Below are 57,671 nucleotides of genomic sequence, written 5' to 3'. Positions count from 1 at the left end.
GGTTGGACCGCACGATCAGATAGACGCCGGCGGTCACCATGGTGGCGGCGTGGATGAGCGCCGACACCGGGGTGGGGCCCTCCATCGCGTCACCCAACCAGGCCTGTAGCGGAACCTGCGCAGACTTGGCGCAAGCACCGAGCAGCAGCAGCAAACCGATCGCGGTCAGCACGCCCCGGCTGGCTGCGGGCGCCCCGGCGAATACGCCCGAGTACGACAGCGTCCCGAAGTTGCTGAACATCACGAACATGCCCAGGGCCAGGCCGGCGTCGCCGACCCGGTTCATCACGAACGCCTTCTTGGCCGCGGTGGCCGCCGTCGGCTTGTGGTACCAGAAACCGATCAGCAGATAGGAAGCCAGACCGACGCCTTCCCAGCCGACGTACAGCAGCACGTAGTTGTCGGCGATCACGAGCAGCAGCATCGAGGCCAGGAACAGGTTGAGGTAGCCGAAAAACCTGCGGCGATCGATGTCTTCGGCCATGTAGGCGACCGAGTAGATGTGGATCAGCGACCCGACGCCGGAGATCAGCAGCACGAAACAGATGGACAGCTGGTCGATCTGCAGCCCGAAGTCGACCTGGAGCTGGCCGACCGGAATCCAGCTGAACACGGTCTGGCGAATAACCCGGTCTTCTGAGCCCCGGCTGAGCAAATCGGCCAGCAAGGTGGCGCCCACCCCGAACGCCGACAGCGCCGCCAGGCAGCCCAGCCAATGGCCCCAGGGATCGGTGCGTCTGCCGCCGAACAGCAAGATCGCCGCTCCCGCCAATGGCAGCGCGACAAGCAGCCAGGTGTAGTGAGTCATCTTGGCGTTCTTAGCCTTTGAGTAGATTCGCGTCGTCGACCGACGCCGATTTGCGGGCACGGAAAATCGTCATGATGATGGCCAGGCCGACGACCACTTCGCAGGCAGCCACCACCATCGTGAAGAACGCGATCATTTGGCCGTCGAGCTTGCCGTGCATGCGCGCGAAGGTGACGAACGCCAGGTTGACGGCATTGAGCATCAGCTCTACGCACATGAACATGACGATCGCGTTGCGTCGCAACAGCACACCCGCCGCCCCGATGGTGAACAGCAGGGCCGAAAGGTATAGGTAATTGGCAGGATTCATGATGGGCTTCCCTTAACGGCTTCGGGCGAGGGCGTTTCGCGCCCGTCGGCCCCTCGCGTCCGCAATATCCGGGACACCGACAGCTCCGAGTACGAGCCGTCGGGAAGCAGCGCGGCGACGTCGACCGCGTTGTGCCGGGCGTAGACGCCCGGGCTGGGCAGCGGGGTGGCCCGCAGGCCGAGCCGGAAGCGTTCCTCGGAGAGTTCCCGCTGAGTCTTGCGCCGCTCGAAGCGTTCCCGGTGCGCCAGCACCATCGCGCCTACCGCGGCCGTGATCAGCAGCGCACTGGTCAACTCGAACGCCCACAGGTAGCGGGAGAAGATCAGCGCCGCCAGGCCCTCGACGTTGCCGTTGGCGTTGGCGGCGGTCAGTCCGGAGAAGCTTCCGGTGGCCGCGTTGCCGATGGCAGCTATCAGCAGCACACCGAAGCCGATACCGGTCACCACCGCCGCGATCCGCTGGCCGCGCAGGGTTTCCTGCAGCGATTCCGCCGAATCCACCCCGATGAGCATCAGCACGAACAAGAACAGCATCATGACCGCGCCGGTGTAGACCACGACTTGAACGACGCCCAGGAACAGCGCGTCCTGGATCATGTAGAACACCGCCAGGATGATCATCGTCATAGCCAGAAACATCGCCGAATAGACGGCATTGACGGCCAGCACCACGCCCAGCGCGCCGATCAGCGCCACGGCCCCCAGGATCCAGAACGTCACCGCTTCACCGGTGGAGGTGTGGACGATGACATCCGAGGCGAGATGTGCTGCCAGCGGCGCGGTCATCGGGTGTCTCCGGCTTTGGATCCCGCACTTTGGGGTTCGCGCAAGCCGTCGGCGGTCACGTTGCCCTGGTAGTAGTCCTTGTCGGTGGCGCCCGGCGTACGCGGGTGCGGCGGCGCGGTCATCTCGGGCAGCAGCGGCGCCAGCAGGCGGTCCTTCTCGTAGATCAGGTCGGCGCGGTTGTCGTCGGCCATCTCGTAGTTGTTGGTCATGGTCAAGGCGCGGGTGGGGCAGGCCTCGATGCACAGGCCGCAACCGATACAGCGCAGATAGTTGATCTGATACACCCGGCCGTAGCGCTCGCCGGGAGAAAACCGTTGCTCTTCGGTGTTGTCGGCGCCCTCGACGTAGATGGCGTCGGCCGGGCAGGCCCAGGCGCACAGCTCGCAGCCGATGCACTTCTCCAGCCCGTCGGGGTAGCGGTTGAGTTGGTGACGGCCGTGGTAGCGCGGCTTCACCGGACCGGGCTTCTCCGGGTACTCCTCGGTCACCCGCTTTTTGAACATCGACGCGAAGGTCACGCCGAATCCAGCTATGCCGTCTAGAAACTTAGGCACGCGCTTTCTCCTTGCTCGCGCTGTGTGTCGGCAGCGGCGGTGTCGGGAATGCCGGTTCGATGCGTTCGGAGCTTTCCTCGGCTTGCTTGCGGCGTTTTTGGGCGCGAGCACTGCTGACGCTGAACGGTTTTCGCAGCGCCAGCACGAGCGCGGTCGCGACGACGATGCTGCTGATCACCAGCACCAGGGTCCAATGCGGGTAGCCCTGGTTGCGCAGCGCGCGAATGACCGCGGCGATCATGATCCACACCAGCGAGACCGGGATCAGCAGCTTCCAGCCCAGCGCCATGAACTGGTCGTAGCGGAACCGCGGCAAGCTGGCTCGCAGCCACATATAGATGAACAGGAAGGTCCACATCTTCGCGGTGAACCAGAGCACCGGCCACCAGCCGTGGTTGGCGCCCTCCCACATGTTCAGTGGCCAGGGAGCATGCCAGCCGCCGAAGAACATGACCGTGGCAAGCGACGACACGGTCATCATGTTGACGTATTCGGCCAACATGAACATGGCGAACTTCAGCGACGAATACTCGGTGTGGAAGCCGGCGACCAGCTCACCCTCGGCCTCCGGCAGGTCGAACGGGGCGCGGTTGGTTTCACCCACCATCGAGATGAGATAGATGATGAACGACGGCAGCAGCCAGAACACGTACCAGACGCGGTCCTGTGCGCTTACGATCTGCGATGTCGACATGCTCCCCGCGTAGAGGAACACCGCCGCGAACGACAACCCCATCGCGACCTCGTAGGAGATGACCTGCGCGGTCGAGCGCACCCCGCCCAGTAGCGGGTAGGTGGACCCAGATGCCCAGCCGCCCAGCACGATTCCGTACACGCCGATCGCCGACAGCCCCAGAATGAACAGCACCGCGACCGGCAGATCAGTCAGCTGCAGCGCCGTGCGATGGCCGAACACCGACACTTCCGGGCCGAACGGGATGAACGCGAACGCGGTGAACGCCGGGATCACCGAAAAGACCGGGGCCGCAAAGTATACGAACCAGTCGACGCCCTTGGGCGTGATGCTCTCCTTGAGCGCCAGCTTGATGCCGTCGGCCAGACTCTGCAGGGCACCCCACGGGCCCGCTCGGTTGGGTCCGGGCCGCAACTGCATCCAGCCCAGGATCTTGCGCTCGAGCAGGATTGCGACCAATACGTTCAGCATCAGGAACACAAAGATGGCCAGTGCCTTGGCTATCACCAGCCACCAGACGTCGTGCCCAAAACCCGTCATGACTTCACCCCGATCTTGACCACGCTGCCCAGACTCGCCCCCAACTCCCGGTACACCGCCGAGCCTGCGGAGTTCAGCGGCAGCCACACCACCCGGTCGGGCATGTCGGTCACGTTGAGCGGCAACGTGATTGAGCCGCGTTCGGTACTGACGGTCACGGACTGGCCCTCGGCGGCGCCGATCTCGGCGGCCGTATCGGCCGACAGCCGCACCACGGGTTTGCGTGCGGTTCCGGCCAGGTGTGGTTCGCCGTCTTGCAGGCGGCCGGCGTCAAGCAGCATCCGCCAGCCGGTGAGCACGGCCTCACCCGCTGCGGGTCGCGCCGGCTGTGGCGCCTCGACGCGGGGGGTGGGCGCGTGCTTGCCGTCCCAGTTGCCCAGCGCGGCCAGCTCCTCGCGGGCCCCGTCGGCGGTGCGCAGTCCCAGGTAGACACCCAGCTCGTCGGCCAGTGCGTCGAGCACCTGGTGATCGGACTGGCCGGCGCGCAGGGTGGTGCCGTGCAGCGCGGGTCCGAAGCCGCGGTAGCGGCCCTCCCAGTTGACGAAGACGCCGGCCTTCTGGGCCGCCGGCGCGACCGGGAACACCACGTCAGCGCGCTCGGTGACCTCGCTGTGCCGCAGTTCCAGGCTGACCACGAATCCGGCGGCGTCCAGCGCGGCCAGCACCGCGTCCGGATCGGCGAAGTCGCCGGGCTCGATCCCGCCGACCAGCAGCGCGCCCAGGCTGCCGTCGGCCGCGCCGGCCAGGATGCCCTCGACGTCACGCCCAGGCGCCGCAGGCAATTCGGAGACGTGCCAGGCAGCGGCGACCTGTGAACGTGCGGCGTCGTCGGACACCGGGCGGCCGCCCGGCAACAGTGCGGGAAGCGCACCGGCCTCCAGTGCGCCGCGTTCGCCGGCCCGCCGCGGCACCCAGGCCAGCCGGGCACCGGTTGCGTCGGCCAGCCGGGCCGCCGCGGACAGTCCGCCGGGCACCGTGGCCAGACGTTCGCCGACCATGATCACCGCGCCGGGTGTGCTCAGCAGATCGCCCACTTCGCCGGTAGCCAGGCCGTCGAGGGCCGCAGGCTCTTCGCCGGGAACGGTTGTGAGCAGCCGGCCCGACATCTTCTGCAGCGCGCGCGTCGCGAACGGGGCGACGGCATAAACCGGGACGTGGTGTTTGCGAGCCGCCTTGCGTAACCGCAAGAACACGATCGGCGACTCTTCTTCCGGCTCGAACCCGACCAGCACCACCACCGGAGCCGATTCCAGGTCCGCATAGCTGACGGTTACCGGCCGGCCCGCGATCCGGGCCGCCAGGAAATCCGCCTCTTCCGCCGAGTGCGGGCGGGCGCGGAAGTCGATGTCGTTGGTGCCCAACGTGGTTCGCGCGAACTTCGCGTAGCCGTAGGCGTCCTCCCAGGTGGCCCGGCCACCGACCAGCACGCCGGTGCGGCCGCGGGCGGCGGCGAGTCCCTGCGTCGCCGCCGCGATCGCATGGGACCACGACGCCGGCACCAGCTCGCCGTTGGCGTCGCGGATCAGGGGAGTGGTGAGCACGTCTGGTTGCGTGGCGTAGGTGAAGGCCCAGCGGCCTTTGTCGCAGTTCCACTCCTCGTTGACTTCCGGGTCGTCGCCGGCGAGCCGGCGCAGGACCTTGCCGCGCCGGTGATCGGTGCGCTGCGCGCATCCCGACGCGCAGTGCTCGCACACGCTGGGGCTGGAGACCAGGTCGAACGGGCGCGCCCGGAACCGGTAGGCGGTCCCGGTCAGCGCGCCGACCGGGCAGATCTGCACCGTGTTGCCGGAGAAGTAGGACTCGAACGGTTCGTTGGCGTAGATGCCGACCTGCTGCAGCGCGCCGCGCTCCTGCATGTCGATGAACGGGTCGCCGGCGATCTGCTCGGAGAAGCGGGTGCAGCGGGCGCACAGGATGCAGCGCTCGCGGTCCAGCAGCACTTGTGCGGAGATGTTGATCGGCTTGGCGAACGTGCGCTTGACGTCGGTGAAGCGAGACTCGGCCCGGCCGTTGGACATTGCCTGGTTCTGCAGTGGGCATTCCCCGCCCTTGTCGCACATCGGGCAGTCCAGCGGATGGTTGATCAGCAGCAGCTCCATCACGCCGTGCTGGGCCTTGTCGGCCGCCTCCGAGGTGAGCTGGGTGCGCACCACCATGTCATCGGTGGCCACGGTGGTGCATGACGCCAACGGCTTGCGCTGGCCTTCGACCTCGACCAGACACTGCCGGCATGCGCCAACCGGGTCCAGCAGCGGGTGATCGCAGAACCGGGGGATCTGGATGCCCATCAACTCGGCCGCGCGAATCACCAAAGTTCCCTTGGGAACGCTGATTTCGTTGCCGTCGATGGTCAGCGACACCATCTCCGGCCGGCTCGCCTCTTTTCCGGACCCGTCGCCAGCTTTCGCGTCGGCTGTAGTTGTCATTGCCGGTGTCAGGCCTTTCCGTCCAACGTGAGCATCGAGTCTCGGGGATCGAACGGACATCCGCCCCGTTCGACGTGAGCAAGGTACTCGTCGCGGAAGAGCTTGATCGACGACATCACCGGGCTGGCCGCGCCATCGCCCAAGGCGCAGAACGCCTTTCCCAAGATCGAGTCGGAGATATCCAGCAGTTTGTCAATGTCTTCGCGGGTGCCGCGGCCGGTTTCCAGCCGTTCGTAGATCTTGTCCAGCCAGAAGGTTCCCTCGCGGCACGGCGTGCATTTCCCGCACGATTCGTGCTTGTAGAACTCGGTCCAGCGGCGCACGGCGCGCACTACGCAGGTGGTCTCGTCGAAGATCTCCAAAGCTTTGGTGCCCAGCATCGAGCCCACCGCGCCCACGCCTTCGTAGTCCAACGGGACGTCGAGGTGTTCGTCGGTGAGCAGTGGTGTCGAGGACCCGCCGGGCGTCCAGAACTTGAGCCGGTGCCCGGCGCGCACACCGCCGGCGTAGTCGAGCAATTCGCGCAGCGTGATCCCCAGCGGCGCCTCGTACTGGCCGGGGCGGGTGACGTGCCCGGACAACGAATACAGCGTGAAGCCGGGCGACTTCTCGCTGCCCATGGACCGGAACCAGTCGACACCGTGGAAAATGATCGACGGCACGCTGGCGATCGTCTCGACGTTGTTGATCACCGTGGGACTGCCGTAGAGGCCGGCGACGGCCGGGAACGGCGGCCGCAGCCGCGGCTGGCCGCGGCGGCCCTCCAGCGAGTCCAGCAGCGCGGTCTCCTCGCCGCAGATGTAGGCGCCCGCGCCGGCATGCACGACCAGTTCCAGGTTGAAACCCGAACCCTTGATGTCACGGCCGAGGTAGCCGGCCGCGTAGGCCTCGGCGACCGCGTTCTGTAGCCGGCGCAACACCGGCAGCACTTCGCCGCGCACGTAGATGAACGCGTGGCTGGCCCGGATCGCATACGAGGCGATGATCACGCCCTCGACGAGCACATGCGGGGTGGCCAGCATCAGCGGAATGTCTTTGCACGTACCGGGTTCCGACTCGTCGGCGTTGACCACCAGATAGTGCGGCTTGGCCGCCGGCCCGGAATCGCCCTGCGGGATGAACGACCACTTGGTGCCGGTGGAGAAGCCCGCGCCGCCACGCCCGCGCAGTCCGGAGTCCTTGACCATGCCGATCACATCGTCGGGAGCCATGGCCAGCGCCTTGCGCAGCGCCTTATAACCGTCGTTGCGCTCGTAGGTGGCCAGCGTCCACGACTGCGGGTCGTCCCAGTAGCGGCTGATGACCGGGGTCAGCGGGGTAGCCGGGGAGCTCGTCATGCCTGCCCTTCCGGTCCTGGGGGCGCCTGCATGCCGTTTTCCTGCGCCACCCGCAATCCGGCCAGGGTGGCCGCACCCGCACCGCCCTGACCTTGGTCCGGACGTGGATCGGGGAGGCCGGCCAGGATGCGTGAGGTCTCGCGGAAGGCACACAGCGGGGCGCCGCGGGTGGGGTCCTTCGGTGTGCCGGAGCGCAGCGAGTCGACCAGTTCACGTGCCGACTCGACGGTCTGGTTGTCGAAGAACTCCCAGTTGACCATCACCACCGGGGCGTAGTCGCAGGCGGCGTTGCATTCGATGTGTTGCAGGGTGACCTTGCCGTCGGAGGTGGTCTCGTCATTGCCGATGCCGAGGTGGTCTTTGAGGTCGTCGAAGATGGCGTCGCCGCCCATGACCGCGCACAGCGTGTTGGTGCAGACGCCCACCAGGTAGTCGCCGGTGGGGCCACGGCGGTACATGGTGTAGAAGCTGGCCACCGCCGACACTTCGGCACCGGTCAATCCCAGCTGCTCAGAACAGAATTCCAAGCCCGCCGGGGTCAGGTAGGAGTCCTCGCCCTGGACCAGGTGCAGCAACGGCAACAGCGCCGAGCGCTTGTTGGGGTAGCGGCCCATGATGTCCTTGGCCTCCACCTCCAGCCGCGCCTGCACTTCCGGCGGATACGACTGCGGAGCGCCCTCGACCACGAACTGATTGGGCTCTTCCGGTGGCGGTCCCAGGCGGATGAAAACCCGCTCGCCGTTGCTTTCACCGGCTTGAGGCACTGTCACCGGTCCACCCCTCCCATGACCGGGTCGATGCTGGCGACCGCGGCAATCAAATCGGCGACCATGCCGCCTTCGCACATCGCGGCGACCGCCTGCAGGTTGGTGAACGACGGATCCCGGTAATGCACCCGGTACGGGCGGGTTCCACCGTCACTGACCATGTGCACGCCGAGTTCCCCGCGCGGCGATTCCACCGCCACGTAGACCTGGCCGGCCGGCACCCGAATGCCCTCGGTCACCAGCTTGAAGTGGTGAATCAGCGCTTCCATCGAGCTGCCCATGATCTTGGCGATGTGCTCGGGTGAGTTGCCCATGCCGTCGGGGCCGACGGACAGATCTGCCGGCCAGGCGATCTTGCGGTCCTCCACCATGGTCGGGCCCGGCCGCAACTTGTCCAGACACTGCTCCACGATCTTTACTGACTCCCACATCTCCTTGACGCGAATGATGTAGCGCCCGTAGGCATCACAGGTGTCGTCGGTGATCACATCGAATTCGTAGTTCTCGTATCCGCAGTAGGGTTCGCTCTTGCGCAAGTCGTGCGGCAGCCCGGTGGCCCGCAGGATCGGCCCGGTGATACCCAGCGCCATGCACCCGGCCAGATCGAGGTAGCCGACGTCCTCGGTACGCGCCTTCCAGATGGCGTTCTCGTTGAGCAGGTCACCCATCTCGCGCAGCGGCTGGCGCAATTCCTTCAGGGCCGCGGCGATCTCGTCGATCGCATTGGGCGGCAGGTCCTGCGCCACCCCGCCGGGCCGGATGTAGGCACTGTTCATCCGCAGGCCGGTGATCGACTCGAACAGGGTCAGGACGATCTCGCGCCCCCGGAAGCCGACGAACATCGGGGTCATGGCGCCCAGCTCCATGCCGCCGGTGGCCAGCGCGACCAGATGCGAGGAGATGCGATTGAGCTCCATCATCATCACCCGGATGACGTTGACCCGCTCCGGAATTTCGTCGGTGATGCCGAGCAGCTTCTCCACACCCAGGCAGTAGGCGGTCTCGTTGAAAAACGGTGAGAGGTAATCCATCCGGGTCACGAAGGTGACGCCCTGGGTCCAGTAGCGGTATTCGAGGTTTTTCTCGATGCCGGTGTGCAGGTATCCGATTCCGCAGCGGGCCTCGGTGACGGTCTCGCCCTCGATTTCCAGGATCAGCCGCAGCACCCCGTGCGTGGACGGATGCTGGGGACCCATGTTGACCACAATGCGCTCACCGGGATCCGCGTTGCGGGCAACCTCGACGATCTTGTCCCAGTCCTGGCCGCCGGCGACCACGACGGTTTCGGTTCCGGTCATTAGTTATAGCCCCTCCGCTCGTCGGGCGGGGGTATCTGCGCGCCCTTGTATTCGACTGGGATGCCGCCGAGTGGATAGTCCTTGCGTTGCGGATGCCCGTGCCAGTCGTCGGGCATCTCGATGCGGGTCAGCGACGGATGGCCGTCGAAGATGATCCCGAAGAAGTCGTAGGTCTCGCGCTCGTGCCAGTCGTTGGTCGGATAGACGCCGAACAGCGACGGGATGTGCGGATCACTGTCGGGCGCAGACACTTCCAGCCGCAGCCGGCGGTTATGGGTGATCGACTGCAGCGGGTATACGGCGTGCAGTTCCCGGCCCGTCTCGTGCGGATAGTGCACCCCGTTGACACCCAGACACAGCTCGAAGCGCAATTCGGGTTCGTCGCGCAGCCGCTGGGCGACCTCGGGCAAATGGTCGCGATGCACATGCAGGGTCAGTTCGTTGCGGTCGACCACGACTTTCTCGATGGCGGTGTCGAATTCGACGTCGTTGCGCTGCAGCGCCTCGGCCAGCCGGTCGGCGATGTCGTCGAAGTAGCCGCCGTAGGGCCGGGGGCTGCTACCGGGCAGCGCGACCTCGCGCACCAGCCGTCCGTATCCGGAGGTGTCGCCGGTGCCCTTGACGCCGAACATGCCGCGTCGAACGTCGATGACTTCTTCACCCGTGGGCGGTACTTCGGCGCCCGGGGTAAGGGTGGCGCCCTGCGGGTCGTGGTCGGGCGAGCTCATCGCAGCAGACCGCGCATCTCGATAGTGGGCCGCGCGCCCATTGCGGCTTCCTCGGCTTCGGCGATCGCACGTTCCCGGTTGACGCCCAGCGGCATCTCCTGAATCTTCTCGTGCAGCTTCAGGATTGCGTAGAGCAGCATCTCCGGGCGGGGCGGGCAGCCGGGCAGGTAGATGTCGACCGGAACGACGTGGTCGACACCCTGAACGATCGCGTAGTTGTTGAACATCCCGCCGGACGACGCGCATACGCCCATGGCCAGAACCCATTTCGGCTCGGCCATCTGGTCATAGATCTGGCGCAGCACCGGGGCCATCTTCTGGCTGACCCGACCCGCGACGATCATCAGATCGGCCTGCCGCGGCGTGGCCGAGAAGCGCTCCATGCCGAACCGCGCGATGTCGAACCTCGGCCCCGCCGTTGCCATCATCTCGATGGCACAGCAGGCCAATCCGAATGTTGCCGGCCACAGCGAGTTCTTGCGGACGTAGCCCGCCACCTTCTCGACTGTTGACAGCAGGATCCCGCCGGGCAGCTGTTCTTCCAGTCCCACCTCTTACCTCAATCCCACGTCAGGCCCCCGCGGCGCCACACATACGCGTAGGCCACGAACACCGTGAGCATGAATATGACCATTTCCACCAGTGCGAACGTGCCCAGCGAGTCGAAGCTGACCGCCCACGGGTACAGGAACACGATTTCGATATCGAAGACGATGAACAGCATCGCCGTCAGGTAGTACTTGATCGGGAATCGCTGTCCGCTGGTTGCATTGGGGCCGCTTACCGACGTTTCGGTGGGCTCGATACCGCATTCGTATGCGGCCAGCTTCGAGCGGTTGAAACGAGACGGGCCGACGAGGCTGGCCAGCACGACCGAGCCCACGGCAAAGGCAGCCGCGAGTGCCCCGAGCACCAAGATGGGTATGTAGACGTTCAACTCGCTCCATGCTCCGGCGTAACGTGGCCGCCTTCTCAAACTGAGCGGACGGTCAGGCGGTGACTGGGCTGTTGTGACGGACCGGGCTTGTGGGCCGTCACAGTGACCTTCAACATAGTCGCGTGATCCCCGGAGCACGTGCCCGGGGTCTGGCTCATGGCGAAAAGGGATGCACACTGGACGGGAGGGCGGGATTATATGAATGTCACCCAAAGGTCGAATAAGCGGAGCACTTGTTGTTACTCTATGGCCTCACCGGGTAGTCACGGGGCTATCGCGAGGTCAGCGTTGACGCAGGCAGCTGATCTGGAAGGACTGGAGCCGTGAGTTTCTTTGCGCTGCCTCCCGAAATCAACTCTCTGCGCATGTTCATCGGCGCGGGCACGGCGCCGATGTTGCAGGCGGCGGCGGCCTGGGACGGGCTGGCCGAAGAATTGTCCGCCGCGGCCAACTCGTTTGCCTCGGTGACGTCGGGATTGGCCGGCCAGGCCTGGCAGGGTGCGGCCTCGATGGCGATGATGAACGCGGCGGCTCCCTACGCCGGGTGGCTCAGCGCGGCGGCGTCGCAATCGGCCGGCGCGGCCGGGCAGGCCCGGATCGTGGCCAGTTTGTTCGAGGCGGCCCGGGCGGCGACGGTGCTCCCGCAGGCGATCGACGCCAACCGCAATTCCTTCGTGCAGCTGGTGATGAGCAACTTGTTCGGCCAGAACGCGCCCTTGATCGCGATGGCCGAAGGCATCTACGAGGAGATGTGGGCCGCCGACGTATCCGCGATGGCCGGCTATTACTCGGGAGCCTCGGCGGTGGCCGCACAGGTGGTGCCGTGGGCGAGCGTGCTACAGGGCCTTCCGGCATTGGGGGCCGGCATAGCTAGCGGCATGGCCGGCATGTCGGGCGGCGGCACCACCGCCAACCCGGGCGTGGGAGCCGGTCCCGTCGGTGCCGGTGCTGCCGGTTCCGACGGCGCCACTGCCGGGACCGAGAACGCCGCGGGCAGCGGTGCCGGCGCCAGTGGTGGCGGGGTCCTGACCAACGGCGGTGCCATGTACGCCAACGGTGTCGGTGGCGACAGTGCCGGCAACGGGTTCGTGCCCGGCGACCCGAGCTCAGGCAGTGCGGTGCAAGCCGGTCCGCCGGTGACGAGCAACGGCGCCGTCGGTGCCACCGGCATGGGCTTCGTTCCCGTCCCGATACCCACCTCCGGGACCGCCACGCGTGCCGGGCTCCTCGGCGACGGTCCGGTCAAAGCGGGCGGCAGCGCTCCCTCGGCCGCCGATGACGACCGAGCCGCTGCCCCGCCGGCGCCGGAAGCCGAAGTACCGGCTGTCGAAGAAACCACCCCGGAAATTGGTGTACTGCCGACGGCGGCGCCCGAGATCGCAGCCAAGGCGGCTCCGATGGCCGTGACGCGCGTGCAGCAAAGCGGTGGTTCCTCGATTCCGGGCTCCGCGCTTCGGACTCCCGGGGCCGCGAAACCGCAGGATCAGGAGGCGGCGGAGACCGAGGAGCCCGCCAAGCCGGTGCCGCTACGGCCGGAATCCGGCGACTTCCGGCGTAGGCCGAAGGAGCCGCCCGGCGTTCAGATCCGCGGCGGCTGAACCCCGCGCGTCAGAATGCCGGAGCGCTGAGCAATCCGAGTACGGTGCGGCCCAGCACGATGGGGTCGATGGGGTGTGGCACCGCGGCCTCGGCTCGTGACCAGCTGGCCAGCCAGGCATCGTCCGGGCGACCGGTGAGCACCACGATGGGCGGGCAGTTGTCCAATTCGTCCTTGAGTTGCTTGGCGATTCCCATGCCGCCGGTCGGCGTCGCCTCGCCGTCCAGCACGGCCAGGTCGATGCCACCCTCATCCATCCGCCGAACCACCATCGGGCCGGTCGCGATTTCGACATAGTTCAGCGGGGGCAGGTCGGGGTGCAGGCGTTTGCCCAGGGCCCGCATCACCTGTTCGCGGGTGCTGATGTTGTCGCTGTAGACGAGGATCTGCAGGTCGTCGCTGGAGTCGGGCACGTTTGCAGATGCTACTGGTGCCCGCGGCGCCGGACGAAGACGGCTTCGGCAGCCACCGTCACGGTTTTGGCGATCATCCCGAATTTGTTCCAGTCCACACCGAATAGGGATCGGTCGAGCTTGGCTTCGCCGACGACGCGCACCGAGCCGTCGTCGAGTTCGCTGATCGTCACGGGCAGGGTGACCGGTTCGGTTCTGCCCTTGATGGTGAAATCGGTCTTTAGCTCAGCGGCCCGCCCGGTGGTCGGGTGCAGGGCGGCGACGACGACGCCGATCTGGGGGAAGCGTTCGGCGTCGAAGAAGTCGGCGGAGAGCAGATGCTTGTCGCGGCGGCCGATACCGGTGTCCAGCGAGGCCACCTCGATGTCGATCCGGCCCGAAACCGCGCTCCGCTCGGTGAGCCGGCCGTCGCCGTCGAACTCGGTGAACCTGCCTTTGACGGGCCACACCCCCCACATGTTCCTGATCCGGAACGTGATGGTCGAGCGCTCGGGGTTCAACGTCCACCCGCCGACGACTTCGGGATCGGTGAGCAGTGTTTCCAGGGTCGTCATCGGCACCTCATCTGGGTTCAAGCAACGGGGCGAGTTCGGCGGGATCGAAGTACTCGTCGATACGGCTGATCAGGTTATTGGTGCCCAGTTTGATCACAATGCACACGCGCAGGGCGATCGACTCCCCGGCATGACCACTCGCATGCAGCACGTGCTGTTGGACAAACCCCTTGGCTGAGCCGTCCTCGAAGATCTGCCGGTCCAAGATCTCGTAGCGGCGCGTGGCGGTGGCTGAGACGAACCAGTCGATCACCTTGAGCGCGCGGGGTTTGTCGTTGTCACGGCGGGCCCCGGGACGCCACACCGCGATGTCAGGGCTCCAGAGTCGATCCACGGCCGCCACATCACCGTTTTCGATGGCGCCGAACAGCTCGTCGGCCACCTCGACGATGGCCTGCGCCGTGGTAGTGGGCATGCGACAGCCTCCTATTCGATGTCGTATCCGGGGTGTGCGGCCGCCAACCGATGCTTCACCAGGCCGCGCAGGCAGGCAACAACCTCGTCCGCGCGGGCGTCCAAGTCGCCGGCCCGGATGGCCGCGGCAAGGGCGGCCTCATCGGCGAAACCCAGGAGCGCGGGGGAGTGGTCGGGGGCGAGCAATTCGCGTTCGACCATGCGCAGGGCGTTGGCGGCCACTCGCGCGTGAAAGTTAACTTGGCCATCGGTGGCTTCCCGAACATCCTTTTCGAGGAATTCGGCGACGGCGGCCACCAATTCGGCGGCGGTCGGGCGGCCGTAAAGGTAGCTCACGTGCCGGCCTCGTCCAGCAAGCTGAGCAGGTCCCACTCGTTCTCGCAGACCCGCCGCCCTATCGTCGCCAATTCCACCGAGCGGGTCTGTCCGCTCAGATGCCGCTGCGCCTGGTATCTGCAGATGACCCCCCAGCGCAGCGTGGCCAGCACCAGCCACCAGTGAAACGCCACTCGGTCAACGGTAGTCCCGCTGGCCCCCTCATAGGCGCTCAGGAAATTGTCGATGCTGCCCAAACCGCCCGCTCCCCGGTCGGCCGCCGCGCCGAACCGCCAGGCGCGCACGCAGAACCAGGCCAGATCCTCATACGCCTCGCCGATGTGCACGAGTTCCCAGTCCAGGACCGCGGCAAGGTCGGACCCGTCGACGATCAGGTTTCCCATCCGGTAATCGCCGTGCACCAGAACTGGCGGCGACGGCGGCGGCCGGTGGGCCGCCAGCCAGCGGAACGCCCATTCGAAGGGGGCGGTGGTGTCGCCCATGGCGTCCAGGCGTTCGCGGTATTGCTCCAGCTGGTCTTCGCGCGCCAGCTCGGGATGGTTCGTATCGGCGCGGTGGACGGCAGCCAGCGCCTGTGCGCACTGACGCAACAGCCGCTCGGGATCGTCGAGTTGGCGGTAGATGCGCCGAACTATGGTCTCGCCCTTGATCGCTTCGCAGATGAGGAACGGATTGCCCAGTGCACCAAGGGAATTGCTTGCGGCCAGCACGTGTGGGACCGGGGCGCCGGCCGCTGCCGCGGCGGCCTGCACCCGGGCTTCCAGCTCCATGCCGGCATGGATGTCGTCGGGCGGGCCGATGCGCAGGATCAGCGGCTTGGGTCCGGTGTCGGTTTTGTCGGGGACGGCGTCGAACGCCCAGGTGCTGCGGCTGGCCCCGCCGGTGAGCGCGCGCAGGTTCTCGACGGCCACCGCCGTACCGAGCACTTGCCGCAGTACGGCCGCCAAGTTGTCCTGCAGTGTCACTTCTTGCCGAACTTGAACAGCCGCTGGGCAACTCGGCGAATCTGAATCTCCTCGGCGCCCTCGGTGATGCGGTAGCGGCGGTGGTGGCGGTAGATGTGTTCGAACGGTTCGTGCCGGCTGTACCCGACGCCGCCACACACTTGCATGGCCCGGTCGGCCGCGTCGCACGCCAGCCGGTTGGCGCGGTAATTCGCCATCGACACCTTGTCCGAGACTTCCATGTGGTGGTTGCGGTCCAGCTGTTCGGCCGCGTAGTACACCAGCAGCCGTACCATCTGTGCCTCGGTCTGCAGTTCCACCAACGGCCACTGGACGGCCTGGTTCACCGCCAACGGCTTGCCGAAAACCACGCGTTCGCTCGTGTACGTCACGGCCCGGTCGATGCAGTACTGCGCGGCGCCCAGGCTGCTGGCGGCCTGACGAATCCTGTTCTCGTGCAGGAAGGTCTGCCCGACTTCGAGGCCGCGGTCGACCTCGCCGAGCACCGCGTCGGCGGGCACCCGAACGTCGGTGAGCTCGACCTCACCGTGGTCGGTGGGCATGTTGAACGTCCACCAGTAGTAGGGCACGTTGAAGCCGGGGGAGTCGGTGGGCACCAGGAACGCGGTGATGCCGCGGGCCTGGCCGGGCTCACCGGAGGTGCGGGCGAACACCAGGTCATGGGTGGCGCGGTGGACGCCGGTGTTGAATCGCTTGGCGCCATTGATGATCCAGCCGTCGCCGTCCGGTTCGGCGTGCGTCTCCAGCCAGGTGGCGTCCGAGCCATGCTTGGGTTCGGTCAGCCCGAAGGCCATCGACCGCTTGCCGGTGATAAGCGCTTCGGTCCACTCCTTCTTCTGCGCGTCGGTGCCGAACCGGTCCATCATGATGACTTGGGGGAAATTGCCGACGATCGACGACTCGTTCTGCAGATCGTTGTGCAGGCCGAGGCCTTTGTGCGCCAGGTGTTCCCGGATGACCGCCATGTCGATGTTGGTGCCGTCCCGGCCGCCGAACTGCGACGGCAGGCCGTAGCGCAGCCAGCCGGCCTGGTCGGCGCGCCTGCGCATCTCGCCGAGCAGGTCCTCCCATTCACGCCGCGGGATGCCGTCGTTGTCCCAGTCGGTGCGGGCGTGTTCGCGGCGATGGTCGAAGTACTGAATGTGTTCGCGTTCCAGCGGCTTGATCTCAGCCTCGATGAAGTCGTCCATCTCGGCGAGTAGGCCCGGAAGATGTTCGGGGAGGCTGAAATCCATGGGTGTTCTCCTTACGAGCCGTACAGAGTTTTCTTCCAGACCGTCGATAAAGTTGTGATGGCGTCCGCGTCGCTGATGTCCAGGCCGAGGTGTTCGGGCCCGGAGCGCCCTACGAACACCGTAGTGAAGTTCTCGAACAGCAGGGCGATCGCCGCCGCGGTGTGGTCGGGATGAAGGTCGCGACCATATCCCTGCTCCTGAGCGCGCCGCACCGATGCGGCCACGATGTCCATGCCGAAGCGGCGGAATTCGTTCTGCAGCGCCGCGAAGCGCTGCTGGGTGGCGGCCAGTTGGGCGACGGCGATCATGATGCCGATGTTCCGCTTGAACATGTTCCAGTAGCCGGTGACCACCCCGGCGAAGCAGGCGTCGTCGTCGGGGGATTCCGGCAGCCGGACGCTCAGTCGCGACGGCACCACGACATCGTGCAGAAACGACTCGGCCAGCGCCGCCAGCAGGTCCTCCTTGTCGGTGAAGTACCGGTAGAACACCGCCGGCGACTTCCCCGCAGCCGAGGTGATGTCGGCCAGCGTGGTGCCGTGAAAACCCCTCTCGGCGAACAACTTCCGCGCGGCCTGTTCGATGGCCAGCCGGGTCTGGCGGCCCTTGGTGCTGACGACCTCGGCGGGCATCAGCCGCGGATCCGGTCTCCGGCACGCAGTAGCGCGCTCGGCAGATCATGTCCGACAACCGATTTCGCCACCTCGGCCGCCGCGATGGCCGCCCGCAGGTCGACGTCGACCTCGAAGCCGCTGTCGGTCAACAGGTACACCAGCTCCTCGGTGGCGATGTTTCCGGTGGCGCCCGGCGCGAACGGGCAACCGCCCAGGCCGCCGACCGACGAGTCCAGCCGGGTAACCCCGGCGCCGACCGCCGCAAAGGCGCTGGCCAGCCCACAGCCGCGGGTGTTGTGGAAGTGTCCCCCCAGCGGCATGTCGCCGATCACCGGAAGTAGCTGTGCGATAAGCGAAGTCACCCGGCCCGGAGTGGTGGTGCCGATGGTGTCGGCGATCGAGAACCGGTCGACACCCTGGTCGCGGGCGGCGGCGGCGATGTCGAGCACCCGCTGCACCGGGGTTGGCCCTTCGAAGGGGGAGTCCCACGCTGTGGCGACGATGACCTCGACGATGACGTCACTTTCGTGGGCTATGGCGACGATGTCGCGGATTTGGCTGGTGGCCTGCGCGCTGGTGCGTCCCACATTGGCCTTGCTGAACGCATCGTCGGCGGCCACCACGTACTCGATCGCGCGGAACCCCGCGGCGATCGCGCGCTTGGCGCCATTCGGGCTGGCCACCAACGCGGAGAACTCGATGTCGGGGTAGTTGTGCAGCTGCGCCGCGAGTTCGGCGGCGTCGGCCATCGATGGCACCTTCGACGGGGAGACAAACGCGGTGGCCTCCACCTCCCGCACCCCGGTGGCGGCCACCGCGGCGAGCAGCTCCAGCTTGGCCGCCAACGGAATTGGCTTCTCGATCTGCAGGCCGTCGCGCAGCGCCACCTCGCGAATGTCGACGTATGGCATCAAATCACCTCCTGCGCCCGCAACTCGGCAAGTTCTGCGGCGCTCTTGCCGAGCAGCCCGATGTAGACGTCCTGGTTGTGTTGGCCCGGTTGCGCCGGGCCGGCGTTGCGCACCACGCCCGGGGATTCCGAGAGCACCGGGACGATTCCCGGGCCCAGCACCGGTCGCTGCACGCGTTCGTCGTAGTGCTCGACCAGCATGCCGCGGGCGCGCAGCTGTGGGTCGTTGACCACTTCGGCCACCGTATTGATCGGCCCGGCGATCACGCCTGCGTCGGAAAGCGTTTCGATGATCTCGTGTGGTTGCCGTTCGCCTGCCCAGGCGCCGATGATCTTGTCGAGCTCGTCCTGATTGCGGCCGCGGGCACCGTGGGTGGCGAACCGGCCGTCGGTGGCCAGTTCCGGGTGGCCCATCGCGGTGCAGAGCCGGGCGAACACGGTGTCCTGGTTGGCGGCGATCACCACCCAGGAGCCGTCGGCGCTGCGGTAGATGTTCGACGGCGCGATTCCTTCCAGCCGGGTGCCCGATGGGCCGCGCACCACGCCGCCGACGTCGTAGTCGGGGATGGTGGATTCCTGCACGGCCAAACAGGATTCGGTGAGCGCCACATCGACGACCTGGCCCCGGCCGGTGACACCGCGGCGATACAGCGCGGCAAGGGCGCCCTGGGCGCCGAACATTCCGGCCAGGCTGTCGCCCAGCGACAGCGCCAGCCGCGGCGGCGGGCCGCCGGGAAAACCGTTGAGGTGCCGCAGTCCGCTGGCCGCCTCGGCGACCGAGGCGTAGCCGGCCTTGGGTGCGTCCGGGCCGGTCTGTCCGTAGCCCGACACCCTAACCAGGATGATGCCCGAATTGCGTTCACTGAGTATGTCGTAGCCCAGGTTCCACTTTTCCAGCGTGCCGGGCCGGAAGTTCTCCACGACGATGTCGGATTTCTCGACAAGGTCCAAGAACAGCTCGCGGCCGCGCGGCCGGCGCAAGTCGAGGGTGATGGCCCGCTTGTTGCGCGCATGCACCGTCCAGAACACGTGATGTCCGTCGAGTTCGGCCTGGCCCCAGGTCCGCAGCGGGTCAGGAGCGCCGGGCGGTTCCACCTTGATGACGTCGGCGCCCATATCGCCGAGTAGCCGGCCCGTAAACGGCCCGGCGATCAGGGTGCCCAACTCAAGCACCCGGATACCGTCCAGCGGTCCGGGTGGGTTCATTGCGCCGTTCCTCCTCATCGCGCGCTCTGCATCGTCACCGGCGCGCGGCGCCCACAAAGTCGTGGCGAACCAGCCAATCGGTGACGATCTCGACGGCCTGGCGCAGCTTGTCTCGTTGCTCTGGACCCGCGTAATAGTGTGTGGCGCCAGGTATTTCGTGCATCTCCTTGTCGGGATGCCCGATCGCATCGAACAGTCGTCGGGTGTGGCTGGGCGTGCAGGCGTCATCGGCCAGGTTGCCGATCACCAGGGTGGGAACCGCGATATCGCCACCGCAGGCCACCCCGTCGCCGCGGGCCTCGTCGTAACTCCACTGCGAGAGCCAGCCGCGCAAGGTCGAGAAGCGGGCCAGCCCGACCGGGCTCATGTTCACCACCTGCGGGTCACCCAGATAGCAGGTGCCGGGGGTGCGTTCGTTGGGATCGACGGCCGGGTCCAGCCAGCGTGGGTCGGCCATGGTGCCGTGCACGACGAAGCAGAACTCGTCATTCGGGCGGCCCGCGGCTTTCAGCTCCGCCAGTTTTTCCTTGACCCACGCGGTGATTCGGCGATTGCGGTCGATCTGTGTCTGCCGGTAGCGGGCCAGGAATTCTTCGCTGTACGGCGGCTGATTGGGGTTGTCCGGGTTGTACAGATCCAGTTCGGGATCGCGTTTGGTGGGGTCGGATTCGTCGAGGATCGACGCGTCCAGCCATTCGGTCAGCGTGCCGTGCCGGCTGATGTGGGCGGCCAGCAACATGATTCCGTCGGCGGCGGGCAGGTCCAGCTCGGTCAGGTCGGGGCCGTCGCCGGACGGGCTGCAGGTGATGGTCGGCTTTTGCGCCTGCTGTTGGTAGAAGACCGACAACGAGCCGCCGCCGCTCCATCCCGCCAGCACCACCTTCCGGTAGCCCAGCCGGTTCTTGGCGTCCTTGATGCACTCGCCGAGATCTTCGACCACCTTCTCCATCAGCAGCGCCGAATCCGTGCCGCGAAACCGGCTGTTGCAGTAGATGACATGGTGGCCCGCCCGGGCCAGCGCATTGATCATCGGCAGGTAGGCGCCGCCGCCGATCGGATGCATGAACACCAGCACGGTGTCCGACGGCTTGCCCTTGGGCTTAAGCAGATAGCTTTCCAGCACGGTGATCTCGGCCAGTCCGCCGTACACGTCGCGGACAGCCGAGTTGTTCTGGAACGCGACGAGATAGGGTATGCGGTCGTATTCATGTTTCATCAGTGTTGTCCCAGATCGTGTGCCAGCACCTCGGTCGACGGAGTCAAGCGTTGTCGGGTGTCGATGGCGATCACCTGCCAGTCGACGCGCGAATAGTCGTCGAATTTGCGACGGGCCCGTGCCCGCGCCTTCTCCGGCGCGCCGTGGTGAATCCCTTGTGGCGCATGGGTGATCAGGCCCGGCGGCATCGGAATGCCGTAGAGCGAGCCGCCGTGGAAGAACGCGATTTCGTCGTAGTCGACGTTGCGGTGATACCAGGGAGTGCGTTCGGTGCCCGGGACGCCTTCGGCCGGCTTGGGCAGGAAGTTCATCACGTACACACCGGTGGCCTGCATGAACAGGTGCACTGTCGGCGGCAGGTGCACGCTGTCGGAGGTGATGACGTTGTAGTCGGCGATGTTGAAGGTGAACGCGAAGTTGTCGCCGCGCCAGCCTTCGACATCGATCGGATTGTGTTGGTAGTAAAGCGTTGTCGGCCCGCCCTTATGCATCAGGCGGACCTCGTACTCGTCGCGGCCGTCATCCTCGAGCGCAACGGGTTCCGGGATGGTCGCCTGCGATGGATCGAACGGGAAGTGCCGGCCCAGTGAACCCGGTGGCGGCACCCGGAACTCGTCGGTGGCCTCGATCATCAGCAGCGTGGTCTCGCTGTCGGGAGCCTGTCGCCAAGTGCAGGCCTTCGGCAGGTACACCCAATCGCCCTGCCGATAGCGCAGCGGACCGAACTCGGTTTCCAGCAGACCCGCGCCGCTATGAACGAAGCACAGTAGATCGCCATCGACGTAACGGGTGTAGAACGGCATCGGCTCAGTGCGGCGGCTCAGCAGCACGCGGCAGTCGGCGTTGGAGAACATCAGCAGTGGCCCGCCGTCGGCGTCAACCGCGTCGGTGGGTTTGAGTTCGTCGGCCAGCACGTCGATCGGCCGTAGCGGCCCGACCGCGCGGTAGGCGGTGGGGTCGTGGCGACGGTAGATGTTGGCGGTGCGGCCGGTGAAGCCGCCGCGGCCCAGCTCGTCGTCCTTCAATCCGTCGAGATCGGCGTGCACCCGCCGAGGTGTCCGGCCCCTCCGCAGGTGGATGAACGATTCCATGGCTCGGCTCCGAATGTCTCCGCTACAAAACTAAAAGTGACATTACTTTTTCTTTCGAGCCGGCACAAGAGCCGCCGCGACGCAGCGTCTCAGTCGCGGACGCGCAGCACGACCTTGCCCTTGGCGCTGCGATTCTCCAGCGACGCGATTGCCGCGGCGGCCTGATCCAGCGGGTAGACCACCGGCTCGGGAGGGGACAGCTTGCCCTCGCTGAGCAGCTTTTCCAGCGCGGCCCACTGCTCGTTCAAGGCGCCGGGGTGGGTCCCGGCCCACGCACCCCAGCCAACGCCGACTACGTCAATGTTGTTGAGCAGCAACCTGTTTACCTTCACGGTGGGAATCTCGCCGCCGGTGAAGCCGATGACCAGCAAGCGTCCGCCGGGAGCCAGCGAACGCAGTGAATCGGTGAACCGATCGCCACCGACGGGGTCTACTACCAGGTCGACGCCGCGCCCGCTGGTCAGCTCCTTCGCCGCGTCCTTGAATCCCTCGGCCAGCACCACGTCGGTGGCTCCGGCGGCGGTCGCGATGTCGGCCTTCTCCTCGCTGCTGACCACTGCGATCACCCGCGACGCCCCGAGTACCGAGGCCAGCCGCAGTGCCGAGGTGCCGATGCCGCCGGCCGCGCCGTGCACCAGCACCGTCTCGCCGGCCTTGAGCCGGCCACGGACCGTCAGCGCGAAGTACACCGTCAGATCGTTGAAGAGCACGCCGGCGCCGGCTTCGAAGCTGACGTTGTCCGGCAGTTTGAACACCCGATCGGGGGAGAGCACCGCAACCTCGGCCATGCCGCCGGTGAGCATCGTCAGCCCGACCACCCGGTCGCCGGCACGCACGTGACAGTCCTCGGGGGCCGATCGCACCACCCCGGCGATCTCTGCGCCGGGCACGAACGGCGGTTCCGGCCGGTATTGGTAGCGGCCCCGGGTGAGCAGCGCGTCCGGAAAGGCCACCCCGGCGGCGTGTACCTCGACGACGATGCCGTCGCCGGCGGGTTCGTCGACTTCTGTCACCTCAACTGAATCCGGACCATCGAGCCGGGTCACCCGTGCCGCGCGCATGCCGAACAGCGTACTTCCGGTTCAGAAGCCTTCGGCGACCCGCACCACAGCCCGTCCGGAGAAGCGGCCCTCGCGCACCCGGTCGACTACGCCGACAACGTCTTTGACGTCGACTTCGGTGGTGATCGCGTCCAAATGAAGCGGCCGCAGGGAATCCCCGAGACGTGTCCATAGTTCTCGGCGCTCACCGATGGGCAGCTGCACCGAGTCGATACCCAGCAGTCCGACACCGCGCAGGATGAACGGCAGCACCGTGGTATGCAGACCGGCGCCACCGGTGAGCCCGCTGGCGGCCACGGCGCCGCGGTAGTCGACGGCGCTGAGCACGTCGGCCAGCGTCGCGCCGCCCACGCAATCCACTCCCGCAGCCCAGCGCACCTTGGCCAGTGGGCGCGGCTTCGCGTCGGGATCGGCGGGCAGGCGACCGATCACTTCCGCGGCGCCAAGGGATTTCAGCCGATCGGCCGCGTCAGCTTTGCCGGTGGAGGCGACCACCTGATACCCGGCGGCGGCCAGCAGGTCGACGCTGACCGACCCGACACCTCCGCTCGCGCCGGTGACGACCACCGGCCCGGCGTCGGGTTTGATGCCCCAGTCCGTGAGAGCCTGCACGCTCATGGCGGCGGTGAAGCCGGCGGTGCCGATCGCCGCGCCGTCGCGCGGACTCAGCGCGCCCAGCGCCACCACTTGGTCGGCGGGCAGCCGGGCGTATTGGGCGTAGCCGCCGTGGTGGCCGGTGCCGATCTGGTAACCGTGCGCGACGACGGCGTCGCCGACCGAGAAGTCGGCCGATTGTGACTCGACGACCTCGCCGGTCAGGTCGATGCCGGGCACCACGGGGTAGTTGCGCACCACACCGCCGCCGGGGGTCAGCGCCAGCGCGTCTTTGAAGTTGACGCTGGAATAGAGCACCCGGATCGTCACGTCACCGGGCGGCAGGTCGGCTTCCGTGAGTGTCTCGACCGATGCCGCTACCCGGTCCCCATCCTGGCGCGCAACCAGCGCGTGAAACGTGTCCATGAATTCGACGCTAGCCTTGAGTAGATGGATTGCTTTCCCCTTGGTAGCTTTTCGGTCGCCCGCCTCGGCTTCGGCGCGATGCAACTGCCCGGTCCCGGCGTGCTGGGTCCCCCGAAGGATCGCGACGCGGCGCTGGCGGTGCTGCGCCGGGCCGTCGAGCTGGGGGTGAACCACATCGACACGGCGCAGTTCTACGGTCCCGCTGTCGCCAACGAGCTGATCCGGGAGGCGCTGTATCCCTACCCGCAGAACCTGGCGCTGGTGAGCAAGGTCGGCGGGCGCCGCGATGAGGCCGGTGCCTGGCTGCCGCTCACCGAGCCCGCCGACCTGCGCCGCGATCTGGAAGCAAACCTGCGCACCCTCGGCGTCGACCAGCTGGCGGCGGTCAATCTGCGACTGATGGACAGCGAAGCGCCCGACCAGCTCTTCGACGACCAGCTTTCGGTTCTGATCGCCGCGCGTGACGAAGGGCTGATCGGCGGGATCGGGCTTAGCGAGGTCACTCGCGAGCATCTGCTGCACGCGTTGCAACGTACCGAAATCGCCTGTGTGCAGAACGTTTTCAACCTGGTGCATCGGGCGTCGAACCCGGTGCTCGAGGAATGCCAGGCGCACGGCATTGCCTTTGTGCCCTTCTTTCCCTTGGGATCGTCGTTCGCGCAACCGAATCCGGTGTTAGGCAACGAGCTGATTGCGCAGGCGGCCAGGCGATTCGGCCGTACCCCCGCGCAGATCGCCCTGGCGTGGACGCTGAGCGTGGCGCCCAACGTATTGCTGATCCCGGGTACTTCGTCAGTCGAGCACCTGGAGGATAACCTCGCGGTCGCCGACATCGAGCTCGACGAGGAGACCCGCGTGCGGCTGAACGCGGTCGCTTCCTGAGCGTGCCGAGCGTGCACTCAGCGCGAAAAATTGGCCGGAATTTCGCGGTCGTTACACGTTCGGCGCGAGCTGGATCGGCGAGCCTCAGCACCGGGCTAGGCCGCCGGCACGCTCCGTTCGAAGGTGAGCACGTTGACCGGAATGCCACGTCGGCGAGCTTTTCCAGCTTGCGGGTGTAGGCGGTGGCCGAAGCCGGGCGGAATCATCTGGTCGTGGGTGTCGATTCGGGACATCACGACCTGCTTGCCGGGCCGGTTAGGACGAGTGCGTTGTCTTCGCGGCGTAGCAATGACTGGCCGGCGGTCTTGAACTGGGCCAGCTTGTCGACGATCCGCTGGCCTTCCGGGGTATGACCCCAGATGCTGATTCCCTGGTAAGTCGTTGGTTCCCAGGTCGTTTCATCGACGACTATCGGATTCCAGCCCACTTCCCATTCGAAGCCCGACGGCGTGACGGCGTAGTAGGACAGCTCCCGGTCGTTGGTGTGCTGGCCCACGCTCAGCGCCAGGTGAAACCCGAGTTCCTTGATGCGTTGATAGGAAGACGTCAGGTCGTCGAGGTCGGCGACCTGGACATTGAGGTGTTGGACTCGGGTGCGAATGGGGTTGATGGGCAACCGGTTAACCGCCGCGATGGCCACCGAGTGGTGGCGCTGGTTGACCCGCAGGAAACGAATCTTGAATTTGAGGCCGCTGATGGTCTCGTCGATGTAGTCGGACAGCCGCGCATCGAACACGGTGCCGTAGTAATCGCGAACCTGTTGCGGTTGTTTAGAAGTGACGGCCACATGCCCGATGCCGCCGTCACCGGTGACGAAACCGCCGCGCACCGCCATGTCCAGCGGTGTGGCGCTGCGGCGGGCGTAGGTGAAGATCTCCTGCGTGAGGCCATTGGGCCCGGGGAAGCGAACCATCCGTTCCACCCCCCGCAGCGCGGCATCCTCTGGGGAGCCTTCGGTGACGGGTACGCCATGCCGTCGCAACCGGCGCAGAATTTCGTCGAAGGTGTCGTGATCGTCGAGTTGCCAGCCCAGGGCGGTGACATCCTCGGCGGGCCCGCGCTGCAGCAGAAAGCGGGATTCGTTGCCGTCGATCCGAAATCGCAGGACGTCGGAAATCGTGTCGTCGGCGTGCATCCCGATGGCGTCGCAGCCGAAGCGGAGCCAGTCGCTGAAACGGTTGGTCTCGATCACGATGTAGCCGAGGTGTACGGCGCCGAACACGCTCATGATGTCAACCACAAGCCCGCCGAGAGGAATTCGGTGACCAGCCGGTTGAACAGCTCGGCGCGCTCCCACTGCATCCAGTGGCCGGTTTGGGCGGTCATGACCAGCTGTGCGTTGGGCAGCAGGCCGGCCAGCACCGGCCCGCCGGACGGGCGGTTGACCTTGTCGTCGCGACCCCACAGCACCAGGGTCGGTGTCTGCAGATCCTTCAGCCGCTTGTCGCGGGTGAAGTCCATCCGCCACAGGGTGCGCAGCGCGGTGATGCCCGACGGGCGCTGCAGCGGCGGGTTAGCCACCACCTCGGGATCGATCGAGGCCGCGTATCGCAGCTCGATCAACTCGTCGGGAACCGAATGACCGTCATACACAAGGTAATTGCGGATGAAGGACTCCAATTTTCCTCGGCTGGGCCCTTCGCCCCGGTAATACGACAGCAGGCTCTTCAACCCGGCCGTCGGTGCACCCCGGGTGGTGCCGATGCCGCCCGGGCCCATCAGCACGAGCCTTCCCACCCGCCGTGGTGTGTCGAGCGCTAACCGCAGCGCCGCGGCGCCGCCGTAGGAGTTGCCAACCAAATGTGTGGTGCCAATGTGGAGTTCGTCGAGTAGGCCGCGGATCATGTCGGCGAGGTAGCCGAACGGGTCTGCCTGGTCGACCCCTTTGCCCGAGCGGCCGTAGCCGGGCAGGTCGGGAACGATCACCCGAAACCGTTCGGCGAGCGCGTCGATATTGCGCGAGTAGTTGGATACTCCGGACGCCCCCGGACCGCCGCCGTGCAGTAGCACCACTGCTGGGCCACTACCGGTTTCGGCGACGAACATCGGTTTGCCGGCCACCATGACGGTGCGTTCGGAAAGCGTGGTGGTGCTCATGCGATGGCTCCTGCTGTGGTCGTTGCGGTTAGGGCGGTCGGGGTGAAGCCGGCCGGCGGCGGCGGCAGAATCCGCTCGGCTTCGGCTGCGGCGTATATGAATCCGTCCGGACGCACCACCGCCGCCGCCACACGCTTTCCGCGCAACCAGCGCAGCAGCGTGCCGTCCTTATCGCAGATCGCACGCGGCCCAGGACCATCCTGCGGTCCGGCCACCCGAATCGCCGGCACACCCAAATCGGTCCAGGCGCGATAACCCCCAGGGACATCTGCGGTGTAGAGCAGCGTCCACTGCCCACCGAGCGTGGCGTCCAGGGGAACCGTGGCGCCGTGGTTGTCGACGACCCGGGGTTGGGGGAGCTGCCAGCCCGCCGCGCGGTGGCCGGACACCAGGAAGCCGTCGCGGTAGCGCGCCTGGGGTACCCACATCATCGTCTGCAGCTGGTCCATTAGAGCGGGCAGCCGCCCGAGGGTACGCATGACGCGATTGCGCAGGGCGGCAATGGCTTTGCGGCGCTCGGTGATGAGCCGGCCGACGAACACCGCGCGCCGGGTCACCTCGGTGACATGGGGTTGGCGCTCGGCCTGATACGAGTCCAGCAATGAATCCGGTGCCTGGCCATGCAGCACAGCGGCAAGCTTCCAGCACAGGTTGGCCGCATCGCGCACGCCGGCCGACATGCCCTGACCGATCCACGGCGGCATGGCGTGCGCGGCGTCGCCGGCCAGAAATACCCGTCCGACGCGCCAGCGATCGGCGACCCGAACATGATGGCAGTACACCACCGCGCGCAAGATCTCCACCTCATTCGACGTGATGCCCTGGGCGTTGAGAACCTGCCAAACCTGCTCGTCGGAAACCAATTTCGCGACGTCCTCTCCGGCTCGGGCCGGATACTCCCAGCGGTGATGGCCCAGGGGAGTCGGGCAATCGACGGTGGGACGGGCCGGATTGCAATGGAACCGCAACCGGTCGTGCGCGTCCCACTGCCGAATCACCCTGGTATCGATGACGACCCAGCGTTCGGCATAGGTCCTTCCCGCATAGCCGACGCCCAGCTGTCCACGTGTCGGCGAGGAGCCGCCGTCGGCGGCAATGACGTAAGCGGCGCGCAGTCGCTTGACGGTATCGGTGCGCAGGTCGGCCAGCATCAGCTCGACCGCGTCATCTTGGGTCAGCACGCGTAGACACTCGTGCTCCAGTAGCACCTCGACATTGGGGAAGCGGGCAATGCCGTCGCGCAGCACCTGATCCACGGCAGGTTGATACAGGAATTGCTGCGGCGGGTGCCCCATCCCGTGGGACTTGATCTTCAGGTTGATGAAGGGTTGCCCCTCGGCATCGACGAACGCGATCGGCCGGTCCGGCAACATGTCCTGTTGCAGCCGTTCGGCCAGTCCGATCGACTGCCAGATGCGCATCACCTCTTCATCGGTGGAGATCGCGCGGGCTCGACCGTAGATATCCGGATCACGTTCGATCACAACGACTTTCAATCCCAGTCGGCCCAACAGGTTGGCGGCGGTGGCGCCGGTCGGACCATAGCCGATCACGGCTACGTCGTATGTCTGAGCCATCGTTGCCTCCTGCGCTTGTTCTGTAGTGATCATTACGGTAATGTAGCGATCGCTACAGAGTCAACACCCAATCATCCGAGGAGGTTCGATGGCCAAAGAAACGCCGAAACGTCGTCGCAGCCGCGCCGACGGCGAGTTGTCCCGCGGCCGAATCCTGGACGCGGCCTCCGAAATCGCGGCCGAGCGCGGCTACGAGGGCACCAGCATCGCACTGGTGAGCGCCAAGTGCGGCCTGCCCGCCAGCTCCATTTACTGGCACTTCAAGGACAAGGACGACCTGATCGCGGCCGTCATCGAGCGCAGCTTCGGTGCCTGGGAAGCGGCGTGGGAAGTCCCGCGCAATGACGATACCGAGGAGCAGTTCCTGGGATTCGCAACCCAGATCGCCAAGGCGTTGTTGGATGCGCCGGACTTCATCCGGCTGGGGCTGATGCTGGCTTTGGAGCGCCGGCCGACCGAGCCCCGCGCCCGCACGATGTTCCTGCAGGTGCGCGCCCAGGCGTTCGAACAACTCAAGCAGAACTTCCACGAATTCGTGCCGGGCTTGACCGACGCGGAGGTTCGGCAATTGGCGATCTACGCCATGGCCGGCGCCGACGGCCTGTTCATCGCCAAGGAGATCGGCGGCGACGCAGTCGATCTCATCGCGCTGTTCGAGTTGCACGGCAGGGCGATCCATGACCTGGCCCGCCGCTTCGTCGACGAGAGGACCAGCCGGTGAGCTGGCCGGTCGCGATCATCGGCTCGGGCCACATCGGCACCGACCTGATGATCAAGATCCTGCGCAGCCGCGGTCCGTTGACGATGGCCGCCATGGCGGGCATCGATCCCGGCTCCGAGGGCATTGCCCGCGCCGCAAGTCTGGGCGTTGCGACCACCGCCCGCGGTATCGACGGGCTGCTGGACATGTCGAACTTCGGCGACATCAAGCTGGTTTTCGACGCAAGCTCGGCCGATGCGGCCGTGCACAACTGGTCCAGGCTGGCCGGCACCGGGGTGCGGATGCTGGATCTCACGCCCGCTTCGATCGGGCCGTTCTGTGTGCCGGTGGTCAACCTCGACCAACACATCGAGGCGCCGAACCTCAACATGGTCACTTGCGGCGGGCAGGCCACCGTGCCCATCGTCGCCGCGGTGGCCCAGAGTGAGATCGTGTCCTACGCCGAGATCGTATCGTCCATATCGTCGAAGTCCGCCGGTCCGGGCACGCGCGCCAACATCGACGAATTCATCGAAACCACCGCTACGGCAGTGCAAGTCGTCGGGGGCGCGCAGCGCGGCAAGGCGGTGATGATCCTCAACCCCGCTGACCCGCCCACGATGATGCGGAGCACCGTCTACTGTCTGGTCGACGGCTTGGAACACGGGCCGTCCGACCACCAGCGGATCGAGACGGACGTGCTGGCCATGGTCGACAGGGTCAGCACCTACGTGCCCGGTTACCGGCTCAAGCAACGGATTCAATTCGAAACCTTCAGCGCCGACGATCCGCTGTACCTCCCGCAGACGGGAAAGTTCACCGGCACCCGGGTGACCGTTCTGCTTGAGGTCGCCGGTGCCGGCGATCATCTGCCCGCGTATGCGGGCAACCTCGACATCATGACCTCGGCGGCCAAGGTCACCGCCGAACGCATCGCCCGCCATGACACCGAAACCGCCGGAGCCGCACCGTGACCCTCTACATCAGTGACGTGACGCTGCGCGACGGCATGCACGCCGTGCGGCATCAGTACAGCACCGGCCAGGTCACCGAGATCGCCAGGGCACTGGATGTCGCCGGTGTGGATTCCATCGAGGTCGCCCACGGCGACGGTCTGGGCGGATCCAGCTGCGTCTACGGTTTCGGCGCGCACACCGACCTCGAATGGATCGAAGCGGTGGCCGGCGTCGTCACGCGCGCCAAAGTCGCCACGCTGTTACTTCCCGGCATCGGCACCGTGCGCAACCTGGAGGAGGCGTACCGCGCGGGCGCGAAGGTCGTGCGGGTCGGCACACACTGCAGCGAAGCCGACGTCGCCGCCCCCTATCTCGGCGCCGCCCGCGGGCTCGGCATGGACGCCGTCGGCTTCCTGATGATGAGCCACCTGGCCACCCCGGCCGCCCTCGCCGCACAGGCCAGGCTGATGGAAGGCTACGGCGCCGGCTGCACATATGTGGTCGATTCCGGCGGGGCGATGACCATGCGCGAGGTCGCCGACCGCGTCGATGCGCTGCGTCAAACACTCTCGCCCACAACCGAAATCGGCATCCACGCCCATCACAATCTGTCGCTGGGTGTGGCCAACTCGATCGTCGCGGTCGAGCACGGCGCCCGGCGGGTCGACGCTTCGCTGGGTGGGATGGGCGCCGGTGCCGGCAACGCACCCCTGGAGGTGTTCATCGCCGCGGCCCAGCGGCTGGGCTGGAACCACGGCTGTGATTTGCATGCGTTGCAGGATGCCGCAGACGACATCGTCCGTCCCTTACAGGAGCGGCCGGTGCGCGTCGATCGCGAAACGCTCACCCTCGGCTACGCCGGGGTCTACTCGAGCTTTCTGCGCCACGCCGAAAGAGCCGCCGAACGCTACGGCATCGACGCGCGGAGCCTGCTCGAAGAGGCCGGACGGCGCGGCATGGTCGGCGGTCAGGAAGACATGCTCGTCGATATCGCGCTCGACTTGGTGAGCCCAACGGGCGCCCACGGTGCAGGATGGTACGGGTAAGCACCGAAGGAGGCCCGAGTTGCCCGCGTTCGAGCCCCACGAACTCGCCGGTTTTCGCCGGTGGGCGCACGCGATCCTGACCCATCGCCGCGGACGTGAGATCTACCAGACGTCGACCATGGGCGCGCTGCTCAGTGGCGTGTACGAGGGCGACGTCACGATCCGGGAGCTGTTGCGCCACGGCGATTTCGGCCTGGGCACCTTCAACTGCCTCGACGGCGAAATGCTGGTTCTCGACGGAGTCTGCTACCAGCTGCGCAGCGACGGGAGCGCGACGATCGCCGACCCCGAGGAACGCACACCGTTCGCCGCGGTCACCTGGTTTCGGCCCGACCGCCGGATCGAAATCTCGGCACCGTGTGATCGCGCGGCGCTCAAGGCCCTCATCGACCAGACGTTGGAGAGCACCAATCTCATGGTGGCCGTGCGGGTTACGGGTCAGTTCAGCAGCATCCACACCCGCACCGTCGCCGAGCAGCATCCGCCGTACCGGCCGTTCACCGAGGCCACCCAGGACCAGCAGGAGGTGACGTTCACCGACGTGAGCGGAACGCTGGCCGGGTTCCGGATGCCCGATTACGAACAAGGCATCGCGGTGGCGGGCTACCACTCGCACTTCATCGACACCGACCGGCGTCACGGCGGACACACCCTCGACTACCGGCTGGTCAGTGGAACCGTCGAGATCGGCATTCGTTCCGAATTGCACCTGAGCCTGCAGCGCACGGCGCAGTTTCTCGGCGCCGAACTTGACCATGACGATCTGGACGGCCAGATCCGGCAGACCGAGGGTGGCTAGACGATGAGTGTGCGCTCGGCTCAGCGAGTGGTGGAGACGCTGCGCGCCTACGGGATTCGGCACGTGTTCGGCGTTCCCGGGGCCAAGATCGACGCCGTTTTCGACGCGCTGCTCGATAGCGACATCGAGCTGGTGGTGTGCCGCCATGAACAGAACGCGGCGTTCATGGCGGCCGCGGTCGGGCGGCTGACCGGGATTCCGGGAGCCGCGCTGGTGACGTCGGGACCGGGCACCACCAATTTGGCCACTGGCCTGGTGACGGCAACCACCGAGCAGGACCCGATGATCGCGATCTGCGGCGCGGTGGCCCGCGCCGACCGGCTCAAGCGCACCCACCAGTCCATGGATGCCTGCGCAGCGCTGCGGCCATTCACCAAGTACACCGGTGAAGTCAACGATCCCGACAACGTCCCCGAAGCCGTCGCCAACGCGATCCGCACCGCGACGACGGTGCCGCGCGGTGCCGCGGCGGTGGTACTGCCCGCCGACGTATCCGCCGCGACGACGGCGACGGCAATAGTGCGCCCGGCTCCGGTACCACCACTGGGTGCCGCGCCGCTGGAGTCGATTACCCAGGCGGCCAACCTGATTCGCGCCGCGAAACATCCGGTGCTGTTCGTCGGGGTGCGCGCCGGTGAGCCGGCGCCGTGTGCGCAATTGCGCGAGCTGCTCGCGGCGACCGACCTGCCGGTGGTGGAGACGTTCCAGGCCGCCGGGCTGGTGTCACGCGAGCTCGAGGACCACTTCCTGGGGCGCGTCGGCCTGTTTCGCAACCAACCCGGTGACGTGTTGATCCAGCATGCCGATGTCCTGGTGACCGTGGGCTTCGACCCCGTCGAATACGACCCCCGGCTATGGAACAGCGATCCGGGCCGGACGCTGATCCATATCGACGAGGTGCCCGCCGACGTCGACAACCACTACCAGCCGGCGTGTGAGCTGCGCGGCGACATCGCGGCCACCCTTGCCGAGCTGACCCGCCTCGTATCGGGGCTGCGGTTGTCGGGGGAGGCCGGCGCCGCGGTCGCCGAGCAGCGTGCGGCGCTGCGCCGCATCGATGACGACGCGCGGGCGCACCCGGACCGGGAGCACGCGTTAGCGCCGGCGGCACTCGTGCTCAAGATTCGTGACGCGGTGCGCGACGACGCCACCATCGCCTGCGATGTGGGCTCGCACTACATCTATATGGCGCGCCATTTCCGCGTCTACGAACCGCGGCGGCTGCTGTTCTCCGACGGACAACAGACCCTTGGTGTGGCGTTGCCCTGGGCGATGGCCGCCGCGATGGTGCGCCCCGGAACTCAAGTGGTCTCGATCTCCGGCGACGGCGGATTCCTCTTCAGCGCACAGGAATTGGAGACGGCCACCCGCCTGGGACTCAACTTCACCCACGTCATCCTGCGCGACAACGCCTACGACATGGTGGCTTTTCAGCAGCTGCTCAAGTATGGGCGCACCTCGGGCGTTGCGCTTGGCGACTACGACATCGTGCACTATGCGGCGGCGTTCGGCGCCAAGGGAGTTCGGGTCGGCAGCATGGACGAATTCGGGGACGCGCTGCAACGGTCGCTTACCGAACCCGGCGTCACCGTGATCGACGTGCCGGTCGACTACACCCGCAACACCGAACTTTTCGCGCACCTGCACGACGGAGTGGTGGACTGAACCGGTTGCTTGCGCTTGAGCGCATCGCCGCCTAGGATATGAACAGTTGATTCATTCGTATGGCAATAGTTGCTAGCGAGCATGATTCTGCTTCCGCTCGCGTAAGCGAGTTTTCTGCCGGGTTGCGAAGCGGCACCGCCCTATTGAGTTGGGCGAGCCCGGCGATAGCCGAAACTGAAATGAGATGAGTTCATATGCTGTATGTCCTGTACGTCCGGTCGATGCGCCGACTCGGCCATCAGCTTTGGTTCGCGAAATACGTCAAGCACATCGCCTCGAAGTTGGACCGCGCATTGATTCGCCTCAGCCGGGGGCGGCTGTCGTTGATGGGTCCCGCGCTGACGACGATGCTGCTGACCACAACCGGGAGGAAGACCGGCAAGCGGCGCACGGTTCCGGTGTTCTACGTGCCCGATGGCCAGAACCTGGTCGCGGCCTGCGAGAACCTCGGTTTGGAAACGGCGAGCAGTTGGCCCAAGAACCTGTTCGCCAACCCCGCAGCGGATATCGATATCGCGGGTAGCGCCAAGCGCTACCTGGCCCGGCTTGCCACGGGCGACGAGATCGAACGCAACATGCCGAAACTTGTCGAGATGTGGCCCGCGCACGACACCTACCTGAAGCGTGGCGGCGCCCGCTACGTCTTCGTCTTCGAGCCGGTCGATGCAGTGATCGCCGACACTGCGGTGGCTGGATAGCGACGCGTACCACTGCGGCCGGGTGCGGCCGTATTGGTTGTTTTGTCGCGTCTTTTTTCTGCACTGGTCGGACGGCGCGCGTGTGTCGCGCGCCGCACGCGGCGCCGGTCGCCTCGCGTATTCCATTGACCGGCAAGGCATTACATGTGGCGGCGGCGACGATTGGCGCTTTCGGCCGGGCAATTGCGAGGCTGCACATTCAGGTGAATATGCACATTTTTCGCCCAGGTCATAAATAGGCTCTTGCGCTCTGGCTGCGCGCCGCATATCATAATCAACCGAACGATTACATAGGCAACTGTTATTACGTGCAATGATTGCACGCGGTAATACAGTTTGTGATCAGCAACGTGCCATCTGCGCGCCGGTTTGTCCGGCGCCGCGATCGCGCTTCCTCAGCAGCGAAATGTCGGCGATGGCGTGCTGCGCCAAAGTCATACCAAAAGCCTTGTTGCGTACCAATTTATCTAGGAGCAGGTGCAGTGAGTCGTGTTGCAATCGTGGGGATCGGGTGCCGGTACGCCGGCGGAATCGATTCTGCGCAGTCGTTTTGGGACTTCGTAGTTAACAAAGGCGACGGTGTGGTGGACATACCGGCCGAACGGTGGGATTACCGCCGTCACTACGACCCGGACAAGCGTGCGGCCGAGCGGATGTACACCAAGCGCGCCGCGTTCCTCGAATGCGACCCCTGGCAGTTCGATCCGGACTTCTTCGGCATATCACCGCGCGAAGGAACCACCCTGGACCCCCAGCAGCGGATGATCATGGAAGTGGCCTGGGAGGCGCTCGACGATGCCGGCGTCGCCGGTCGAGTATCGGGTCAGTCCGTCGGCGTCTACGTCGGCGCGTTCACCACCGACCACGTCATCAACGCGGTGTCCGGCGCGGCGCTGGCCCACGTCAACATGCACTCCGCGGCGAGTGCCTCGTTCACCATGCTGTCGAACCGGCTCGCCTACGCCCTCAACCTCAAAGGGCCGGCGCTGACCGTCGACACCGCCTGCTCCTCGTCGCTGGTCGCATTCCACCTTGGGACACAAGGGATTATCAACGGCGACTGCGACATGGCTCTGGTCGGTGGCGTCAACATGATGCTGCAGCCGGAGACCTTCGTCACGATGTGCAAGGGCGGCTTCCTGGCCACCGACGGCCGCTGCAAGTCGTTCTCGGCCTCGGCCGACGGCTATGGCCGTGGCGAGGGAGCCGGCATGGTTCTGCTGCGCAGGCTGGAAGACGCCGTGCGTGACGGCGACCGCATCTACGCCGTGGTCGAGGCAACCGGTTCCAATCAGGACGGACGCACCACCGCGATCACCGTGCCCAGCCTGGATTCCCAAGAGGCACTGGCGCGGTCGGTGTGCGAGCGCTCCGGTATCGCTGCGCATCAGGTCACCTATGTGGAGGCGCACGGCACCGGAACACCGGTCGGCGACCCGGTGGAGCTGCGTGCGCTCGGCCGCGTGTACGGCGCCGTCGAGGGCCGCACCGAACTTCTGCCCGTGGGATCGGTGAAGTCGACGATCGGTCACACCGAAGCGGCCGCCGGCGTCGCCAGCGTCATCAAGGGGGCACTGGCGGTGTACCACCGGACGCTGCCGCCCCAAGGCTGGTTCGAGGACCCCAACCCCGATATTCCATTCGATGAATTGCGCGTCGCCATCCAGCTCGAAGCCCGGGAAGTGGGTGCCGAGGTCGACCGGATGGCGGTTGCCATCAACGGCTTCGGATACGGCGGTACCAACGCACACGCGATCCTGGCCGAGCCGCAGGCGGCCACCCAGACGGCGCTCCCGCAGGTGCCAAAGCAACTCGACGTCAACGTATTTCCCGTTTCGGCGCGCAGCGAGGGGGCGGTACGCGAGCTGGCCGGCGCGTATGCCGACCTACTGGAATCCAGCACGGATCCCGATCACCTGCTTGCCGCGGCGTGGACGCGACGGGCGCACCACCGCTATCGCGCCGGCATATCCTTCGCCGATCCGGTGGACCTCACCGAGCAGCTGCGCAAGCTCGCAGCGGGCTCGGCCGCGGTCGGCACGGTGGTGGGCCGCTGCGCCGGCTCGGTGTTCGTGTTCTCCGGCATGGGCCCCCAGTGGTGGGCCATGGGCCGCGATCTGCTGAACGCGGGCGGTGCGTTCGCATCCGAAGCCGCCCGCATCGACACCGTCTTCAAAGACATCGCCGGATGGTCGATCATCGAGGAGCTGTTGCGCTCCGAGGAAGAGTCGAAGATCGCCTCCACCGAGTTTGCCCAGCCGGCGAACTTCCTCATCCAGGTGGCGCTGACGCACGAACTCGCCACGTTCGGAATCACTCCGGACATCGTGGTCGGACACAGTGTGGGCGAGGTCTCCGCGGCCTATGTGTCCGGCATGCTGTCGTTGCGCGACGCTCTGGTGGTGTCGCACCACCGCGGCAGACTGCAGGCTACGACGGCCGGAACCGGCGGCATGCTCGCGATCGGCTTGCCGGTCGACGACGTCCGGCCGCTGCTGGCCGACTACCCCGAGATCGATGTCGCGGCCATCAACAGCCCGTCCTCGGTGACCGTGGCCGGCGATCCCGGCGAGCTGGAAGCCCTTTGCGAAACCCTCAGCGAGCGTGGCGTATTCGCCCGCATACTGCGCGTCGAGGTGCCCTATCACAGTCGCCGGATGGACCCCATCCTGGACGAGCTGCGGTCCGTGCTGGCCGACATCACGCCCGGACAACCACACCTTCCGCTGTACTCGACCGTCACCGGGGCCGCCGCGACCAATTGGGACGCCGACTATTGGTGCGACAACGTGCGCCAGCCCGTGCGATTCGCCGACGCGGTGAAGACACTCGTTCGGGCGGGGCATCGCATCTTCATCGAGGTCGGCCCGCACCCCGTCCTTTCGGCGAACATCCGCGAGACCCTGCTTGCGGACGGGGAGTCCGGCACCACCGTTTCGACGCTGGACCGCAAGCGGCCCGACGCCGAAAGCGTGCGACAGACGATCTCCGGGTTGTATGCCGCCGGAGCGCTCGACCTGTCCGGCACGTTCACCAAACCCGCTGGGCACCTGGCACTTCCGCGTTACCCGTGGCAGCGGCAACGCTTGCACCAAGAGCTGCCCGAACACACCCAGGCCAAGTACGGCTCCCGCGAGGGCTATTCGATGCTGGGTGACCCCGACCTCTATGACCGGTTGGCCTGGCAGCTGCGGGTCAGCGGGCAAACTCTGCCGTGGCTGGCCGATCACGTCGTCAACGGCGCGTGCCTCATCCCGGGTGCGGCATATCTGGATGCCGCGCTCAGTGCCGCGGCGATGCGTACCGGCAGCACCTCGGTGACCGCCGAAGATGTTCGCTTCGTCGCGCCGCTCATCGTCGATCCCGCCGACGGCACGGTGATGCGCACCGAGTTCGACGAGGCGAGCCGCCGCTTCACCATCCGCTCGCGCGCCGCGGCCAACACGGCGTGGACCGTGCACGCCACCGGCCGGCTGGTGGACGGAACGTACCTCGTCACAAAGCATCCCGTTCCCAATACCCGGGAGATGACCGAGATCCTGCCGGCGGCGCTGTATGCGGTGCTGGGCACCCGCGGCCTGACCACCGGCCCGAACTTCCAGCGCATCACCTCGCTACATGCGAGCGCCACCGAGGCGGTCGCCACTGTGGACGCCCGGCCGGACTCGGACGTGACGCGACACTTCGCTCATCCCTGTGTCATCGACGCGGCGCTGCAAGTCGTCGCCCCGCTCATCGACCAGGCGGTCGGTCGCACGCACGGCACCGTCGTCCCCATCGCGGTGCAGGCGATCCGTGCCTTCGGCCCGCTCTCCGATGACGTCACGGTGATCGCCCGGCGCCACGAGAGTGACCCGATGTGCGCCGATATCGTCGTGCTGGACTCCGACGAAAGCGCATGCCTGCAGCTCGTCGGTGTTCGATTCGGCTCCATCACCCCGGGGCGCGGCCCGCTCGACCACATGGACCCGCTGTTCTACGAGGAGGTGTGGGATCTTCGTGAGCAACTGAGTCCGGACATGCTCACGCCCGCCGATCAGACCGCCACCCTGGTGGTCGCGATCGGCGACCGGCCGCACCGGCTGGCCCGTGAGCTGGCCGACGCTCTGCCGCACGGCATCTACTACGACTGCACCAACGTGGTCGATTCCGAAGCCGACCCGTTCGACGCACTCCCGCAACGACTTTCGGAGATCTCGGCAAATCTGCCGCGGTTGCACGTCTGCGTTGTCGCCGGCGAGATCGGCGATGACAGGGACGACGTCGGCGCCTTGTGGTCGCTGCAACGGGTCGCCACGGCGACCGAAAGGTTCCTCGACGAGCAGGACGGCGCGGAAACCGAGAAGAAGTCGGTGTTCGGCGACGGCTCGACCGGCGACGACACGTTCTACGTCAGCCTGGTGACCGAACGAGCATTCGCTCACCACAGCGATGTGTCGCTACCCAACCCCAGCCACGCCGGGCTGGCCGGGGCGCGCCGCGTCCTGGTCGGCGAGCAGCCACGGCTGCGCTGGCGTCTGGTTGACGTCGAGCCGAATACGCAGCTGACCGACCTGATGACCGAATTGTCAGTGCCGGGAGCGTTTTCCAACGACAATGCCGACGAAGTGCTGCTGCGCAGCGGTTTGCGGTTCACGCCGGTCATCACCCGCACCCTGCCGCAACGGCTGGAGGCGATGGCCAAGACCGAGCCGCTCGCCGACCCGGAGGCCAACTTCACCGTCGAGGTGCCCAAGTCGCGGATCATCTCCGAACTCGGGTGGCGGCGCTGCGCGCGCCCGACGCCGGGACGCAGCCAGGTGGAGCTGCAGATGCAGGTCGTCGGCTTGAATTACAAGGACGCCATCAAGGTGCTCGGCCTGCTCGGTGAAAGAGAGCTGGCACCAACGCATTTCGGCACCGAACTGGGCATGGAAGGCGTCGGCGTGGTGACTCGCGTCGGCTCGGACGTCACCGAGCTGGAAGTCGGCGACGTCGTCATCACCGCGGCCAAGGGCATGCTGACCCGTTACCACCTGGCCGAAGCGGGCCTGTGCGGCAAGCTCTTGCCTTCGGGCCCCACCGGTTCCGTCGATTTCGGTCCCGAACACTGCACCAGCATCACCGCGTTCCTGACGGCCGAGCGATCCTTGCTGACGCTGGCCCGGTTGGAGCCGGGTGAGACGGTCCTGATCCACGGCGCTGCCGGCGGCGTCGGTACGGCCGCGATTCAGGTAGCAAAGGCCCGCGGCGCAGAGGTTATCGGCACCGCCCGCACCGACGAGCGGCGCGCGTACGCGCTAGCCGCCGGCGCGGACCACGTGATCGATTCGCGCTCGCTCAACTTCGTCGACGACGTTCGCGAAATCACCAACGGCCGCGGTGCCGACGTGATCATCAGCAGTGCCCCGGGCGAGATTCTGCGCCACAACTTCGAGGCCGTCGCCGAATTCGGGCGGATCATCGAAGTCGGCAAAGCCGATATCTATCAGGGCGGCACATTGGATTTGGCGGCGTTCGACAAGAACGTCGGCTACTTCTCCATCGACATGGATCGCATGCTGGCCCACAACTCGCTGGGCTTCGTCGACCTGATCACGAGCATCTGCGAGAAGTTCGGCAACGGGACCTACCAGCCGCTGCCGGTGCAGGTATTCGGCACCGCAGAGCTGGCCCAGGCCTGCGAGGAGGTGTTCCGCTCCGAGCGGACCGGCCGCGTGGCGGTCCGACTCACCGACGACGTCCCACCGGTGAAGCCCAGCTGGCAGGAGGTCGTCACGCACTCCGACGCCTCCTACCTGATCACCGGCGGCTACGGCGGCTTCGGGCTGGCGACCGGACGTTGGTTGGTCCGGCGCGGGGCCCGGCACCTTATTCTCGTCGGCCGCAGCGGTGCCACCACCGAGATCGCACGCAAACAGCTCGAACAGTGGCGCACCGCCGGGATCGAGATCACCGAGGAACTGCTCGACGTGACCGACCAGACCGCGGTGACCGCTCTGGTGCGGCGCAGTCACACCGCAGAGCGTCCGCTGCGCGGTATCTTCCACACCGCGGGCGCCGTTGCCGACCAGCGGGTGGCAGATCTCGAGCTCGACAGCCTGCGGCGCGTCTATGACGCCAAGGTCGAAGGCGCCCGGGCGCTTTGGGTCGCCGTCAGCGAGGTTGGGGTCACGCTCGACCAGTTCGCCTTCTACTCCTCGGGCGGATCGATGCTGGGCACCATGGGGCAGTACAGCTACACCTCGGCCAACGTCGCGTTGCAGTCGCTCACCGAAGAGATCGTCCGCCGCGGGCAGACCGCGATTTGCATCGGCTGGGGTCACATGTCCGGTCTGGCCGGCGGGATGGCTTCCGACGAAACCGCCGCACGGTATCTCAACGCCGCGGGCTTCGACCCGATCGACATGGACGACGGCCCCATCTATCTGGAAGCGGCGATGCGCTTGGGCATCACGCAGGCGGCGATCATCCCGATCAACTGGTCCAAGGTGAACGCGACGGTCGGTCACCTGCGCCAGCTGCTGCGCACCACGGCGCTGGTTTCGGCTGCCGCCGAGGCGAATTCGTCCGGAGAGCGCCTGCGTAGCGCCCTGATCGCGCTGGACGAAGGCAAGCGCGGCGAGGTCGTCGCCTACATGCTGGCCGAGCAACTGGCAGGCGTGATGGGTGTTTCGGCCGAGTCGATCGAAATCGACGTGCCGGTAACCGAACTCGGACTCGACTCGCTCATGGCCGTCGAATTCGGGGCCAGGGCCAGCCAGGCACTCGGCGTGCACCTGGCCACGCTACAGATGGGACGTACCTTCGACCTTCGGCAGGCGGGCTCCCATATCGCAGAGGTAATCACTACAGGAACAGGAGCCGCAGCATGACCGCAAGCGTGGCCTCGGCGCGCGACATCGCGCGCAGCTTACTCAACAACACCGAAGGCGGTGAAAACAGCACTCCGGCAGCCGATCCCGTGTCGCCCGTCCCAGCGCCGGCTGCGGCGCAGCCGCGGCCGGGCGGCACCGGCCGGCAAAGCCGGGGATTCGCCGACCAACCGGATGTGGTGGCGGCCCGGGAACGCGCCCAGAGCGCACTGGCCATGGAGAAACTGACCAAGATGCCCAACCCGCTGTTCATCCCGCGGCAGGGGTTCAACACCTCGGTCATCGACGGGCCCTACGGGGCGACTACCAACTTCTCCAACTACAACTACCTCGGACTGGCCCATCACCCGAAAGTGATTGGGGCAGTGCAGGAAGCGGTGGGCAAGTACGGCGCCTCGGCGTCGGCGAGCCGGATCACCTCCGGCGAGATCGAGATCTACCCCAACCTGGAACGCAAGCTGGCCGAGATCTATGACGTCGAATCGGCCGTCATCGCCACCAGCGGATACCTGACGAACTCCGGGGTCATCGGGTTCCTCATGAGCGAACGCGATGCCGTCGTCTGTGACGCGCTCATCCACAACAGCGTGATCACCGGGGCGCGGTGGGCGGGTGCGCGCAGCATGACGTTCCGCCACAACGATGCCGAATCCCTGCGTGGTGTGCTGCGCATGTCGCGGGAGCGCTTCGACCGGGTGCTCGTCGTCATCGAAGGCCACTACAGCATGGACGGCGATGTCGGGCAGCTGCCCGCACTCGCCGCGGTGGCACGCGAATTCGACTGCGCCGTGATGGTCGACGAGGCGCACTCGATCGGGGTGTTCGGCGCCCATGGGCACGGCGTGCGTGAGCACTTCGGCCTGCCCGGTGACGCGGTGGACATCTGGATGGGTTGCCTGTCCAAGGCGCTGGGCAGCTGTGGCGGGTTCATCGCCGGCAGTGCCGAGCTGATTCAGGCCCTGCACACCTCTCCGGTGACGACGCTGACCGTCGGTCCGCCACCGAGTGCCGCCGCGGCCGCACTGGCCGCACTCGAGGTGCTCGAAAGCGAGCCCGACCGGGTCGCCCGGCTGTGGAGTAACGCCAAGCTGTTCAGTTCGGCGCTGCGCGAGCGCAACCTCGACCTCGGCTTCTCCGAGGGCACCCCGATCTGTCCGGTACTGGTCCCCGGCGAGATCCAGGTTCTCTACGCCTCGTCGCTGCTGTTGCAACGCGGCGTCTACGTCGGCCCGGTGGCATCGCCGGGAGTCGGTCCGGGCCAGGAGCGGCTGCGGTTCTTCGTGACCGCCGAGCACACCGAAGAGCAATTGATCACCACCGCCGATCTGGTAGCCGAAGTCGTTGGCCTGGCCACCGAAGTCGGCGCCGCGATCGCGATGTGAGACGGGACGAATGCCGACGTGGTGACCACCTTTGCACGCTTCATCCACCGCCATGCGCTATGGGTCGTCGGCGCTTGGCTGGTGGTCGCCGGCGCCGCGAATATCTTTGTCCCTCAACTGGAACGGGTGGTGGCCACCCATGAGGGAGTGCTGTTGCCGGCCGACGCCGCGAGTTCGGTTGCGGTGCAACGCTCGGCGGCGGCGTTCTCCGAGCCGGCGACCGACAACATCGAATATGTCGTGCTGGAACGCCATGGGCCGCTGACCGAGGCGGACCGGGCGTTCTACCGGCAGGTGATCACCGCGCTACGTGGCGATACCCGACACGTCAATGACGTCATCGACTGGTGGGGAACCCCGGCGACAGCGGATGCGGCGCTGAGCAAGGACCGCAACGTGGCGCTGGCCGTCGTGCGTCCGTCGGGCATGGTGGGCACGTCGGCGGCCAGGGCGTCGATAACCGCTATGCGCGGGATCGTTTCACGGCTGCACCCGCCGGAGGGGCTGCAGGTATACATCACCGGCCCCGGGGCCACCATCATGGACGAGTTCGGCGCGATCGATGCCCAGACGCTACTCATCACCCTGGCAACGACGGCAGCGCTACTGCTGTTGTTGGTCATCGTCTATCGATCGCTCATCACCGCAATGGTTCCGTTGGTGTCGGTGGGCCTGGCGCTCGCGGTGGCCCGGCCGATCCTTGCCGTGCTCGGTGGTGCCAACCTGATCGAGGTTTCGCCGCTGTCCATCGCGTTGAGCGCGGGTGTGATTCTGGGTGCGGGCACCGACTTCGCCATCTTCTTGATCGGGCGCTACCACGAACGGCGCAGCGTCGGCACAGGCCCCGCCACAGCCCCCGTCACGGCGTTACCCGACGCCTACCGCGGTGTGACGCCGGTGATCATCGGGTCGGCGCTGACGGTGGCCACCGCCTTCGGATGTCTGGCTTTCGCGCGCATCAGCATCTTTCGCGCCAACGGAACCGCCTGTGCCGTGGGCGTTCTCGCCGCCATGCTGGCCGCTCTGACGCTGACGCCGGCCCTGATCGCACTCGCGGAACGCAGGAATCTGCTCAAGCCCCAACGTTCGTCGATAGCGCGGCGCTGGCGGCGGATCGGTGTCATCGTGGCCCGCTGGCCGGGACCGATCCTGGTGACCAGCGGTGCGGTGATTCTCGCGATGGCGATTCCGCTGTGCGGGATGAGCATCGGTTGGGACGAAGCCGCCGCCACTCCGGCCGACGCCGAATCCAACCGCGGCTACCAGGCGACCGACCGTCACTTCGGCCCCAACCAGCTGCTGCCCGACGTCGTCACTATCGAAACCGATCACGACGTCCGCAACCCGGCCGGCCTGATCGCAATCGAGCGAATCACCAAGGCGATCATGGCGATACCCGGCGTGCGGATGGTGCAGTCGGCCAGCCGTCCGGACGGCGCGGTGCCCCAGGAAGCCACGCTGACCGCGCAAGCCGGCAAGATCGGCGATCAGCTCGACGCTGCGCTCAGCCAGATCACCTCGCGCCAGACAACGTTCACCGAACTCAACGCCTCACTCGACGAAATGGCCACTGCGCTCGACGGATTGCGCAACGGTCTGCAACTCGGCGCCGCCGGACTGGGGGAGGTGAACTCGGCCGCCGGACAGATGCATGACGCGATGGGCAAATTCAAGGGGACCATTGACGACGTCTCCCAAAATCTCGATCCACTGCGGAGTTTCACCGCGCAGATACCGAATTGCGCAGTAACTCCGTTGTGCAGCGACATTGCGGGGTTGGTGCAGTGGGCCGACGACGTGGTGGCAAGCTCGGCGCAATTGACCGATAGCGCAGGGCAACTCGCGCACGGCTCCGCCACCACCGAGGCCGGCCTGGCCCAGCTGCCGCAGGTGCTCAATGGGGTCGCCGGCTCCCTGCAGCGGGCGCGCGCGGCCATGTCGGGCTTTCAACGACTGATCGACGGCATCAGCTCACCGATCCGAGAACTATCCGGCTACCTGCACGACTTGGCCGGCGCGTTCGACGGCAGCCCCGGCACCGGCTACTACGTGTCCCGCAAAGCCATGAGCGACCCGCGGATGCGCGAGGTATTGCAGAATTTCGTGTCGCCCAACGGTCGGGCCACCGTGCTGGTGGTCTACGGGGACGGGCACGAGTGGGGCACCGATGGTGTCCAGCGAGCCCACGCGATCAAGGCCGCCATCCGGGAGGCGACCAAGGAGGGCACGTTCAAAGCGACCGCCGTCCAGTTGGCGGGCGTCGGACCGACGACCCGCGATCTGCAGGCGCTGGATCGCCAGGACATGCTGCTGCTGGTGGCCGCGGTTCTGGTGGTGGTGTTCGCGATCGTGGCACTGCTGCTCAGAAGTCCGGTCGCCGGGCTGGTGGTGGTCGGTACCGTCGTCATCTCCTATGCGGCGGCGCTGGGCGCCAGCGTCTTGATCTGGCAGTACCTGCTCGGACATGAATTGCATTGGGCGGTACCACCGATCACGTTCGGTGCGCTCGTCGCCGTCGGCTCCGACTACAACCTGCTGTTGGCGTTGCGCATCCGCGAAGAGCGTTCGGCCGGGCCGCGCCGCAGCATCATCCGCGCCTTCGCGGCTACCGGTGGAGTGGTCACCACCGCCGGACTCGTCTTCGGCATAACGATGTTCGCGTTGGCCACCAGCAGCGTGCTGAACGTGGCGCAAATCGGAACCACCATCGGCGTGGGGCTGGTGCTGGACACTTTGGTCGTGCGCAGCTTCATCCTGCCGGCGTTGGTGGGCCTGCTCGGTCGCTGGTTCTGGTGGCCACACGTGCGGGTCACACCGAAAGCCAAAGCCCAACCGGTTCTCGACGCGGGCACCGGGCAAGCAGCCATCGGCGCAACGGATCCGGTGCCTTGCGACGCGGCGCGTGATTTGGTGGGGGCCGGACGCTGATGATGAATAGGACAGTGGCGCAGCAGGATTCGAGGAGAGAGGCTTACACCATGAGGGTTGCAGCGGACCTGACACCCATCTCGAAAACCGCATTCTATTGCTGCGGTATGCGGGCCGAGGACGCGCGGTCGGCGCAGTCGCTGTGTGCTGACATCTACGCTCAGGATTTCCTGACCGAGGAAGGCCAGGCGATCTTCGACAGGTTTCACGAGTCGGCCCGGCAGAACGTCAGCACGGTGCTGCGGTCGCGGATCATTCAAGACGAAATCGCGCAGCACCTCAGAGCCCACCCGGACCTGCAGGTCGTCAACATCGGCGCCGGCTTCGACAGCCGCGCCTTCCGGATTGCCGGGGGCCGCTGGTTCGAGTTCGACGAACCGGCCGTCATCGAACACAAGAACGCTCGGCTACCGGCGGATACCTGCCCGAACCCGCTGCGGCGCATCTCGGTCGAGTTCGACAAGGGTGACCTGCGAAAGGCGTTGAGCGCCTGCGACCCTGCGGCTAAGACCCTGATAGTGATCGAAGGCGTGTTCATGTATCTGACCCGGGAGCAGACCGTCGACCTGCTGCGAACACTGCGGGTGGCGCTGCCCGAACACACACTGGTCTGCGACTTGATGAACAAGACGTTCTTCGAGAAGCACATGGGCAAGGCCTACGACACCATCGTCGCGCTGGGCAGCGAGTTCAAGCTGATCGAGCCCAATCCCGAACGGTTGTTCCTCGACAACGGTTACTACCGCGACAGCGATCCCATCTCGGTGGTGGGACGCGCACGCGACTTCGGGCGGATCTGGGTACCCGAACTGTTATTCAAGACGGTACTGAAGAGTGTGCGAGATGGCTACCGCGTGCACACTTTTGGATCCACCTCGGCCGGATCGCTGGTGCGGCTATTTTAGCTCTGCCGACGACAGGCCCAGTAGCCGCCGGGCGACGACCAGCTGCTGAATCTGCTGGGTTCCCTCGAAGATGTCCAGGATCTTGGAGTCGCGGGCCCACTTCTCCAGCAACGTCTGCTCGGAATAGCCGGTGGTGCCGGCCAATTCGACGGACTTGAGCGTGACGTCGCTGGCCATCCGGCCGGCCTTGGCCTTGCTCATCGACGCTTCCTTGGAGTTGGGGATGTTGTTGTCGGCCTGCCACGCCGCGCGCAGCGACAGCAGATAGCTGGCCTCCCAGTCCGCTTCCATGCGCAAAAACTCCGCGGCAGGCGCACTTTGGGCGTGCGACGGTTTGTCATAGTCGATCTCCACGCCGGCGTTGGTGAGGATCTTGCGGATCTCCTCGAGCGCGGCGCGGCCGACTCCGACGGCCATGGCGGCCACGATCGGCCGGGTGTTGTCGAAGGTCTCCATCACACCCGAAAAGCCTTTGCCGACTTCGATTTCCGGGTTACCCAGCAAGTTGTCCTTGGGAATGCGGGCATTGTCGAACCGGATCACCGCGGTGTCGGAACCCTTGATGCCGAGCTTGTGTTCGAGACGTTCGACGGTGACGCCGGGGTGCTCGCGAGGCACGATGAACGACTTGATCGCCGCGCGGCCCTGCGACTTGTCCAGCGTGGCCCACACCACGATGTGGGTGGCGCGCGAACCTGCGGTGACGAAGATCTTCTCGCCGTTGATGACGTACTCGTCGCCGTCCAGGGTGGCCGTGGTCGACACGGCCGCCGAGTCCGATCCGAATCCCGGCTCGGTGATGGCCATGGCCGCCCACACCTTGCCCAGGCGTTCCAGCTGTTCGTCGGTGGCGACGGCGGAGATCGCGGCGTTGCCCAGGCCCTGGTAGGGGATGGACAGCAGCATCGCGACATCGCCCCAGCAGGCCTCCAGGGTTTGCACCAGCGCGGCCATGTTGCCGCCATTGTGGTTGTCCTCTTTGCGCTCGCTGTCGCCGAGGGTGTCGGCTCCGGCGAAGCTGAACGATTCGGCGGCGCCCTCGAACATGTTGATCAGCGTGTCGAGCTCGACGGGGTAGGCGTGTTCCTTCAGGTCGTACTTGCGCGCGATCGGCCGGACCAGCTCCGCGACGCCCTGATGGGTCTTGACTATGACCGCCTGCAACTTGCGCGGGAGCTCCAGATTGATTGCCATGATTGATCTTTCAGCTCGGATGAGATTACGGGCCTAGATGACTGCCTAGATAACTACCTAGATGACTACCTAGATCACTACGACGCCCTCGGCTACGCCGATGGCCCGTAGGTCCCGGTACCAGCGTTCGACCGGATGCTCCTTGGTGTAGCCGTGGCCGCCGAGCAGCTGCACGCCGTCCAGACCGATCTGCATGGCCTTGTCGGACCCCAGCCGCTTGGCCAGTGCGGCTTCCCGGGCGAACGGCAGGCCCTGCTCGGCCCGCGACGCGCCGCGCCAGGTGATCAGCCGCAGCCCGTCCAATTCGATGGCGATATTGGCGCACATGAAGGCGACGGCCTGGCGCCGGGCGATCGGCTCGCCGAACGCTTCGCGTTCTTTGACGTAGGGGACGACGTAGTCGAGCACCGCGTGCGAGGTGCCCACCGCCAGCGCCGCCCAGCCCAACCGGGACAAGGCAATCGCCTCGGAGTAGTCGTCATCAGTGGCCTGGTCTTCGCCGAGCCGGGCGCCGAGCGGTACCGAAACCCCGGACAGCTCAACCTGACCCAATGCCGCGGCACGAATGCCCATGCTCGGGTCGGGCCGGACCGTCAAACCCGCAGCGCCGGACTCGACGATGAACAGTGCCGGCTTGCCGTTCAGCTGCGCGGCGACGATGAACAGCTCCGCATCGAGGGCCGCCGGAACCAGGGACTTCACGCCATCGAGGCGGTAGCCGGACGGGGTTCGCACGGCGGTGGTCTTGAGCCGCGTCGGGTCGAACAAGGGCTGCGGTTCGGCGATGGCCACACAGGCCTGCGGAACATTGTCGCCGGCAAACTCTTTCAGGTAGGTGGCCTGCTGATCGGCGCTGCCCCAATGGGTTAGTGCCGACGCCACTCCGCCGGGGGCCAGAATCGGCAGCGCCAGCCCCATGTCGCCATAGGCCAGGGCCTCGGCCACCAACACATTGGTCACGCTGGAGCGGTGTTCGGCGATGCCGTCGAAATCCTCGGGAATGTTGATCGCGGTGATGCCCAGCTCGGCGGCCCTGGCGATCAGATCGGCCGGGTAGGTCGCCGCTTCGTCGGCGTCATGGGCGGCCGGCCGCAGCACCTCCGCGGCGAATTCGTCGACCGTCTCGACGATCAGCTTCTGGTCGTCGTCGGGCGACAGGTCGAAGTAGTCCTTGCCGCTGGACTTCAGCCGGGTGGGTGCACCGCGCAGGCTCTGCACCCGTTTGAACTGACGGCGCGCCGCGGTGGTGGTGGAGAACAGCCGTTTGGTGCCGTAACGCAGGCCGCGATTGAGCGGATCGCGCAGGTGGTATTTGTCCAGGAACTCCTGGCCGACGAACGGCGTGATGAGCGCGATGGCCACGTCGACGCCGGTGCGTTTGTGCGGCTGCATTCCGATCGCGGTTTGGCTACTCGGCTTTGCGGGGCGAGTGCTGCGCGCCCGCGAGGGCTTTGCGGAAGTGTCGGTCATGTCGGCGGGCCTCCATCGTTGGGGCGATGCGAATAACCGTATCTTACTCCGGAGTAAGATAGGTAGGCCCGTGTTAGTTAATTCACATCGCTCCGAAGGCGGCGCAGCACTTCGTCGTGCAGGCGGCCGTTGGTGGCCAGCGCGTCGCCGCCATGGGGCCCGGCGGCGCCGTTCAGCCCGGTGAACTGCCCGCCGGCCTCGCGCACCAGGATGTCCAGCGCGGCAAGATCCCACACCGACACCTCGGGCTCGGCGGCTACGTCGACCGCACCCTCGGCCACCAGGCAATAGGACAGGAAGTCGCCGTAGCCGCGCACTCGCCACACGGAGTCGGTGAGCTCGATGAAGCGTTCGCGCAAACCGCGCTGCGCCCATCCCGACAGGCTGGAGAAGGACAAACTCGCCGAATCCAATTGCGCGACAGAGGAAACCGAGACCCTGTGGGGTGGCGCGCCGCCGACGGAGGCGAACGCGCCATGGCCGCGCGCCGCCCACCACCGGCGCTGCAATGCCGGGGCGCTCACCACGCCGACCACTGGCACGCCGTCTTCGAGCAAGGCGATCAGGCTGGCCCACACCGGCACTCCGCGCACGAAGTTCTTGGTGCCGTCGATCGGGTCCAGGATCCACTGCCGGCCACTGAATATGGCCGTGCCGCCGAATTCCTCGCCGAGCACGCTGTCGCCCGGCCGCTCGCGGCCGATCACCTCGCGCAGGTCGGCTTCGACCGCCCGGTCGGCGTCGGTCACCGGCGTCAGGTCCGGTTTGGTCTCGATGTGCAGGTCCAGCGCACCGAACCGAGCGCGGGTCGCGGCGTCGGCGCGGTCGGCGAGCGCCAGCGCGAACGACAGATCGGGGGCTGCATCGTCGCCGGTGCGGGAACTCATGCCAGCAGTCCTACCATGGGCCAGGTGTGGGAATTCGCGGTACTGATCCTGCTGGTGGCGGTTCTGTTGGCGTTTCTTGCCCCGCGGTTGATCCCGCGCGGACCGCGTGGTGCGCTGGCGAGCGGCACGCTGCTGGTGACCGGCGTCAGCTCGCCGCCGGATGGTCTCGGTGAGCAGTACGTCACCATCGCCGGCGTCATCAACGGGCCCACCGTCACTGAGCACGCCGTATATCAGCGGATGATCGTCAGCACCGACCGCTGGCCGGCCGTCGGCCAAACGCTCGCGGTCGTGTACTCGCCGAAGAACCCGGACAACTGGTCGTTTGCTCCCGAGCAGCCACCGCAATGACGGCGGGTCACCCGGCCGCGGGTGGACGTGGCATCACGGTGAGGCGGGCGCCATAGCGAGGCAGGATCTGGGTGCCGCGCTGGTTTCCCACCAGGGCACCGGGCACGCCGGGCATGCTGTGCTGGACGGGTTCGCCGCCGGAGAGCGTGGTGAGGCCCGCACTCGACAGTGGGTGAACCGGTGCGCTCGTCGGCGCTGCCCAGCGCGCCGGAACCGACAAGGGTCCGATCGAGCCAGCTCTGCCGAGAGCTGCCGTCACCGCGCCGCCGACGCTCGGCGTCTTCAGTGCGGACACCATCGGGCCAAGCGCGTTCGACAGCGCCGGCGCCAGATCGGTAAGACCGGTGGTAGCCGCAGCGGTCAGGTTCCGCACGTTGCCCATGCCCGAGAATGCCGACGCCAGCCCGGTGAACATCGACAAGTCGTTGCTCGCGATCGCCGAGAGTTCGTAGGCGATGTCGAGCATGACCGGGTTGTCGATCGAACCGCCACTGGCACTGCCTGCGCTCGCCTGGGTGGCCAAACCGGTCGGGTTGGTCGTCTGAGCGGGGTCGGTGAACGGTGTCAGCGCCGACGTCGCCGCCGCGCAGGCACCGGCGTATTGGTACATCGCGGCGGTGTCCTGCGCCCACATTGCCGCGTAGGCCGCCTCGGTGTCAGCGATCGCGGCGCTGTTCTGGCCAACCCAGTTGGTCGCGATCAGCATTTGCAGCAGGGTGCGGTTGGCGGCGATCACCGCCGGGGGCACCACCGCGCCACGAACCTGGTCGAACGCCGCGGCCGCCGCCCTGGCCTGATCGGCGGTCTGCCGCACTTCTGCGGCGGTCGCGTCCAGCCAACCTACGAAGGGGAGCACGGCGGCCGCCATCGACGCGGACGCCGGTCCCCGCCAGTGCAACGCGGTCAGGGCCGAAATCGCCGAGCGGTAGCCGTCGGCCGCGGACTCCAGCTCGGTCGCCAGTCCATCCCAGCTGGCGGCGGCGTCCACGAACGATGCCGAGCCGGGGCCGGTATAGATACGTCCGGAATTGAACTCCGGCGGCAGTAACGCGTAATCCACGGATTCACGGTCGCGTCGATTGCGCGGCGTCGAATCAGTGAAGTCACCAGTCCCACGCGTGGGGGTGAATTACTGCGAGTTTTCCCGGTGGTTGGAGTTCTCCTTGGCCAGCCCAAGGGCGTCCTGCAACATCTCCGGGCGCCGCAGGAATGGAGTGATGATGTCGACCGGCAGCGGGAACACCACCGTGGAATTCTGGTCGGCGCCCAACTCCAGCAGGGTTTGCAGATAGCGCAGTTGCAGCGATGCCGGGCTCTTGGACAGGGTCTCGGCGGCCTGGCGCAGTTCCTCTGATGCCTGCAGCTCGCCGCGGGCGTTGATCACCTTGGCCCGGCGCTCGCGTTCGGCTTCGGCCTCGCGCGCCATGGCCCGCTGCATCGATTCGGGGATCTCGACGTCCTTGATCTCGACCACCCGGACCTGCACACCCCACGGTTCGGTCATCTTCTCGATGATGGTGCGCAGGTCGTTGTTGAGGTCCTCGCGGTGGGCCAGCAGGGTGTCGAGGTCCACCCGCCCCAGCAGCGAGCGCAGCGTGGTCTGGGCGATCTGCGAGGTTGCGACGGCGTAATTCTCCACCGCCAGAATCGCTTTGAGCGGATCGGTCACCGCGAACATGACGACGGCGTTGACGCGGGCCGGCACGTTGTCCCGGGTGATTACCTCCTGCGGCGGGATGGTCAGGGTCACCAGCCGTTGGTCGACGCGGATCATCTTGTCTACCAACGGGATCAGTAAGCGCAATCCGGGCTGATACAGCGGGCGGGCATGGCCCATCCGGAACACCACGCCGCGTTCGTATTCACGCAGTACGGCCAGCGATACCCACGCAAGCACTCCCAGTACCACGATTGCGACGGCGGCCACGCCGATCACGACTGAAGTCACGATGTCTTGTCCTCCTTGCCTTCCCAGCCGCCCCAGCGGGTGGAATAGCGGTCGATCGCGGCGGCCACCTGATCCTCGATCGCGGTGCGATGCGGCAGGTGTTCGGGCGCGTTGGACGGGGTGTTCCACAGGTGCCGGGCCAGCGGCAGCCCGAGCAGCGCGACGACCAGCACGGTACCCGTCAACACCGCCACGTCCGACGGCGAATGGTTGGCCACCAGCATGGCTAGCGGCAGCACGATTCCGAATGCCGCTACGGCGCAAGCGATGCCGCGGTGAAAGCGGCCGGCCTCGGAATGCGGCCACGGGTCCACCTCGCGGCTGATCTCGCGGCCATGATCCGACCCCGTGCAGGTGGACTTGACCGGGCAGCTGTTGCACACCACCGGCAGGGCCCGATACCGCATCACCCGATGCTTGGGATCGAACGAGGTCGGCCACAGCCAGTGATCCTGTGGACATACCCAGGCGTCGTGGTCGGGGCGATAGCTGAATTGTCCGGTTCGCCACGCCGCGGCACGCGCTGAGGCGTGCCGCGCCATGACGTCGAAGCTCCACCCGATGGCCAGCAGGATCACCGAATATCCGGCGATCAGCCAAACCGTCGTCTCGGGAGGGGCCATAGCTCAGTCCTTCGTCGCTGGCTGCTCCACCGCGGCGTTCTCGGTGTAGAGCGGATGTTCGGGCAACTCTTCGACCGTGGTGCCCGAACGGAAGTTGCGCAGCGCGGTCCAGGCGATCCAGACGAACGGCAACACCCCGCCGACAATCAGGATGATGTCACCGGGCATTCGCAGCCATTCGAGTACCGCGTTGCCCGGCTTGGTGATGTAGCCCAGCGACCGTGCCTCGTAATAGCCGTCGTTGACCGAGTGGAACAGCTGCATGACGCCCAGCGGTAGCAGGGTCACGAACACCATCCATGCCAGGCCGATGTTCATGGACCAGAACGAGATTCGGGCCAGCTTCTCCGGCCACTTGTCGGCCGGGATCACGTAGCGGAACGCGAACATGGCCAGGCCGACGGCCAGCATGCCGTAAACCCCCATCATCGCCGCGTGCCCGTGGTTGGCCGTCAGCGCGGTGCCGATCTGGTAGTAGGACACCACCGGCAGGTTGATCAGGAACCCGAAGATGCCGGCGCCCAAGAAGTTCCAAAAGCCCACTGCGACAAGGAACATCACCGCCCAGCGGTGCGGGAACGGGTTGGCGTCGCCGGTCTGCTGGCGCGCACCGAGCTGCAGGAACGCCCACGCCTCGACGGTCAGGAAGGTCAGCGGAATTACCTCGGCCGCCGAGAAGAACGCGCCCAGCGCCATGTGCTCCACCGGGGTGCCGGAGAAGTACAGGTGATGCATGGTGCCGATGACGCCGCCCGCGGAATACAGGATGACGTCCAGGAAGATCACGCCCAGCGCGATCCGCTCGCGCACCACGCCGAGCAGCACGAACATGTAGGCCACCATCACGGTGGTGAACAGTTCGAGGAAGTCCTCGACCCACAGGTGCACCACCCAGAATCGCCAGAAGTCGGCGACCGTGTAGTGGGTGTCACCGCCGGCGAGCAGGCCCACGGTGTAGAACACCGGAATGGCCAGCCCGGAGAAGAAGAACAGCCACGGCATGTTCATCTTCGACTCGCCTTTGAGGCGCGCGCGCATGCCGCGCCAAATGATCGCGATCCACACGAACATGCCGACGATCAGCAGGATCTGCCAGAGCCGCGGCAGGTCGAGATACTCCCACTGCTGCGACAACAGCCCTCCTTCGGGGATAACCCCGTAGATGGAGAGCGCCTCGGTGATCAGCGAGCCGAACACCACCAGCGCGACCGCGCCCAGCAGCGCATAGGCCAGCACCGCTTGACGTTTGGGTTCGCGGCGGGCGATGAAGGGCACCAGGAAGATTCCGCCGGCCAGAAAGGCCGCAGCGGTCCAGAACAGTGCGAGCTGCAGATGCCAGGTACGGGCCAGGTTGTAGGGCAGCACGCGGGCCAGGTCCAGTCCGAAGAAAGTGGACAGGTCGGCCCGGTAGTGCTCGGCGGCCGCGCCGAGCAGCGTTTGCGCCAAGAACAACACCGAGACGATCGCAAAGAACCAGATGCAGGCCCGCTGTGCCGGCGTCAGGCTCACCTGACCGGGCTGGCGGAAGCTCAACGTGGATGCCTCGGCTCCGTGCCAACCGACCTTCTGGCTCCACCGCCCGTAGACGGCGAACATGATCCCGATGCCGCCCAGCAGCGCGACCAGGGACAGTGCCGACCACACGATCACCGCCGCGGTCGGACCGTTGTCGACCCGTTGTTCGGCCGGCCAGTTGTTGGTGTAGCTGTACTTGTGACCGGGTCGTTCGGCGGCGGCCGCCCATGCGGTCCAGGCGTAAAACGCCGTCAGGTCGCGGATCTGTGTCTTGTCGGTGATCAGCTGCGGCAGCAAACCGTACTTGGTCGAGTTCTCGCCGAAGTAGGCCGCGTAATGACTTTCAATCCGGTCGAACGCCGCGGCCTGCCGGTTGGTGAACACCAAAGTCTTGGTGTCCGGGTTGTAGCGATTGGTACGGAATTCGGCAACCACCCGCTCGTGTGGTTCGGCAATGCCTTCGGCGCGGAACTGGTTCGCGACATCGTCGGTGGCCATGCGCAGGTAATCGGCGGTGTAGTCGGGCCCCAAATAGGCGCCGTGGCCCAGCACCGAGCCGTACTCCATCAGCCCCCGTGCCTGGTAGAGCTCTTGGCCTTTGGTGATGTCGGCGCCGGTGAACAACACCTGTCCCGACTCGCTGACGACTTTGTCCGGCATCGGCATTGCCGCCGTGTAGGTGCGGTAGGCCAATATGCCCATCACCAGAAATCCGAAGATCATCACCAGGGCGACGCCCTGGATCCAGCCCCGGCCGATCAGGGGTTGCGGCGATTGCTCACCGGGACTTGGCGTGGACGAAGTCTGCGGAACAGCCATTCCTAGATCTCCTGTCTGGCGACATTGCCGTAGGGCGCCTCGCACGCGGTCGGCATGTGAGACGCCCACGAAACATCCAATGCCCGTTTTGTCGCCCTGGCAACCGTAGGTTTCGCGGTTTCTGTGTCGCTAGGGACCAATGGCATCCACTAAGGGACCAATGCCTCTGGGAGAGCGATGTTCCGGGCTCATAGCGTGGGAATCAGCGAAAAGGTAATAAAGGGGACACCACGATGAGCGACATCTATCCAGCTCCGTCAGTGGTCGTCGGTATCGACGGATCAAGGGCGGCAACGAAAGCGGCGCTGTGGGCCATCGACGAGGCGGTGAGCCGGGACATTCCGCTGCGGCTGGTCTATGTCATCGACCCGCTGGACTCTTCTGACACCGAGATCAACAACGGTCCGCACACGACCGCCCGGGCCGCGCTGTCCGACGCTTACCGCGCCGTGGAGGCCACCGGAAAGCCGGTGAAGATCGAAACCGAGATTCTGTGGGGACGGCCGCTCACCAAGCTGATGCACGAATCGCGGTCGGCGGTCATGGTCTGTGTCGGATCGATCGGGCTCAACCACGCCCGGCGCGGCGGTGGCTCCGTCGCGGCGGCACTGGCCGGCGGGGCCGTCTGCCCGGTGGCAGTCCTCCACGCCCCGCCGGTCGGCCCGCCAACCCCCGAGATCAGCGCGGTGGTTGCCGAAGTGGACAATGGCTCTGTGCTGCGCCACGCGTTCGAGGAGGCCAAAATGCGGGGCGTCCCGTTGCGTGCGGTCTGCGCACACGTGGCCGAGGTGCCCGACGATGTCGGCGCCGGAAACGATTCTGGTCAAGCACATTTGAGCCGACGCCTGGCGCGCTGGACGCGGCTGTACCCCGAAGTCCGGGTCGAAGCGGTTGTGGCAAGCGGCAATATCGGCCGCTATCTGCGTGCCGGCGGGGAAGACCTGTTGTTCGTCACCAACTCCCGCACGGCCGAGGAACTCTGCGACGCGTACGGTGCGGGGTGCTCGGTGCTCAGGGTCCGCTGCGGCAACCTGTAGGGAGCGATTGGGGGAGTGGGCTCTTGGTAAAGGTCTTTTTGGTCGATGACCACGAGGTGGTGCGGCGTGGCCTGATCGACTTGCTGGGTGCGGACCCCGAACTCGACGTCGTCGGCGAGGCCGGCTCCGTCTCCGAAGCGATGGCCAGGATCCCCGCGGCCAACCCCGATGTCGCGGTGCTCGACGTCCGACTGCCTGACGGCAACGGCATCGAACTGTGCCGCGATCTGCTGTCCCGTCTGCCCGAATTGCGGTGTCTGATTTTGACGTCGTACACCTCCGATGAGGCGATGCTGGATGCCATTCTCGCCGGCGCCAGCGGATACGTCGTCAAAGACATCAAGGGAATGGAATTGGCGCGCGCGGTCAAGGAAGTGGGCGCCGGACGGTCGCTGCTGGACAACCGGGCCGCTGCCGCGCTGATGGCGAAGCTGCGGGGCAGCACCACCGAAAAGCAGGACCCGTTGTCGGGGCTCACCGAACAGGAGCGGACACTGCTGGGCCTGCTCAGCGAGGGCCTGACCAACAAGCAGATCGCCGATCGGATGTTTCTGGCCGAAAAGACGGTGAAGAACTACGTGTCGCGGCTGCTGGCCAAACTGGGCATGGAGCGCCGTACCCAAGCCGCGGTGTTCGCAGCGGAATTGAACCGCTCGCGGCCACCCGGTGAGCGGCCATGACCCCCTCAGACGACACCGCTGACGCCAGTGTGGCGCCGTTACGCCAAACGCTGTCCCAATTGCGCCTGCGCGAGCTGCTGGTCGAGGTTCAGGACCGCGTCGAGCAGATCGTCGAGGGCCGCGACCGCCTCGACGGGCTACTGGAAGCGATGCTGGTGGTCACCTCGGGTCTGGACTTGGACGCCACGCTGCGCACCATCGTGCATTCGGCGACCAACCTCGTCGACGCCCGCTACTGCGCGCTGGAGGTGCACGACCGGGAAAACCGGGTCCAGCATTTCGTGTACGAGGGCATCGACGAGGAGACCGTGCGGCGCATTGGCCACCTACCGGAGGGTCTGGGCGTCATCGGTCTGCTGATCGAGGACCCCAAACCGCTACGGCTGAACGACATTTCGCAGCATCCGGCGTCTGTCGGCTTCCCGCCGCACCATCCGCCGATGCGGACCTTCCTCGGCGTGCCGGTGCAGGTGCGCGACAAATCGTTCGGGACGCTTTATCTGACCGAGAAGAGCGACGGGCAAGCGTTCAGCGACGACGACGAGGTGCTGGTGCAGGCGCTGGCCGCGGCCGCGGGCATCGCCATCGCCAATGCCCGGCTTTACCAGCAGGCCAAGGCACGACAGTCCTGGATCGAGGCGACACGTGACATCGCCACCGAATTGCTGTCCGGCACCGACCCCGCGACGGTGTTCCGGCTCGTCGCCGAGGAGGCGCTCAAGCTGACCGCGGCCGACGCCGCCCTGGTCGCCGTCCCCATCGACGAGAACGCGCCGGTCGCCGACGTGACCGAGCTGTTGGTTATCGAAGCATTGGGTACCGCCGTGGCTTCGGTTGGCGGC

General features: G+C 66.4%; 52 protein-coding genes (2 of these 52 only partly in view). 16 read left to right on the top strand and 36 right to left on the bottom strand.

Translation table 11 applies throughout. The annotated features are described in order from the left end of the window. The 12 genes in view from nuoL to BST12_RS00495 are tightly spaced (at most 10 nt apart) and all read right to left on the bottom strand, a layout consistent with a single transcriptional unit that may run on beyond the window. Positions 1-808 carry the 5' portion of an NADH-quinone oxidoreductase subunit L gene (gene nuoL, locus BST12_RS00550; RefSeq protein WP_083111041.1) on the bottom strand. It extends 1,082 nt beyond the left edge of the window, so only the first 808 of its 1,890 coding nucleotides appear in the window; its start codon is at positions 806-808; the stop codon falls past the left edge of the window. 10 nt (positions 809-818) lie between these two features. Continuing rightward, positions 819-1,118 (bottom strand): NADH-quinone oxidoreductase subunit NuoK, encoded by a 300-nt coding sequence (nuoK, locus tag BST12_RS00545; RefSeq protein WP_083111040.1) that lies wholly within the window; start codon positions 1,116-1,118, stop codon positions 819-821. Continuing rightward, a complete protein-coding gene (locus tag BST12_RS00540) occupies positions 1,115-1,891 on the bottom strand; it encodes an NADH-quinone oxidoreductase subunit J (protein ID WP_139801438.1) in 777 nt (258 codons plus the stop codon). The genes nuoK and BST12_RS00540 overlap by 4 nt, the downstream gene beginning before the upstream one ends. An 8-nt stretch (positions 1,892-1,899) precedes the next feature. Then, positions 1,900-2,457, bottom strand: a complete 558-nt coding sequence (gene nuoI, locus BST12_RS00535; protein ID WP_083111038.1) for an NADH-quinone oxidoreductase subunit NuoI — start codon at positions 2,455-2,457, stop codon at positions 1,900-1,902. Continuing rightward, positions 2,450-3,691, bottom strand: a complete 1,242-nt coding sequence (gene nuoH, locus BST12_RS00530; protein WP_083111037.1) for an NADH-quinone oxidoreductase subunit NuoH — start codon at positions 3,689-3,691, stop codon at positions 2,450-2,452. Before nuoH ends, nuoI begins: the two co-directional genes overlap by 8 nt. Then, positions 3,688-6,117, bottom strand: a complete 2,430-nt coding sequence (locus tag BST12_RS00525) for an NADH-quinone oxidoreductase subunit G (RefSeq protein WP_083111036.1) — start codon at positions 6,115-6,117, stop codon at positions 3,688-3,690. The genes nuoH and BST12_RS00525 overlap by 4 nt, the downstream gene beginning before the upstream one ends. A gap of 8 nt (positions 6,118-6,125) precedes the next feature. Then, positions 6,126-7,454 (bottom strand): NADH-quinone oxidoreductase subunit NuoF, encoded by a 1,329-nt coding sequence (nuoF, locus tag BST12_RS00520; RefSeq protein ID WP_083111035.1) that lies wholly within the window; start codon positions 7,452-7,454, stop codon positions 6,126-6,128. Next, positions 7,451-8,218 carry an NADH-quinone oxidoreductase subunit NuoE gene (gene nuoE / locus BST12_RS00515; RefSeq protein ID WP_139801437.1) on the bottom strand — a complete coding sequence of 256 codons (768 nt, stop codon included), beginning with the start codon at positions 8,216-8,218 and terminating at the stop codon, positions 7,451-7,453. Before nuoE ends, nuoF begins: the two co-directional genes overlap by 4 nt. 2 nt (positions 8,219-8,220) lie before the next feature. Continuing rightward, the gene (gene nuoD / locus BST12_RS00510) at positions 8,221-9,519 is read right to left on the bottom strand and encodes an NADH dehydrogenase (quinone) subunit D (RefSeq protein ID WP_083111033.1); all 1,299 of its coding nucleotides are present in this window, start codon (positions 9,517-9,519) and stop codon (positions 8,221-8,223) included. Continuing rightward, positions 9,519-10,247 (bottom strand): NADH-quinone oxidoreductase subunit C, encoded by a 729-nt coding sequence (locus BST12_RS00505; protein WP_083111032.1) that lies wholly within the window; start codon positions 10,245-10,247, stop codon positions 9,519-9,521. The genes nuoD and BST12_RS00505 overlap by 1 nt, the downstream gene beginning before the upstream one ends. Further along, positions 10,244-10,798, bottom strand: a complete 555-nt coding sequence (locus tag BST12_RS00500) for a NuoB/complex I 20 kDa subunit family protein (RefSeq protein WP_083111031.1) — start codon at positions 10,796-10,798, stop codon at positions 10,244-10,246. Before BST12_RS00500 ends, BST12_RS00505 begins: the two co-directional genes overlap by 4 nt. An 8-nt stretch (positions 10,799-10,806) precedes the next feature. Next, positions 10,807-11,184: an NADH-quinone oxidoreductase subunit A gene (locus BST12_RS00495; protein ID WP_083111030.1), complete on the bottom strand. Its 378-nt coding sequence runs from the start codon at positions 11,182-11,184 to the stop codon at positions 10,807-10,809. A gap of 323 nt (positions 11,185-11,507) precedes the next feature. Here BST12_RS00495 and BST12_RS00490 point away from each other — a divergent pair, with 323 nt between their 5' ends. Further along, on the top strand, positions 11,508-12,782 hold the full coding sequence (locus BST12_RS00490) for a PPE family protein (RefSeq protein ID WP_083111029.1): 1,275 nt from the start codon (positions 11,508-11,510) through the stop codon (positions 12,780-12,782). Positions 12,783-12,792: 10 nt separating this feature from the next. Here the strand turns inward: BST12_RS00490 and BST12_RS00485 are convergent, their stop codons facing one another. The 13 genes from BST12_RS00485 to BST12_RS00425 form a co-directional block, all read right to left on the bottom strand. Beyond that, on the bottom strand, positions 12,793-13,194 hold the full coding sequence (locus tag BST12_RS00485; protein WP_083111028.1) for an Rv3143 family two-component system response regulator: 402 nt from the start codon (positions 13,192-13,194) through the stop codon (positions 12,793-12,795). A gap of 11 nt (positions 13,195-13,205) precedes the next feature. Beyond that, positions 13,206-13,748: a YceI family protein gene (locus BST12_RS00480; protein WP_083111215.1), complete on the bottom strand. Its 543-nt coding sequence runs from the start codon at positions 13,746-13,748 to the stop codon at positions 13,206-13,208. 7 nt (positions 13,749-13,755) lie between these two features. Next, positions 13,756-14,163, bottom strand: coding sequence for a nuclear transport factor 2 family protein (locus BST12_RS00475; protein WP_083111027.1), 408 nt, complete (start codon positions 14,161-14,163; stop codon positions 13,756-13,758). 11 nt (positions 14,164-14,174) lie between these two features. Further along, entirely contained in the window at positions 14,175-14,498 is a 324-nt protein-coding gene (locus BST12_RS00470; RefSeq protein WP_083111026.1) for a DUF6285 domain-containing protein, read from the bottom strand. Beyond that, positions 14,495-15,463, bottom strand: coding sequence for a phosphotransferase family protein (locus BST12_RS00465; RefSeq protein WP_372510930.1), 969 nt, complete (start codon positions 15,461-15,463; stop codon positions 14,495-14,497). Before BST12_RS00465 ends, BST12_RS00470 begins: the two co-directional genes overlap by 4 nt. Beyond that, a complete protein-coding gene (locus tag BST12_RS00460; RefSeq protein ID WP_083111025.1) occupies positions 15,460-16,698 on the bottom strand; it encodes an acyl-CoA dehydrogenase family protein in 1,239 nt (412 codons plus the stop codon). The genes BST12_RS00465 and BST12_RS00460 overlap by 4 nt, the downstream gene beginning before the upstream one ends. 11 nt (positions 16,699-16,709) lie before the next feature. Then, positions 16,710-17,330, bottom strand: coding sequence for a TetR/AcrR family transcriptional regulator (locus tag BST12_RS00455; protein WP_083111024.1), 621 nt, complete (start codon positions 17,328-17,330; stop codon positions 16,710-16,712). After that, positions 17,330-18,223: a hydroxymethylglutaryl-CoA lyase gene (locus BST12_RS00450; RefSeq protein ID WP_083111023.1), complete on the bottom strand. Its 894-nt coding sequence runs from the start codon at positions 18,221-18,223 to the stop codon at positions 17,330-17,332. Before BST12_RS00450 ends, BST12_RS00455 begins: the two co-directional genes overlap by 1 nt. Further along, positions 18,223-19,428 (bottom strand): CaiB/BaiF CoA transferase family protein, encoded by a 1,206-nt coding sequence (locus BST12_RS00445; protein ID WP_083111213.1) that lies wholly within the window; start codon positions 19,426-19,428, stop codon positions 18,223-18,225. Before BST12_RS00445 ends, BST12_RS00450 begins: the two co-directional genes overlap by 1 nt. 34 nt (positions 19,429-19,462) lie before the next feature. Next, positions 19,463-20,644, bottom strand: coding sequence for an alpha/beta hydrolase family protein (locus BST12_RS00440; RefSeq protein ID WP_083111022.1), 1,182 nt, complete (start codon positions 20,642-20,644; stop codon positions 19,463-19,465). Next, positions 20,644-21,735: a homogentisate 1,2-dioxygenase gene (locus BST12_RS00435; RefSeq protein WP_083111021.1), complete on the bottom strand. Its 1,092-nt coding sequence runs from the start codon at positions 21,733-21,735 to the stop codon at positions 20,644-20,646. Before BST12_RS00435 ends, BST12_RS00440 begins: the two co-directional genes overlap by 1 nt. Positions 21,736-21,824: 89 nt before the next feature. After that, positions 21,825-22,796, bottom strand: coding sequence for an NADPH:quinone oxidoreductase family protein (locus tag BST12_RS00430; protein WP_083111020.1), 972 nt, complete (start codon positions 22,794-22,796; stop codon positions 21,825-21,827). Between the two features lie 21 nt (positions 22,797-22,817). Next, positions 22,818-23,816 carry an acrylyl-CoA reductase family protein gene (locus tag BST12_RS00425; protein WP_083111019.1) on the bottom strand — a complete coding sequence of 333 codons (999 nt, stop codon included), beginning with the start codon at positions 23,814-23,816 and terminating at the stop codon, positions 22,818-22,820. A 24-nt stretch (positions 23,817-23,840) separates the two neighbouring features. On the opposite strand from BST12_RS00425, the gene BST12_RS00420 reads away from it, so the two are divergent. Further along, positions 23,841-24,698 carry an oxidoreductase gene (locus BST12_RS00420; RefSeq protein ID WP_083111018.1) on the top strand — a complete coding sequence of 286 codons (858 nt, stop codon included), beginning with the start codon at positions 23,841-23,843 and terminating at the stop codon, positions 24,696-24,698. Positions 24,699-24,793: 95 nt separating this feature from the next. Here the strand turns inward: BST12_RS00420 and BST12_RS31830 are convergent, their stop codons facing one another. From BST12_RS31830 to BST12_RS00405, 4 genes are read right to left on the bottom strand one after another with little or no spacing between them, the layout of a single operon-like run. Continuing rightward, entirely contained in the window at positions 24,794-24,931 is a 138-nt protein-coding gene (locus BST12_RS31830; protein ID WP_170062029.1) for a hypothetical protein, read from the bottom strand. Then, positions 24,931-25,926, bottom strand: coding sequence for a VOC family protein (locus BST12_RS00415; RefSeq protein WP_083111017.1), 996 nt, complete (start codon positions 25,924-25,926; stop codon positions 24,931-24,933). Before BST12_RS00415 ends, BST12_RS31830 begins: the two co-directional genes overlap by 1 nt. Then, complete coding sequence (locus BST12_RS00410; protein ID WP_083111016.1) at positions 25,923-26,795, bottom strand: alpha/beta fold hydrolase; 873 nt, start codon at positions 26,793-26,795, stop codon at positions 25,923-25,925. The genes BST12_RS00415 and BST12_RS00410 overlap by 4 nt, the downstream gene beginning before the upstream one ends. Beyond that, positions 26,792-28,405 carry a bifunctional 3-(3-hydroxy-phenyl)propionate/3-hydroxycinnamic acid hydroxylase gene (locus BST12_RS00405; protein ID WP_083111015.1) on the bottom strand — a complete coding sequence of 538 codons (1,614 nt, stop codon included), beginning with the start codon at positions 28,403-28,405 and terminating at the stop codon, positions 26,792-26,794. The genes BST12_RS00410 and BST12_RS00405 overlap by 4 nt, the downstream gene beginning before the upstream one ends. A gap of 55 nt (positions 28,406-28,460) precedes the next feature. Here BST12_RS00405 and BST12_RS00400 point away from each other — a divergent pair, with 55 nt between their 5' ends. The 10 genes from BST12_RS00400 (at position 28,461) to BST12_RS00355 (ending at position 46,305) form a co-directional block, all read left to right on the top strand. Then, positions 28,461-29,093 carry a TetR/AcrR family transcriptional regulator gene (locus tag BST12_RS00400; protein ID WP_083111014.1) on the top strand — a complete coding sequence of 211 codons (633 nt, stop codon included), beginning with the start codon at positions 28,461-28,463 and terminating at the stop codon, positions 29,091-29,093. Next, a complete protein-coding gene (locus BST12_RS00395; RefSeq protein WP_211281179.1) occupies positions 29,090-30,046 on the top strand; it encodes an acetaldehyde dehydrogenase (acetylating) in 957 nt (318 codons plus the stop codon). The genes BST12_RS00400 and BST12_RS00395 overlap by 4 nt, the downstream gene beginning before the upstream one ends. Next, positions 30,043-31,074 carry a 4-hydroxy-2-oxovalerate aldolase gene (dmpG, locus tag BST12_RS00390; RefSeq protein WP_264061882.1) on the top strand — a complete coding sequence of 344 codons (1,032 nt, stop codon included), beginning with the start codon at positions 30,043-30,045 and terminating at the stop codon, positions 31,072-31,074. The genes BST12_RS00395 and dmpG overlap by 4 nt, the downstream gene beginning before the upstream one ends. Before the next feature lie 19 nt (positions 31,075-31,093). Next, positions 31,094-31,873 carry an acetolactate decarboxylase gene (gene budA, locus BST12_RS00385; protein ID WP_083111013.1) on the top strand — a complete coding sequence of 260 codons (780 nt, stop codon included), beginning with the start codon at positions 31,094-31,096 and terminating at the stop codon, positions 31,871-31,873. Positions 31,874-31,876: 3 nt separating this feature from the next. Further along, positions 31,877-33,538: an acetolactate synthase AlsS gene (alsS, locus tag BST12_RS00380; RefSeq protein WP_083111012.1), complete on the top strand. Its 1,662-nt coding sequence runs from the start codon at positions 31,877-31,879 to the stop codon at positions 33,536-33,538. A 194-nt stretch (positions 33,539-33,732) separates the two neighbouring features. Beyond that, a complete protein-coding gene (locus BST12_RS00375; protein ID WP_083111011.1) occupies positions 33,733-34,236 on the top strand; it encodes a nitroreductase/quinone reductase family protein in 504 nt (167 codons plus the stop codon). Positions 34,237-34,718: 482 nt separating this feature from the next. After that, the gene (locus BST12_RS00370; RefSeq protein ID WP_083111010.1) at positions 34,719-41,090 is read left to right on the top strand and encodes a type I polyketide synthase; all 6,372 of its coding nucleotides are present in this window, start codon (positions 34,719-34,721) and stop codon (positions 41,088-41,090) included. Then, the gene (locus BST12_RS00365) at positions 41,087-42,472 is read left to right on the top strand and encodes an aminotransferase class I/II-fold pyridoxal phosphate-dependent enzyme (protein WP_083111009.1); all 1,386 of its coding nucleotides are present in this window, start codon (positions 41,087-41,089) and stop codon (positions 42,470-42,472) included. Before BST12_RS00370 ends, BST12_RS00365 begins: the two co-directional genes overlap by 4 nt. Positions 42,473-42,493: 21 nt before the next feature. Further along, positions 42,494-45,400, top strand: a complete 2,907-nt coding sequence (locus BST12_RS00360) for an MMPL/RND family transporter (RefSeq protein WP_083111210.1) — start codon at positions 42,494-42,496, stop codon at positions 45,398-45,400. 50 nt (positions 45,401-45,450) lie between these two features. Then, positions 45,451-46,305: a class I SAM-dependent methyltransferase gene (locus tag BST12_RS00355; RefSeq protein WP_170062028.1), complete on the top strand. Its 855-nt coding sequence runs from the start codon at positions 45,451-45,453 to the stop codon at positions 46,303-46,305. Here the strand turns inward: BST12_RS00355 and BST12_RS00350 are convergent. From BST12_RS00350 to hisN, 3 genes are all read right to left on the bottom strand, one after another. Continuing rightward, positions 46,297-47,499, bottom strand: coding sequence for an acyl-CoA dehydrogenase family protein (locus tag BST12_RS00350; RefSeq protein WP_083111007.1), 1,203 nt, complete (start codon positions 47,497-47,499; stop codon positions 46,297-46,299). The genes BST12_RS00355 and BST12_RS00350 overlap by 9 nt on opposite strands. 69 nt (positions 47,500-47,568) lie before the next feature. After that, on the bottom strand, positions 47,569-48,969 hold the full coding sequence (locus BST12_RS00345) for an acyl-CoA dehydrogenase family protein (protein WP_083111006.1): 1,401 nt from the start codon (positions 48,967-48,969) through the stop codon (positions 47,569-47,571). A gap of 77 nt (positions 48,970-49,046) precedes the next feature. Beyond that, the gene (hisN, locus tag BST12_RS00340) at positions 49,047-49,856 is read right to left on the bottom strand and encodes a histidinol-phosphatase (RefSeq protein ID WP_083111005.1); all 810 of its coding nucleotides are present in this window, start codon (positions 49,854-49,856) and stop codon (positions 49,047-49,049) included. Positions 49,857-49,871: 15 nt separating this feature from the next. Between hisN and BST12_RS00335 the strand changes: the two genes are divergently transcribed. Then, entirely contained in the window at positions 49,872-50,207 is a 336-nt protein-coding gene (locus tag BST12_RS00335; protein ID WP_083111004.1) for a hypothetical protein, read from the top strand. A gap of 7 nt (positions 50,208-50,214) precedes the next feature. On the opposite strand, the gene BST12_RS00330 is transcribed toward BST12_RS00335, so the two are convergent. The 4 genes from BST12_RS00330 to BST12_RS00315 all read right to left on the bottom strand — a co-directional run bounded on the left by BST12_RS00330 (position 50,215) and on the right by BST12_RS00315 (position 55,112). Continuing rightward, positions 50,215-51,267, bottom strand: a complete 1,053-nt coding sequence (locus BST12_RS00330) for a PPE family protein (RefSeq protein ID WP_083111003.1) — start codon at positions 51,265-51,267, stop codon at positions 50,215-50,217. Positions 51,268-51,336: 69 nt separating this feature from the next. After that, positions 51,337-52,155, bottom strand: coding sequence for a slipin family protein (locus BST12_RS00325; protein WP_083111002.1), 819 nt, complete (start codon positions 52,153-52,155; stop codon positions 51,337-51,339). Then, complete coding sequence (locus BST12_RS00320) at positions 52,152-52,778, bottom strand: hypothetical protein (protein ID WP_083111001.1); 627 nt, start codon at positions 52,776-52,778, stop codon at positions 52,152-52,154. Before BST12_RS00320 ends, BST12_RS00325 begins: the two co-directional genes overlap by 4 nt. A 3-nt stretch (positions 52,779-52,781) precedes the next feature. Further along, the gene (locus tag BST12_RS00315; protein ID WP_083111000.1) at positions 52,782-55,112 is read right to left on the bottom strand and encodes a nitric-oxide reductase large subunit; all 2,331 of its coding nucleotides are present in this window, start codon (positions 55,110-55,112) and stop codon (positions 52,782-52,784) included. Between the two features lie 233 nt (positions 55,113-55,345). Between BST12_RS00315 and BST12_RS00310 the strand changes: the two genes are divergently transcribed. The 3 genes in view from BST12_RS00310 to BST12_RS00300 are tightly spaced (at most 23 nt apart) and all read left to right on the top strand, a layout consistent with a single transcriptional unit that may run on beyond the window. Next, a complete protein-coding gene (locus BST12_RS00310) occupies positions 55,346-56,149 on the top strand; it encodes a universal stress protein (RefSeq protein ID WP_083110999.1) in 804 nt (267 codons plus the stop codon). A 23-nt stretch (positions 56,150-56,172) separates the two neighbouring features. Continuing rightward, positions 56,173-56,829: a hypoxia response regulator transcription factor DosR/DevR gene (gene dosR, locus BST12_RS00305; protein WP_083110998.1), complete on the top strand. Its 657-nt coding sequence runs from the start codon at positions 56,173-56,175 to the stop codon at positions 56,827-56,829. Further along, positions 56,826-57,671, top strand: partial view of a GAF domain-containing sensor histidine kinase gene (locus BST12_RS00300; protein WP_083110997.1) — the 5' portion only. The gene runs 873 nt beyond the window's last position; the window shows 846 of its 1,719 coding nt (coding positions 1-846); it begins with the start codon at positions 56,826-56,828; its stop codon lies off the right edge, out of view. The genes dosR and BST12_RS00300 overlap by 4 nt, the downstream gene beginning before the upstream one ends.

It is taken from the genome of Mycobacterium angelicum, from assembly GCF_002086155.1.
In the GTDB taxonomy this organism is placed as follows: Bacteria; Actinomycetota; Actinomycetes; order Mycobacteriales; family Mycobacteriaceae; genus Mycobacterium; species Mycobacterium angelicum.
Note: the sequence above shows the minus strand (reverse complement) of the source record. Positions and strands in the feature narration are given on the sequence as shown.

Coding starts and splice junctions, on each gene's coding strand:
- nuoK (WP_083111040.1), bottom strand. CDS start 1,118: ATGAATCCTGCCAATTACCTATACCTTTCGGCCCTGCTGTTCACCATC.
- nuoH (WP_083111037.1), bottom strand. CDS start 3,691: ATGACGGGTTTTGGGCACGACGTCTGGTGGCTGGTGATAGCCAAGGCA.
- BST12_RS00525 (WP_083111036.1), bottom strand. CDS start 6,117: ATGACAACTACAGCCGACGCGAAAGCTGGCGACGGGTCCGGAAAAGAG.
- nuoF (WP_083111035.1), bottom strand. CDS start 7,454: ATGACGAGCTCCCCGGCTACCCCGCTGACCCCGGTCATCAGCCGCTAC.
- nuoD (WP_083111033.1), bottom strand. CDS start 9,519: ATGACCGGAACCGAAACCGTCGTGGTCGCCGGCGGCCAGGACTGGGAC.
- BST12_RS00505 (WP_083111032.1), bottom strand. CDS start 10,247: ATGAGCTCGCCCGACCACGACCCGCAGGGCGCCACCCTTACCCCGGGC.
- BST12_RS00480 (WP_083111215.1), bottom strand. CDS start 13,748: ATGACGACCCTGGAAACACTGCTCACCGATCCCGAAGTCGTCGGCGGG.
- BST12_RS00475 (WP_083111027.1), bottom strand. CDS start 14,163: ATGCCCACTACCACGGCGCAGGCCATCGTCGAGGTGGCCGACGAGCTG.
- BST12_RS00460 (WP_083111025.1), bottom strand. CDS start 16,698: ATGGATTTCAGCCTCCCCGAACATCTTCCGGGCCTACTCGCCGAGATG.
- BST12_RS00455 (WP_083111024.1), bottom strand. CDS start 17,330: ATGCCCGCCGAGGTCGTCAGCACCAAGGGCCGCCAGACCCGGCTGGCC.
- BST12_RS00450 (WP_083111023.1), bottom strand. CDS start 18,223: ATGCCATACGTCGACATTCGCGAGGTGGCGCTGCGCGACGGCCTGCAG.
- BST12_RS00445 (WP_083111213.1), bottom strand. CDS start 19,428: ATGAACCCACCCGGACCGCTGGACGGTATCCGGGTGCTTGAGTTGGGC.
- BST12_RS00440 (WP_083111022.1), bottom strand. CDS start 20,644: ATGAAACATGAATACGACCGCATACCCTATCTCGTCGCGTTCCAGAAC.
- BST12_RS00435 (WP_083111021.1), bottom strand. CDS start 21,735: ATGGAATCGTTCATCCACCTGCGGAGGGGCCGGACACCTCGGCGGGTG.
- BST12_RS00430 (WP_083111020.1), bottom strand. CDS start 22,796: ATGCGCGCGGCACGGGTGACCCGGCTCGATGGTCCGGATTCAGTTGAG.
- BST12_RS00425 (WP_083111019.1), bottom strand. CDS start 23,816: ATGGACACGTTTCACGCGCTGGTTGCGCGCCAGGATGGGGACCGGGTA.
- BST12_RS00420 (WP_083111018.1), top strand. CDS start 23,841: ATGGATTGCTTTCCCCTTGGTAGCTTTTCGGTCGCCCGCCTCGGCTTC.
- BST12_RS31830 (WP_170062029.1), bottom strand. CDS start 24,931: ATGTCCCGAATCGACACCCACGACCAGATGATTCCGCCCGGCTTCGGC.
- BST12_RS00415 (WP_083111017.1), bottom strand. CDS start 25,926: ATGAGCGTGTTCGGCGCCGTACACCTCGGCTACATCGTGATCGAGACC.
- BST12_RS00410 (WP_083111016.1), bottom strand. CDS start 26,795: ATGAGCACCACCACGCTTTCCGAACGCACCGTCATGGTGGCCGGCAAA.
- BST12_RS00405 (WP_083111015.1), bottom strand. CDS start 28,405: ATGATCACTACAGAACAAGCGCAGGAGGCAACGATGGCTCAGACATAC.
- BST12_RS00400 (WP_083111014.1), top strand. CDS start 28,461: ATGGCCAAAGAAACGCCGAAACGTCGTCGCAGCCGCGCCGACGGCGAG.
- alsS (WP_083111012.1), top strand. CDS start 31,877: ATGAGTGTGCGCTCGGCTCAGCGAGTGGTGGAGACGCTGCGCGCCTAC.
- BST12_RS00375 (WP_083111011.1), top strand. CDS start 33,733: ATGCTGTATGTCCTGTACGTCCGGTCGATGCGCCGACTCGGCCATCAG.
- BST12_RS00365 (WP_083111009.1), top strand. CDS start 41,087: ATGACCGCAAGCGTGGCCTCGGCGCGCGACATCGCGCGCAGCTTACTC.
- BST12_RS00355 (WP_170062028.1), top strand. CDS start 45,451: ATGAGGGTTGCAGCGGACCTGACACCCATCTCGAAAACCGCATTCTAT.
- BST12_RS00350 (WP_083111007.1), bottom strand. CDS start 47,499: ATGGCAATCAATCTGGAGCTCCCGCGCAAGTTGCAGGCGGTCATAGTC.
- BST12_RS00345 (WP_083111006.1), bottom strand. CDS start 48,969: ATGACCGACACTTCCGCAAAGCCCTCGCGGGCGCGCAGCACTCGCCCC.
- hisN (WP_083111005.1), bottom strand. CDS start 49,856: ATGAGTTCCCGCACCGGCGACGATGCAGCCCCCGATCTGTCGTTCGCG.
- BST12_RS00335 (WP_083111004.1), top strand. CDS start 49,872: ATGGGCCAGGTGTGGGAATTCGCGGTACTGATCCTGCTGGTGGCGGTT.
- BST12_RS00320 (WP_083111001.1), bottom strand. CDS start 52,778: ATGGCCCCTCCCGAGACGACGGTTTGGCTGATCGCCGGATATTCGGTG.
- BST12_RS00315 (WP_083111000.1), bottom strand. CDS start 55,112: ATGGCTGTTCCGCAGACTTCGTCCACGCCAAGTCCCGGTGAGCAATCG.
- BST12_RS00310 (WP_083110999.1), top strand. CDS start 55,346: ATGAGCGACATCTATCCAGCTCCGTCAGTGGTCGTCGGTATCGACGGA.